Origin of the sequence: Streptomyces sp. NPDC089919 (assembly GCF_040684615.1) — a bacterium.
Lineage (GTDB): Bacteria > Actinomycetota > Actinomycetes > Streptomycetales > Streptomycetaceae > Streptomyces.
The window spans coordinates 113,139-159,835 of sequence record NZ_JBFBGK010000005.1 but is presented as its reverse complement, the minus strand read 5'-3'; the positions used below and the strand labels follow the sequence as shown (position 1 = coordinate 159,835).

33 protein-coding genes, 2 tRNA genes and 1 pseudogene (1 of these 36 only partly in view) are annotated in these 46,697 nt (G+C 73.6%); 5 read left to right on the top strand and 31 right to left on the bottom strand.

What is annotated here, in order from left to right; translation table 11 throughout:
* From AB0O40_RS04265 to AB0O40_RS04160, 22 genes and pseudogenes are all read right to left on the bottom strand, one after another.
* A pseudogene (locus AB0O40_RS04265) lies at positions 1-81 on the bottom strand (adenylyl-sulfate kinase); the annotation flags it as partial.
* Between the two features lie 26 nt (positions 82-107).
* Positions 108-230: a hypothetical protein gene (locus AB0O40_RS04260; RefSeq protein ID WP_365035439.1), complete on the bottom strand. Its 123-nt coding sequence runs from the start codon at positions 228-230 to the stop codon at positions 108-110.
* Between the two features lie 375 nt (positions 231-605).
* Positions 606-1,874 carry an ATP-grasp domain-containing protein gene (locus AB0O40_RS04255; RefSeq protein ID WP_365035437.1) on the bottom strand — a complete coding sequence of 423 codons (1,269 nt, stop codon included), beginning with the start codon at positions 1,872-1,874 and terminating at the stop codon, positions 606-608.
* A complete protein-coding gene (locus tag AB0O40_RS04250) occupies positions 1,871-3,124 on the bottom strand; it encodes an ATP-grasp domain-containing protein (RefSeq protein WP_365035435.1) in 1,254 nt (417 codons plus the stop codon). Before AB0O40_RS04250 ends, AB0O40_RS04255 begins: the two co-directional genes overlap by 4 nt.
* Before the next feature lie 214 nt (positions 3,125-3,338).
* Complete coding sequence (locus tag AB0O40_RS04245; protein WP_365035433.1) at positions 3,339-4,088, bottom strand: 4'-phosphopantetheinyl transferase superfamily protein; 750 nt, start codon at positions 4,086-4,088, stop codon at positions 3,339-3,341.
* A gap of 3 nt (positions 4,089-4,091) precedes the next feature.
* Positions 4,092-5,099 carry an aspartyl/asparaginyl beta-hydroxylase domain-containing protein gene (locus tag AB0O40_RS04240; RefSeq protein WP_365035431.1) on the bottom strand — a complete coding sequence of 336 codons (1,008 nt, stop codon included), beginning with the start codon at positions 5,097-5,099 and terminating at the stop codon, positions 4,092-4,094.
* A gap of 74 nt (positions 5,100-5,173) precedes the next feature.
* Entirely contained in the window at positions 5,174-6,550 is a 1,377-nt protein-coding gene (locus AB0O40_RS04235) for an MFS transporter (RefSeq protein ID WP_365035429.1), read from the bottom strand.
* A gap of 17 nt (positions 6,551-6,567) precedes the next feature.
* The gene (locus tag AB0O40_RS04230; RefSeq protein ID WP_365035427.1) at positions 6,568-7,224 is read right to left on the bottom strand and encodes a winged helix-turn-helix domain-containing protein; all 657 of its coding nucleotides are present in this window, start codon (positions 7,222-7,224) and stop codon (positions 6,568-6,570) included.
* A gap of 88 nt (positions 7,225-7,312) precedes the next feature.
* Positions 7,313-9,139, bottom strand: coding sequence for a non-ribosomal peptide synthetase (locus AB0O40_RS04225; RefSeq protein WP_365035425.1), 1,827 nt, complete (start codon positions 9,137-9,139; stop codon positions 7,313-7,315).
* 95 nt (positions 9,140-9,234) lie between these two features.
* On the bottom strand, positions 9,235-10,239 hold the full coding sequence (locus AB0O40_RS04220; protein WP_365035423.1) for a TauD/TfdA family dioxygenase: 1,005 nt from the start codon (positions 10,237-10,239) through the stop codon (positions 9,235-9,237).
* Complete coding sequence (locus AB0O40_RS04215) at positions 10,236-11,015, bottom strand: alpha/beta fold hydrolase (protein WP_365035422.1); 780 nt, start codon at positions 11,013-11,015, stop codon at positions 10,236-10,238. The genes AB0O40_RS04220 and AB0O40_RS04215 overlap by 4 nt, the downstream gene beginning before the upstream one ends.
* Positions 11,016-11,017: 2 nt before the next feature.
* Positions 11,018-11,236: an MbtH family protein gene (locus AB0O40_RS04210; RefSeq protein ID WP_365035420.1), complete on the bottom strand. Its 219-nt coding sequence runs from the start codon at positions 11,234-11,236 to the stop codon at positions 11,018-11,020.
* A gap of 146 nt (positions 11,237-11,382) precedes the next feature.
* Positions 11,383-12,690, bottom strand: coding sequence for a glutamate synthase-related protein (locus tag AB0O40_RS04205; protein ID WP_365035418.1), 1,308 nt, complete (start codon positions 12,688-12,690; stop codon positions 11,383-11,385).
* A 43-nt stretch (positions 12,691-12,733) separates the two neighbouring features.
* Complete coding sequence (locus AB0O40_RS04200) at positions 12,734-13,987, bottom strand: methylaspartate mutase (protein WP_365035416.1); 1,254 nt, start codon at positions 13,985-13,987, stop codon at positions 12,734-12,736.
* A complete protein-coding gene (locus tag AB0O40_RS04195; protein ID WP_365035414.1) occupies positions 13,987-14,400 on the bottom strand; it encodes a cobalamin B12-binding domain-containing protein in 414 nt (137 codons plus the stop codon). The genes AB0O40_RS04200 and AB0O40_RS04195 overlap by 1 nt, the downstream gene beginning before the upstream one ends.
* A 35-nt stretch (positions 14,401-14,435) precedes the next feature.
* Entirely contained in the window at positions 14,436-15,215 is a 780-nt protein-coding gene (locus tag AB0O40_RS04190) for an SDR family oxidoreductase (protein WP_365035412.1), read from the bottom strand.
* 45 nt (positions 15,216-15,260) lie between these two features.
* Complete coding sequence (gene gntD, locus AB0O40_RS04185) at positions 15,261-16,295, bottom strand: guanitoxin biosynthesis L-enduracididine beta-hydroxylase GntD (RefSeq protein ID WP_365035410.1); 1,035 nt, start codon at positions 16,293-16,295, stop codon at positions 15,261-15,263.
* 158 nt (positions 16,296-16,453) lie between these two features.
* Positions 16,454-31,168, bottom strand: a complete 14,715-nt coding sequence (locus AB0O40_RS04180) for an amino acid adenylation domain-containing protein (RefSeq protein ID WP_365035408.1) — start codon at positions 31,166-31,168, stop codon at positions 16,454-16,456.
* A 121-nt stretch (positions 31,169-31,289) separates the two neighbouring features.
* The gene (locus tag AB0O40_RS04175; RefSeq protein WP_365035406.1) at positions 31,290-32,267 is read right to left on the bottom strand and encodes an asparagine synthetase A; all 978 of its coding nucleotides are present in this window, start codon (positions 32,265-32,267) and stop codon (positions 31,290-31,292) included.
* Between the two features lie 154 nt (positions 32,268-32,421).
* Complete coding sequence (locus AB0O40_RS04170; protein WP_365035404.1) at positions 32,422-32,856, bottom strand: helix-turn-helix transcriptional regulator; 435 nt, start codon at positions 32,854-32,856, stop codon at positions 32,422-32,424.
* Positions 32,857-33,010: 154 nt separating this feature from the next.
* Positions 33,011-33,379 (bottom strand): hypothetical protein, encoded by a 369-nt coding sequence (locus AB0O40_RS04165; protein ID WP_365035402.1) that lies wholly within the window; start codon positions 33,377-33,379, stop codon positions 33,011-33,013.
* A gap of 173 nt (positions 33,380-33,552) precedes the next feature.
* Entirely contained in the window at positions 33,553-33,915 is a 363-nt protein-coding gene (locus AB0O40_RS04160; RefSeq protein WP_365035400.1) for a hypothetical protein, read from the bottom strand.
* Between the two features lie 164 nt (positions 33,916-34,079).
* Here AB0O40_RS04160 and AB0O40_RS04155 point away from each other — a divergent pair, with 164 nt between their 5' ends.
* From AB0O40_RS04155 to AB0O40_RS04145, 3 genes are all read left to right on the top strand, one after another.
* Positions 34,080-35,117 (top strand): helix-turn-helix domain-containing protein, encoded by a 1,038-nt coding sequence (locus AB0O40_RS04155; protein WP_365035399.1) that lies wholly within the window; start codon positions 34,080-34,082, stop codon positions 35,115-35,117.
* A gap of 160 nt (positions 35,118-35,277) precedes the next feature.
* A complete protein-coding gene (locus AB0O40_RS04150) occupies positions 35,278-35,652 on the top strand; it encodes a hypothetical protein (RefSeq protein ID WP_365035397.1) in 375 nt (124 codons plus the stop codon).
* Between the two features lie 16 nt (positions 35,653-35,668).
* Positions 35,669-36,133: a hypothetical protein gene (locus tag AB0O40_RS04145; RefSeq protein ID WP_365035396.1), complete on the top strand. Its 465-nt coding sequence runs from the start codon at positions 35,669-35,671 to the stop codon at positions 36,131-36,133.
* An 81-nt stretch (positions 36,134-36,214) separates the two neighbouring features.
* Here the strand turns inward: AB0O40_RS04145 and AB0O40_RS04140 are convergent.
* A tRNA-Ala gene (locus AB0O40_RS04140) sits at positions 36,215-36,287 on the bottom strand.
* A gap of 159 nt (positions 36,288-36,446) precedes the next feature.
* Here AB0O40_RS04140 and AB0O40_RS04135 point away from each other — a divergent pair.
* Both AB0O40_RS04135 and AB0O40_RS04130 read left to right on the top strand, forming a co-directional pair.
* Positions 36,447-36,995, top strand: a complete 549-nt coding sequence (locus AB0O40_RS04135) for a DNA-binding protein (RefSeq protein ID WP_365035394.1) — start codon at positions 36,447-36,449, stop codon at positions 36,993-36,995.
* A 27-nt stretch (positions 36,996-37,022) separates the two neighbouring features.
* On the top strand, positions 37,023-38,303 hold the full coding sequence (locus tag AB0O40_RS04130; RefSeq protein ID WP_365035392.1) for a serine/threonine-protein kinase: 1,281 nt from the start codon (positions 37,023-37,025) through the stop codon (positions 38,301-38,303).
* A gap of 18 nt (positions 38,304-38,321) precedes the next feature.
* On the opposite strand, the gene AB0O40_RS04125 is transcribed toward AB0O40_RS04130, so the two are convergent.
* The 8 genes from AB0O40_RS04125 to recF all read right to left on the bottom strand — a co-directional run.
* Complete coding sequence (locus AB0O40_RS04125) at positions 38,322-39,626, bottom strand: hypothetical protein (RefSeq protein WP_365035390.1); 1,305 nt, start codon at positions 39,624-39,626, stop codon at positions 38,322-38,324.
* Between the two features lie 120 nt (positions 39,627-39,746).
* Entirely contained in the window at positions 39,747-39,881 is a 135-nt protein-coding gene (locus AB0O40_RS04120; protein WP_208809277.1) for a DLW-39 family protein, read from the bottom strand.
* Positions 39,882-40,028: 147 nt separating this feature from the next.
* Positions 40,029-40,102, bottom strand: a tRNA-Ile gene (locus AB0O40_RS04115).
* A gap of 71 nt (positions 40,103-40,173) precedes the next feature.
* Complete coding sequence (locus AB0O40_RS04110) at positions 40,174-40,800, bottom strand: DUF3566 domain-containing protein (RefSeq protein WP_365035388.1); 627 nt, start codon at positions 40,798-40,800, stop codon at positions 40,174-40,176.
* 9 nt (positions 40,801-40,809) lie between these two features.
* Entirely contained in the window at positions 40,810-43,422 is a 2,613-nt protein-coding gene (gyrA, locus tag AB0O40_RS04105; RefSeq protein ID WP_365035387.1) for a DNA gyrase subunit A, read from the bottom strand.
* A gap of 40 nt (positions 43,423-43,462) precedes the next feature.
* Positions 43,463-45,523 (bottom strand): DNA topoisomerase (ATP-hydrolyzing) subunit B, encoded by a 2,061-nt coding sequence (gyrB, locus tag AB0O40_RS04100; protein WP_365035385.1) that lies wholly within the window; start codon positions 45,521-45,523, stop codon positions 43,463-43,465.
* A gap of 304 nt (positions 45,524-45,827) precedes the next feature.
* Complete coding sequence (locus AB0O40_RS04095) at positions 45,828-46,388, bottom strand: DUF721 domain-containing protein (RefSeq protein WP_365035384.1); 561 nt, start codon at positions 46,386-46,388, stop codon at positions 45,828-45,830.
* Positions 46,385-46,697, bottom strand: partial view of a DNA replication/repair protein RecF gene (recF, locus tag AB0O40_RS04090; RefSeq protein ID WP_365035382.1) — the end only. The gene runs 824 nt beyond the window's last position; the window shows 313 of its 1,137 coding nt (coding positions 825-1,137); the start codon falls outside the window, past its right edge; it ends in the stop codon at positions 46,385-46,387. The genes AB0O40_RS04095 and recF overlap by 4 nt, the downstream gene beginning before the upstream one ends.

Here is a 46,697-nt window from a genome sequence, read left to right as displayed (position 1 = left end):
GTTGAGCAGCGCGAACAGCGACGCCGCGGACTCGGTGACGGACTGGGTGTGCGACTCGATCCGCAGGTCCGGGGCCGTGGGGGTGCTCTCTTGCTGCACCGTCCGGATCAGAGGGCGGGCGGGGCCGGGGGCGCGACGCTCGGGCCGTGCTCGGTGGCGACCGAGTGCTGCGCCGGGGCGGAGCCAAGGGTGCCCGTCGCGCCGACCATCAGCGTCAGACCGAGAGCCACGGCACCGGCGATACCCACAAACTTCCTGCCCATTTCTTTTCCCCGCCTCTGAGTGATGTCCGCGCCGTGGCGCTTCCGACAACACAGAGGTTCGCGATCACCGTTACCCAACGATTCCCCCGTCGATCCCGCCCTCGGAAGGTACACGGGAACGGATCGGGAACGACCGGTATTCCGCTTGGGAGACGGGGTATTCGGGGCCCTTCAGGGGCGGTTCAACCGCGGGTGGTTTTTGGCTTGAAATCGCCCTTTGGCAACCAGCGACCTGGGACGATACCGCCGAAGAGCCCATCCTGGTGTCCGGAATAATATGCACCTTTTCCCGGCCCGGGCACAGCGGTATCGCCCCCCTTTCGGAACCCTTTCCAGCGTTTCTCAAGCGGCCTTCAATGCAAGAGATCCGGCATATGCGTGAGGCACCACGTCGATGCGAATCTCCCGCGTCAGCTCCTCACACAGAGCGATCGCCGCAGCCGTGTCGGCCGCCGTCGCGGCCACGAATCCCAGCCGGTCCCGGTTGTCCCGCAGGGGTCCGACCACCTCGCCCGGCCACACCCCCACCTCCGCCGCCAGGACGTCGCTACGGGCCGCCACCGAGCCCACCCCCGAGACCGCCATGACCGTGCCCGGGTCGCGGAAGACGAAGCGGGTGCAGGCCGCCGCCCGGGCCACCGGCGGTTCGGTCAGCTCCTCGACCATGCCCATCGGCCAGCCCAGCCCGTAGCCGACCATGTCGATCCCGTAGGCCGCCTCGACCAGCTCGTTGATGTGCCCGCCGCCGATGCGGTTGTGGGACTCGATGACCACGGGCCCCTGCGGGCCCAGCCGCAGCTCGGTGTGGCTGGCCCCGTCGGTGACCCCCATGACCTCCAGGAACTCCGTCACGGCGCGGGTGATCTCGCCGTGCGCGGCCGGGTCCAGGCGGGCCGGCAGGGCGTGCCCCAGCTCCACGAACCCGGCCTCGTGCAGCAGCTTCTCGGTCACCGCGACCACCGCGTGCCGGCCCCCGAAGCTGAAGGCCTCCACGCTGAACTCGGGGCCCTCGACATAGGCCTCCATCAGGAACTCCCGCACGGTGAAGTACACCGCGCCGCGGCGGTGCGGGCGTTCCCGCATCTCCTCGATCCGCCGCCACGCGCCGGGCAGGTCCTCGGGGCCGTTCACCCGTATCACCCCGAACCCGGCCGTGCTGTCGGTGGGTTTGACGATGAAGGGGTAGCCCGACCGGCTGCCGAAGTCGCCCAGCGACTCCGGTCCGGTGACCCGGGCCCAGGGCAGCGTCCCCTTGCCCTTGGCCGTCAGGTGCCGCCGCATCAGCGCCTTGTCCCGCAGCCGGCGGCTGACCTCGGGGCGGGTGCCCCGGAAGCCGAAGCGCTGGTTGAGCCGGGCCGCGACGTCCAGGCCGCCCTCGGTGAGGGAGACCACCGCGTCGAACCGCCAGATCGACCGGGCGGCCTTGGCCAGCGGCCAGACCGTGTCCCAGTTCGTGTAGTCGACCATCAGCAGCGCGTCGGCGTGCTCGGTCTGGAAGGCGTCGACCCGGTGCGGCTGTTGGAGCAGCACCACCCGCACGCCCAGCTCCTTGGCCCGGGCCAGGTGCTGGTCGGTGCCCCCGACCAGCAGCATCGTCCGCTCGGCGGTCATCGCAGCACCTCCGCTCCGACCGGGCTGACCCGGGTCACCAGGGCTTCACGGACGGCGGTCACCCGGCGGGCGGCCTCGCCCGGGGTGGGCGCCTCCACGATCGCGTAGCCGTGCCGGCCGCCGCAGTCGGCGGCCTCGGGCAGCAGGTCGCCCGGCCGGTACGGGAAGTGCAGCGCGTACACGTGGTCCAGGGCCCGCAGTTCCTCCAGGCCGTGGACGGACTCCAGGCGCCCCGCGGGCAGGACGAAGAACCCGATCGCGGCGCACTGGGCGGCCGCCGTCGGGGGTCCGCTCTCGGGCACCTCCTGGCCGGCCAGCGCCCGGAACACCGCGGCCTCCAGGTCGAATCCGGTGGCCAGCTCCACCAGCAGCGGGATCCGGTCCTCGCCGAGCCGGGCCCGGCAGCCGGTGATCCGGGGGCCGTCCCCGGTGAGCACCACCGTGGTGTGCGCCGGCCCGAACTCGTAGCCGGCCAGGTCCAGCAGCGCGGTGACGGTGGCCCGGATCGCGCTCTCGTCCCGGGCGGACAGCGCGGCCGGGTGCACATGGCCGGCGGGCGGGGTGCCGGGCGGCCCGAGGGTTTCCCTGGCCGTGATGCCGGCCACCCAGTGCATGGCGTCGACGGTCAGCGTCTCCACGCTGAACTCGGGTCCCTCCAGGTACTCCTGCACCAGGAACGGGCCCTCCAGGCCGGCCGCGCCGACCCGTGCGGTCCACTCCCACAGGTCGTCCGCACCCTGGACGAGGGCCGTGTACCGGCCGCCGTCCGACTGCGCGGGGCCGATCACCGCGGGCAGGCCGAAGTCCATGAGCAGCACCTCGGCCTCGGCGACCGAGTCGGCCTGCCGGGCGCGCACCACCGAGACCCCGTTGCGGTTGAGGAGCCGGCGCATGGCGATCGCGTCCCCGAGCAGCCGGACCGCCTCGGCCCCGCCGGGCGGGCCCACGGACAGCGCCCCGGCCTCGGCCAGGACGGCCGCGAGGCCGCTCTCGCCGCCGAGGTGGAGGACGTGCCCGATCCGGTGCTCGCGGACCAGCCGGGCCACCGTGGCCCGCAGGCCGGCCGGGTCCGAGAGGTCCGCCGGGACCACGTCCCGGGCGTGCGCCGCGACCTGGGCCGCCTCCTCCGCGGAGCCCAGGGCCGGATCCCAGATCGCCCAGACCTGGAAACCCGCCTGCACGGCCTTGCTCGTCAACCGCTCGTCCGGCATCACCATAAGGAGCCGGTCGGCGCTGCCAGGATGGTTCATCAGGGGAACCTCTCCTCCTCGGTCCCCGGTCGGCCGGAGACGTCTTCATGCTGAGGAGAGTCCCGTCAGGGGTTCCCGAACCCCTCCCGGGCCGTTCCCGCGCCCCGGCCCGCGCCGCCCAGCCGTCCTGGCGGCCGGCGGCGGACGTGCGGGACCGCCGGTCAGCGGCGTGCAGCCGCTGCCGGCGGTCGGTGGTGCGCGTGTGCCGGGCCCGTCAGTGCTGCCATGCCACCGCCGCGGAGAAGCCCCGTACCACCGCGACGTCCGCCAGCCGCCAGCCCGGACCGGGCACGGCCGGTTCGATGCCGGTGCCGACGTACCGCGCGGCGGGGTCGTCGGCCAGGCCGATGCCCAGCCCCTTCAGGTACGCCTCCTTGCGCACCCAGGCCCGGGAGAAGGCGGTCGGCCGGGCCGGCTCGGGCAGCAGCGCCAGCTCCGCGAGCTCCTGCGGGTGCAGGGCGTCGGAGGCCTCCCGGACCGCCCGGGCGGGCGGCACGGTCTCGGTGTCGACCCCGACCGGGGTGGCCGCGAAGGCCAGCAGCCCCAGGCTCCCGCTGTGCGAGATCGAGTAGTGCAGCGGGTGGCCGGCCACCGAGGGCCGGCCGTGCGGCCCGCCGCAGCAGGGGCACGGGATGCGCATCAGCGGCACCTCCCGGGGGCTCAGGTCCAGGTAGGCCCCGAGGAGCAGCCGCAGGGCCACGTGCGTGGCGAGGTAGCACTCCCGGTCGGCGGGCACCCGCAGGGCCGCCGCGCGGGTGCGCTCCTCGGCCACCAGCACGTCCGGGGCGCTGGCCAGGGCGAACGCCCGGTGCTGGGTGGCGCGCAGCAGCCACAGGTGCGGGGTCCCGTCCGCCCGGGGCGGGGACGGCCGGCGTGCGCCGTCCGCCGCGCCCGGTCCGGCCGGGTCGAACCCGGCCGGGTCGAACTCGGCGGGGTCGAGCAGGACGCCGGTTGCCGTCGGCATCGTTCAGGCCGTAACCGGGACGGTGGCGCGGACGACTTCCTCCATGCGGCTGCCCCAGCGCATCCGCAGCCGGACGCGGGGGCCGGCGGCGCCGGTGGGCTCGACCTTCAGGGTGCGCTCGGCGGTCCAGCCGGCGGCCCGGAACTCGCCCTCGCCCAGGTGCACCAGGGTGGCCCGGGGCTCTCCGTCCACGTCCAGCACCAGCTTGTCCCCGGCCACCCGGATCCGCCCCTCGCGGTCCGCGGAGGCGGCCACCGCGTCGGCGGTGTTCAGCTCGTCGGCGGCGGCCAACTCCTCGGACTCGCCGTACAGGAAGGCGTCCGGCAGCCGGAAGGTGCAGGCGAAGGAGGGCAGTTCGGCCGGCTCCAGGGGCAGTTCGGGGCGGTTCAGCAGGACGTCCGACCAGCGGATCGCGTCCCGGAACTCCGGCGGGAAGAGCTCCAGCAGCTCGTGATTGACGTACGCGTCGATGACCATGTGGACCCGGCGCTCGGTGCCGTCGTTGCGGACCGAGTGGAGGCGGGAGAAGTCTCCGAACCAGAGGGTGCCGGGCGCCCAGGTGTGGTCCTCGCCGCCGATGGTGAGCACCGCGCCGGCGTTGGTGACCAGCGGTATGTGCAGCCGGACCCAGCCGGCCGGCAGGCCGTAGGGGACGTCCCGGTGCTCGTCGACCTCGGCGCCCGCGCCGAGCGACATCAGCCGGACGGCGCGCAGTTCGGTGGGCAGCGCGGCCAGGATCGAGGCGATGTACGGGGCCTTCGCCAGCCAGGGCGAGGCGGCGTACTCGACCAGGCCGAAGCCGCCGGGGTCGGTGCGCTCGCCGCTGCCCTCGGGGCTGCGCAGCGGCAGCACCCGCCAGTCGAGGACGGTCGCCTCCTCCGGCTCCAAGCCCTCCCCGTAGGTGCGCTGGGCGGCCCACTGGGTGGCCTCCAGCTCGCGGAGTTCCGCCACCAGGCGGTCGACGTCGTAATCGCCCTTGAGCTGGGCCGCAGCGAACGTGCCACTCGACATGGGAAACGCCTCTTTCCGTGGGTCAGGTCATCGATTTCATGGGTTCTATGCCACGGTATGTGGCGAATTGACGGCTAAGCGGCGGTACGTGGGGCAGTTTCGGCGGCAGTCGGCGCGCCGGCGGCGACCGCGGGTTCGGGCTCCTCGGCCTCGTCGGCGGCCCGGTCGGCCGGGCCGCCGGGACGGGCGTCCAGCTCCCGCCAGTGCGGACGCAGGGCGGGCAGCACGGTGCTCGCCAGGTAGAGCGCGGCACATCCGAACAGCACCGGTCCCAGGGCGGTGGCGGTCACCGCGGCGCCGGCCAGCATCGGGCCGAGCGGGACGCCGGCCGAGCCGACCGAGTCGGTCAGTGCGGAGACCCGGCCCAGCAGCGGGCGCGGGATCCGCTCCAGCATCACGGCGTTGAGGATCGGGTTGACGAAGCCGATGGCCAGTCCGTCGAAGACGGCGACCACCAGGACCACCCACAGGGGCAGGTCGAAGGCCATCACCAGGAACCGCGGCGGTCCGGCGATCAGGAAGGCGATGACGTACGTGGGCCGGCGGCGCAGCCGGTGCGCGAAGGCGGTGGCGAGCGCGGAGCCGCCCAGCGCGGCGAGCCCGAAGACCGAGCCCAGGGCACCGATGGCGGCCGGGCCGCCGCCGGACTCCTTGGCCCAGACCGGGATCAGCAGGGAGCCGTAGGCGGCGTCGACCAGGTTGGTGACGCTGAGCATGACGGCGATGGAGCGCAGCAGCCGGTCCCGGCGGAGGAACCGGACGCCTTCCTTGAGGCGGTCGAGGTAGCCCTCGGACTCCTCCTCTTCCTTCTGGGCGGCGGCGGCCTGCTCCGCACCGGCGGTCCGGCCGGGTCCGGTGAGCGCGATGGCCGCCGCGGAGCCCACGAAGCAGAGCGCGTTGGCGGTCATGGCCCAGGACGGGCTGAGGAAGGCGACGAGTGCACCGGCCGCGGCGGGGCCGGCGGTGCCGGCCAGCCGCTCCAGGGTGCCGACCAGGCCGCTGGCCCGCTCGAGCGGGATGCCGGCCGCCTCGGCGACCTCGGGGGTCATCGTCCGCTTGGCGATGTCGCCCGGCCCCCGGGCCAGGCCGATCGCGGCGGACAGGCCGAGCAACAGCCCGTACGGCAGCAGGTCCAGTACGTAGAAGAGCGGGACCAGGCCGACGACGGCGGCGCTGACCAGGTCGGCCAGCACGGAGAAGGGGCGGGCGCCGACCCGGTCGATCAGCGGGCCCGCCAGGGTCTTGCCGACGATCAGCGGCACGGCCTCGCAGAAGACCACCAGGCCGGTCTGGGTCGCGCTGCCGGTGGTCACCAGGACCAGCCAGGGCAGCGCGATCATGGTCAGCCGGGTGCCGAAGAGGGAGACGGTGTAGGCGGCCAGCAGACCGTGGAGCGAGGTGCGCCGGCCGCGGGCGGGTAAGCCGGTTCCGGTGGGGGCCTTGGTGGTCATCTGCGGGTGCCTTTCCGTCACTCGGGGCGGTGCGGGGCGGGGTGGCCGCCCTCGGGCTGGGTGAGCGCGCCGGGCCGCGGGAAGGCCTGGAGCTGGACGACCACCGGGGCGGTGGCCGGGTCCGGGTCCTCGGCGGCGGTGCCCGGCGGGTCCGCCCGGCGGTACCGGCCGATCACCTCGAAGAGCTCCCGCACCAGGTCGGACAGCTCCCCGGCGGTCAGCCGGAGCGCGAAGTCGCTGGTGGTACTGGCATCCCGCCAGGCGGCCGGCAGCAGGTGCGTCTCGCCGACCGCCGCCCGGGTCTGCTCGGCGTAGTAGTCCGCCACGCTCTGCAGGTACGCGCCCGCCAGGGCCGCGGACTCCCCGTCGGCGAACCGCTCGGTGCGCATCCGGGTGGTCTGGTGGGCCGCCCGCCACCAGCGCTCGCGCCCGCCGCCGGGCCGCGGGTCCGGCTCGACGAAGCCGTACGCGGCCAGTTGGCGGACGTGGTAGCTGGCGGAGGCGGAGCTGACGCCGGTGCGCTCGGCGAGCCGGGTGGCGGTCGCCGGGCCCTCCGCCCGCAGCAGCCCGAGCAGCTTGACCCGCAGGGGATGGGCGAGCCCGCGCAGGGTGCGGGCGTCGGGGGTGACCTCACCGGCCGGATGGGGGCCCGAGGGCCACGGCTCTTCGCTCATGGTCAGCACCATAGGATCCCAAGACTTCTTTGCCAAGACTTCTTTGCAAAGAAGTCTTGGGATGACTCCCACCGGTCCGGTCGCGGTCCTACGCGGCGTCCCGCAACCGGGCCGCCTCCCGCGCCAGGTCCCGCAGCACCGGGTACTTGTAGACGAGCTTGGTCGGGATCACCACGCCCAGCCGCCGCTTGAGGTTGGCCACCACCCGCAGCGCCATCAGCGAGTGGCCGCCCAGCGCGAAGAAGTCGTCGCCGGCCAGCACCTGCTCCCGGCCCAGCACCTCCTGCCAGGCCTCGGCCACGGTCACCTCGAACTCCCCCCGCGGCAGCGCGTCGGCGGGCACCGCCGCCGCCCCGCCGGCCGGGTCCGGGGCCGGGTCCGGCAGCGCCGACCGGTCGACCTTGCCGCCTACCGCCAGCGGGAGGGCGTCCAGTTCGGTGAGCGAGGGCACCATGTAGGCGGGCAGCCGGGCCGCCAGCCCGGCCGTCAGCTCCGCCCGGTCGAGCACCGCGCCCGGGCGCGGTACGACGTACCCGGCGAGCCGGGCGCCGGTGGCGTCCTGGCGCACCGCGACCACCGCCGCGGCCACGTCCGGATGCTCCGTCAGCGCGCTCTCGATCTCGCCCAGTTCGATCCGGAAGCCGTTCACCTTCACCTGGAGGTCGACCCGGCCGAGGTAGTCCAGCGCGCCGTCGGCCCGCCGCCGCACCCGGTCCCCGGTGCGGTACATCCGGGCGCCCGCGGGCCCGAACGGCGAGGCGGTGAAGCGCTCGGCGGTCAGCCCCGGACGGTTGCGGTAGCCCTGCGCCAGACCCTCGCCGGTCAGGTAGAGCTCGCCCTCCTCGACCGGCCGCAGCGCGTCGTCCAGGACGTACGCCCCCACGCCCGGCAGGGCCGGGCCGATGTGGGGGCCCTCGCCGGTGACCCAGCCGGCCGTGGCGTCGACCGTGCACTCGGTGGGCCCGTACAGGTTCACCGCCCGGACCAGGCCCCGGCCGGCCAGCTCCGCCAGGTCCGCCCACATCGCGGGCGGCACCGCCTCGCCGCCGATGAAGAGCCGCAGCGGGCGGTCCGGCAGCCGCTCGGCCGCCGCGGCCACCTGGTCGCGCAGCGCCGTCCAGTGCGAGGGCGTGGTGTCCAGGTCGGTGGCCCGGCCGGCCAGCAGGCAGTCGGCCAACGCCGCCGGCTCGGCCCGCAGTTCCTCGCTGAGGAGCAGCAGCCCGTCGCCCCGGCAGACCCGGGCCCACTGCTGGACGGAGGCGTCGAAGGACACGCTCGCGTTCCAGGCCACCCGGCCCGGCTCCGCCGCGTAGAAACCGCTCTCCTCCAGGGCGCGCACCAGGTGGGCCGCGCCGCCCCGGGTCACCGTCACGCCCTTGGGGCGGCCGGTGGAGCCCGAGGTGTAGATGACGTACGCGGGCGCACCCGGCGGCACGGCCGCCGCCGGCACCTCGGCGGCCTCGACGGCCTCGACGGCCTCCGGCGCCAGCACCCGTACCCCGGCCGGCCACTCCCGGGCCTCCGGGACCGCGACGACCACCGAGATGCCCGCGTCCCCCACCACGTAGTCCAGCCGCTCGGCCGGGTGCGCCGGGTCCAGCGGGACGTACGCGGCACCCGCCCGCCACACCGCGAGCAGCGCCGCGACCAGCTGCGGCCCGCGCTCCAGGCTGACCCCGACCACGTCGCCGGGGCGCACCCCGGCGACGGTCAGGGCCGCCGCCAGGGCCCCGGCCCGGGCGTCCAGCTCGGCGTAGGTGAGCGTCACCCCGTCCGGGGTGGTCACGGCGGTCCGGTCCGGGTGGGTGGTGACCGCCTCCCGGAAGCGCACCATCAGGTCCGGCACGGCGGCCCGGATCCGGGGCGCCGGGACGGCGGGGACGGCCTCGGTCAGGCCGGTGGAACTCGCGTGCATCACAGGCTCCTCGATCAGGGCATGGGGGTGCGGGGCGGGGCCCGGCGGGACGCGGTGGGTCCGGGCGGGGGCTCCCGTGGGGCCGTTGCCGGCCCTCAGTGGGCGAGGGCCGCCTCGTCCACCGGGACGGCGGGGTTGCAGTCGGCGACGTCCACCGGCTCGCCCATCGCGACCACGATCTTGCGGTCGCCGCGGAACGGGTCGCGGCCGTGCGCGGCCAGGATGTTGTCGACCAGCAGCAGGTCACCGGGCTGCCAGAGCTGCCGGACGGTGGCGCGCCGGTAGGCCGCGTCCAGCACCGCCACCTCCTCGGCGGTCAGCGCCGTGCCGTCGCCGAGGGCGGTGTTGAAGGGCAGCCCCTCCTGGCCGAACTCGCCCACCAGCACGTCCCGGATGTCCGGGTCCAGCGCCCACTCGCTCCAGAACGCCACGTGGTTGAACCACACCTCGTCGCCGGTCCGCGGGTGCCGGATCAGGGCGGCCCGCAGCTGGCGGGTGCGGAGCGTGTCGTCCTCGCCCCACTCCCAGCCGATCCGGTTGTCGGTGCAGTAACGCTCCACGTCCGCCCGGGAGTCGGTGGCGAAGGCGGTGCGCCAGTCCAGGGAGATGTGCTCGGCGTAGTTGCGGGTGAGCGCCCAGCCGTGGGTGCGGAAGCGCTCCACCAGCTCGGCCGGCAGCTCGGCGAGCACCTTGCGGACGTCCGCGACCGGGGTGGCGCCGCCCTGCTCGGGGGCGGTCAGGCAGCAGAAGAGCAGCAGGCCGGGGAAGGTCAGGGTGTAGCTGTTCTCGTTGTGCATGCGGATGGACTGGGCCGGCGGCAGGTCGGTGGAGGAGAAGACGTCGTCGCCGAAGTCGCTGCGCGGGGTGGCCTTCTCCTGGTACTTGGCGCGGGCGGCGAAGAGCGCGTCGCGGACCGCCGCGAAGTCGGCGGCGGAGCCGATCGGCAGCCCCCGCAGGTACAGCGCGCCGTGCTCGCCGAGTACGTCGCGCAGCTCGGCGTGGTGCTCGCGCACCCAGGCGCCGGCCTCCTCGACCGTGCGCACGCCCTCGATCACGGCCGTCACCGGAGCGCCCGGCGCCTCGATCCACTGGAGCGTCATGACTGCTGGTCCTTTCGGGGCGTGCGGGGCGCGAACCGGCCGGGCAGGGCCGCCCACAGCTGCGGGGTGTAGAAGTGGCCGCCGGGCAGCACGTCCACGCGCAGCCCGCCGCGGGTCACCCGGCCCCACTGCTCGGCGACGGCGGGCTCGATGACCGCGTCCTGGTCGCCGTGCAGCACCTGGACGGGCATGGAGACGGCCGCACCGGGCGAGGGGCGGTAGGAGTCGCGGACCAGGATGTCGGCGCGCATCAGCTCGATCGCCATCTCGCACAGGTCCGGGTCCTCGACCACGTACGCGGGCAGCAGGCCGATCTCCTGCATCCAGTCCAGGAGCCGGGCGTCGGCGTCCTCGATGCGGGGGAAGCGGTCCCGCTCGGTCACCCCGCGGTCGGGGGCGTTGCAGGCGGAGACGATCAGCCGCTCGGGGGCGTGCGCTCCGCGCGCCTCCAGCCGGGCGGCCACGTCGAAGGCCATCCAGCCGCCCATGCTGTGCCCGAAGAGCGTGTACGGCCGGCCGGCCGCGGCCCGCAGCACGGACTCGGCGGCGTCCTCGGCGAGGTCCTGCCAGGTCGCGGCGTACTCCTCGGCGAAGCGGCCCTCCCGGCCCGGGTAGCAGACCAGGGCGAGTTCGGTGTCGGGCTCCAGGAGCCCGAGCCAGTCCCGGTAGGGTCCGGTCCCGCCGCCACAGAACCCGAGGCAGACCAGGGTGTGTTCGGCGTCGGGCCGGGGCTCCGGCCGGACCACCGACGCGTCCTGCAGCAGTTGGCCGGTCATGGCTACGGAGCCACCTCGTCCATCTCGCGGCGCAGGCTGGCCGGGCGCATGTCGGTCCAGGTCGCCTCGATGTGGGCCAGGCAGGCGGCCCGGCTGTCCACGCCGTGCACGGTGCGCCAGCCGGCCGGGACGGCGATGTGCGCGGGCCAGAGGGAGTGCTGCTCCTCGTCGTTGGCGAGGACCAGGAACTGGCCCTCCTCGTTCTCGAAGGGGTTCGCCATGGCTGCTGTCCTTCTCTCTCGGACGCGCGGACGTCTCCCGGACGTCTCGCGGACGGGGTCTGGTGGGGCGGTGCAATCGAGCCTAGGAGCGCCCGGGGGCGCCGCCCGGCAGTTGTCCGGGCAGGCGGCGGGCAGTTTCGCGCCGGTCAGGAGGCGGCCGGCTCCGGGAAGGGGGCCGGGGACCACTGGGGCGCGTCGGGGTGCCACAGGTCCTCCAGGCCCAGGTCACCGGGCCGGTACTTGCCCAGGGCGCTGATCAGCAGCCGCAGTTCGAGGGCGAGGGCCTGCACCAGCCGCTCCAGGCCGGCCTCCGGGTCCTCGTCCACGGCCAGCAGCGCGGCCCGGCCCAGGCCCACCGCGGTGGCCCCGGCGGCCAGCGCCTTGACGGCCCGGGCGCCCTCCCACATCCGGCCGCTGGCCAGCAGGCACTGCCCGGGGCCGGGCCGGACCCGGCGCAGGCATTCGGCGAGCGGCAGGCCCACCGAGCCGAGGAAGGAGACCGGGGCCCAGCCGGAACCGCCCTCGGCGCCGTCCACGGTCACCGCGTCGGCACCGGCCGCCCAGGCCACCGCGGCGGCCTCGCGCACGTCCCGAGAAGGCGGCAGCTTCACCCAGATCCGGGCCCGCGGGAAGTTGTTCCGCATCAGGCGGACCTGGTGCGCCAGGATCTCCTGGGTGAAGGTGCCCGGGCTGCTGGAGCGCAGCACCCGGCGGCCGCCGGCCGCCGCCGCACCGCCGTCGTCCAGCAGGTTCTCCACGGCGTAGTGCTCTTCGAGCCGCCGGGCGGACTCCTCGTCGACCAGGGTCATGCCGCCCAGGCCGGGCTTGGCGCCCTGGCCGAGCTTCAACTCGAAGGCCAGCCGGCCGGATTCCAGCAGCGGCTGCACCGAGGTGTCGCTGTAGATCAGGTTCCAGATCTCGGCGTCCGCGTCCTCGGTGGACTGCTGGACGGCGATCCCGCCGCCGGGCCCGTCGAGGGCGTCCTGGTAGGCGCCGATCCGGCCGAGCAGGCTGCGGCCCTCGCGCTCGCCGAGCCGGCCGGTGCCGTTGACCGGTCCGACGTTCTCGCCGATCACCATGGGGATGCCGAGCCGGGCGGCCTGCCGGGCGGCGGCCTGGGCCAGGTCCCGGCTGGCGACCTGGGTGGAGCCGAAGGCCGACACGTACACCGGCAGTGCCGAGGCGAGGCCGCCGATCACGGCGGCCAGGCCCACGTCCCGGTACAGGGGCTCCCGGGCCAGCTCGATCAGCTTCTCCAGGCGCTGCGGCATGAAGGCCGGGGGCACCAGCCGGGTCCGGTCCAGGGCGTCCCCGCCCGGGTCGGGGCGCTCGGCCGGGGAGCCGAACAGCTCGTGCCCGTAGGCGGAGGCGGGTGGGAAGACCTGGGCCGCGCCCTCCCGGGCCCGGGCCCGTACCTCGCGCTCCGGGTATCCGCCGGCATGCAGTGAACTCATCCGTCCTCACTCCCTCCTGTCCGGCAGGTGCCGCCGGCGTTCCTCATGCCCCGGCCTCGGCGAACCGGCCGAGGTCGAGCTGGGTCTCCACGTGGTGCAGGGCGTCCAGCAGCCCGCTGCTGGTCAGTGCCGCGGCCGGCCGGGGGCGCACCAGGTGCTCCAGCGGCATGGCCCCGATCGAGCTCCAGGCCAGCCGGCCGCGTTCGTCGATGTACGAGGCGGTGGCCCCGGCGTTGTCCGGGTGCAGGCAGTACGGGACGTCCAGCCAGCCCCGCCGGAAGGCCTCCACCAGCGCCGCGCCCAGGTCCTCGCCCAGGCAGAGCACCGCCTCCACCAGCGCCCGGGCCTCGGCGTAGACCTCGCTGTCCCGGGGGTCCCGGGCGAGCGGCCGGGGCCGGGTGCTGCGCGCGGTGCGCCCGGAGCCCTCCAGGGCGGCGACGTTCTCCGCCACGGTCGGGATGCGGTGGGCCTCGGCCGCGGTCTTGACGATCAGCCGCTCGGCCCCGGTGCGGACGGCCAGCCGCACGGCCCGGTCCTGGAGGGCCCGGGCGCCCGAGGCGGTGCGCGGGTAGACGCCCATGTACGTGTAGACCACCACGTGCCAGTCGACGCCGGGCAGCAGCTCCTCGGCCAGGCAGCGCAGGGCCCGGACCGCCTCCTCGTCCTGTTCCTCGTCGATCTGCTGGGCGTAGCTGAGGGAGACGCTGGTCAGGCCGTTGCGGACGAAGAAGAGGCATTCCAGCAGGGAGAGCGCCACCAGCAGCGAGGGCGGGCAGAGCTGGCCCATCATGCAGCCGCCGAAGGACTCCAGGTGGGGGCGGACCCCGGGCTTGCCGGCGGTGGCGAGCAGCCGGCAGGCCTCCTCCCAGTTGCGCACCGCCCGGGCCAGCGGGGCGCGGCTGTAGGGCAGGCAGTAGGAGACCGGCCCGCCCTCGGTGGCGTGCAGTCCGGCGCCCGCCAGCGCGGTGATGATGGCCTGGGGGGCCGGGGAGCCGTGCCGGACCTGGACCGGGAAGGCGGGCCCGGCCACCCCCGCGAGCATCCGGCGGGTGGTGCCGGATCCGTGGGTGACCAGGGGGAAGCCGTTGAGGTCCACGCCCTCGTCGACGGCCCGCCGGGCGGCGGCGTGGTCGCCGACGCGGGTGTAGCTGTCGATGGTGAGGGTGCCCACGGTGGTGGCGCGGGCGTCCCGGGTGGCCATGAGGCCGTGCCGCATCCGGACCGGGGAGGAGAAGCCCATCCGGGGCTGCACCACCAGCTCGGGCGCGGTGCGTACGAAGGTTCCGAAGTCGGCCATCAGACCCGCACCCCCGCCGTCAGGCGCTCGACGTAGCCGCGGAAGGGCAGGATGCCCTCGCTCTCGTCGAAGACCGCGTCGAAACCGGCCTCGCGCAGCTGCGGGGCCCAGGCCGCGGCGCCGTTCCCCGCGGTGCCGAGCTTGCCGCCGATCACCACGGGGGTCCGGGCCAGTTCCTCGGTGCCGCGGAGCTGCCTGATCACCCGTAATCCGTCGTTGGCGCCGTGGCCGTTGACGGAGCTGATCACGATGAGGTCGGGCCGCTGCTCCCGGCAGGAGCCGATCAGCAGCTCGTCGGGCACGCAGGCGCCGAGGTTGGTCACCCGGTGGCCCCACTCCCGCAGCAGGAGCTCCAGGTAGATCAGGTTCCAGGTGTGCGCGTCGGAGGACGTGCTGGTGACTACGGTGTGCATGGGGTCTTCGGTTCTCCCGCTCGGCTCCGGTCCGGTCAGTGGTCGGCGACTACGGCGGTGCCGTAGGCGGAGGTCGTGGCACCCGCGGTCTCGCCGCCGTCGATCACCAGCTCCTGGCCGGTGACGAAGCGCGCGTCGGCCGAGGCGAGGTAGTGGAAGGCCGCCGCGATCTCGTCGGGGTCGGCGTGCCGCCCCGCCGGGATCTGGGCGTTGGTGGCGGCAAGCATCTCCCCGGTGTACTCGGCCAGTTGCATCGGGGTGAGGACGGCTCCGGGGCTCACACAGGCCACCCGGACGGCCGGGCTCAGCTCCAGCGCGAAGGTCTGGGTGAGGGCGATGATGCCGGCCTTGGTGGCGTTGTAGTCGGCGTAGAAGGGGTAGCCCCGGCGGCCGTTGACCGAGGCGGTGGCCAGCAGCACGCCCCGCGGGGTGCCCGGCTCCGCCCCGGCCTCCTGGCCGACCATGATCCGGGCGGCGGCCTGCCACAGGCCCAGGACGCCCAGCAGGTTCACGTCGGTGATGCGGCGGGCGTCGGCCTCCTCGATGTCCAGGACGCCGTGCCGGACGCTGATGCCGGCGTTGGCGATGACCACGTCCAGCCGGCCGGTCTCCTGGTGGACCTGGCCCAGGGCCTCCCGGACCGCGGTCCAGTCGGCGGTGTCGACCTTGAGCCAGCTGACGGCGGACTCCCCCGGCCCGGGGTCCTGCGGGGCGGTGACGTCCAGGTTCACCACCCGGTCCCCGGACCGCGCGAAGCGCGCGGCGGTGGCTCTGCCGATCCCGCTGGACGCTCCTGAGATGACGACGGTACGCACGACTGCACTCCTTGGATGGGTTCGGTGGATGGCGGGGGGAGCGGGTCAGAACACGACGCGGTGGCTGCCGGGGAGGCCGCCGGTGGCACCGGCCTGGGCGGCCTTGCGCAGGTCGCGGCTGACGATCATGCGCTTGAGCCAGCGGTCGGTCCCGTCGTAGCGGACCGCGAAGGGCTTGCGGCCGTGCACGGCCAGGTAGTTGTCGACCACCAGGAGGTCCCCGCGTTCGACGACCACGGCGTGCTGCACCCGCTCCAGCTCGGCCATCAGCGCGTGCAGGGCCCGCTCGGCACCCAGCCGGCCCTCGACCACCCGCATGAAGGGCAGGTCGATCCGCAGGTACGGGCGCTCGCGGTCGCCGAAGAGCACCGGCACCGGCACGGGGTTGCGCTGCATCTCCTCGACCCGGGCCAGCGCCGGGTGGTCGGGGTAGCGCAGCCGCAGCTGCCGCACGTGCTCGTCGTCCGGCATGATCTGGAAGTCCGGGCGCTGGAGGGCGTCGATGTCCTCGTCGTTGAGCTTCACGTCACGGACCGACGACATGATCGTCGGCACCCGGTCGTGGTTCCGGATCCCGAAGAGCATCAGGTAGTCGCAGCGGCCCGGGTGGAAGCCGTCCTCGGTGTGGAACTCCAGCAGGGTCTCGCTGCCGTGGCCGCTCTGGCGCTGTTCGTCCCCGCGGATCGGCAGGATGTTCTGGATCATGCGGCCGAGCTGGAGCGTGGAGAAGGTGAAGGGGTCGCCGAGCGCCGTGGCGCACATGGCCAGGAAGATCTCCTGCTCCAGGGTGGTGTCCGAGCCGGCCTGCTCCCAGTGGACGGGGGTGGGGCCGACCTCGGCGTCGTCCACGGGGAAGCCGTGGATCAGCAGGCCGGCCGAGGACTCGGTGCGTCGGAAGGTCTCGAGGAACAGCCGCAGCCGGGGCGGCAGGGCGGCGTCCGCGAAGCGGTTGGCGTCGTGGTCGTAGTCCCGGGGGGCCGCGGGGTCCCCCAGCGTGCCGGCCAGCCGGGCCGCACCCTCTCTTATCTGCGCCACTTCGGTATCGGACAACTCGTACTGGGCGATGGTCTCTTCAATCATGGAATTCGGCTCTTCCTGAACGGGCCTGAGCATCGGGCGTCAGTGCGGGTGCGGAGGAGGCGGTCTCCCCAGGCGACCGCCGGGCCGATGTTTCACGTGAAACAGGCGGATGTTTCACGTGAAACAACGGAAGGTTGAGCCCCAACCCCTGGGGTGGATCAGCTGAAGCGGGGATCCCGGGCGAGCACATCGGCGATCGCGGCCAGCGGTTCCGGCCGGGTCATGTCGAGGTGTTCGCAGGTGACGTCGTGGCCGGCGATCCGCCCGGTGACGTACGGACCCCAGTCGTCGGGTACCGGAGCGCCGGGGTCCCGGCCCTCGGTGGCGGTGAAGTGCAGCAGGTCTCCGGTGAACCGGCCCGGGCGGGCCGACTCGACCAGGGCGACGGTCCGGGCGGCGGCCGCCGCGAGCGCGGACACGAAGCCGGGGTCGAGTCCGGCGCCGGCACCTCCCTCGCCCTCCCGGCCGAGGAACCCGGCGATCTCCTCGGGGGCGAAGGCCGTGCCCCCGTCCTCGCCGCGGCCCATCGGGTAGGAGTCGAGCAGGGCCAGGACGGCCACGCTCTCCCCCCGCTCCTGGAGCCGGACGGCCATCGCATGGGCGATGTTGCCGCCCAGCGACCAGCCGAGCAGGTGGTACGGACCGGCCGGCTGGACCGCGCGGATCCGCTCCAGGTAGGCGTCGGCCAGGGCGGCCAGGTCCGGATGGCCCGGGGCCGGGTCCCGGTCCACGTTCAGTCCGTAGACCGGCCGGTCCGGCAGCGCCCCGGCCAGGCCGGCGTAGCACCAGCTGAGGCCGGTGACCGGGTGGACGCAGAAGAGCGGGGCGCGGCCGCCGCGGGTGCTCAGCGGCACCAGCAGGTCGGCGCCGGGTGCCGGGGCGGCGTCCGCTCCGGCCCGGGCGGCCAGCCCGGCCACCGTCGGGGTCTGGAAGAAGGCCTGCACGGTCAGTTCGGGCAGTTCACCGGGGAGTTCGGCACGGATCCGGCTGACCGCCCGGGTGGCGAGGAAGGAGTGGCCGCCCAGGTCGAAGAAGCTGTCGTCCACCCCGACCCGGGGCGTGTCCAGCACCTCGGCGAAGATCTCGCACAGCGCGTGTTCCAGCGCGCTCTCGGGCGCCCGTCCCAGGCCGCCGTACTCGGGGACCGGCAGGGCCGCCCGGTCGAGCTTGCCGTTGGCGGTCCGGGGCAGCACGGCCAGCGGTACGAAGGCCGCCGGGACCATGTACGCGGGCAGCGCCGCGGCCAGGAACCGGCGCAGCTCCGCCGGGTCCGGCGCCTCGGGGCCGGCCGGCACCAGGTAGGCGACCAGCCGCTTGTCGCCGGGCCGGTCCTCGCGGACCACCACCGCGCCGTGTCCGACACCGGGGTGGCGGCCGAGCACCGCGTCGATCTCGCCCAGTTCGATCCGGAAGCCCCGGATCTTGACCTGGTCGTCGACCCGGCCGAGGAATTCGAGGGAGCCGTCGGCCCGCCAGCGGGCCAGGTCGCCGGAGCGGTACATCCGCTCCCCCGACCCGTAGGGCCAGGCCACGAAGCGTTCCGCGGTCAGCCCCGGCCGTCCGGCGTAGCCCCGGGCCAGCCCGTCACCGGCGATGTACAGCTCCCCGGTGACCCCGGTCGGCACCGGTCGCAGCGCCTCGTCGAGGACGTAGACCCGGGCGTTGGAGACCGGCCGTCCGATCACCGGGGTGTCGGTGGCCTCCAGCGGGGTGGTCAGGGTCTCGACGGTGCACTCGGTGGGCCCGTAGAAGTTGTGGGCCCGGGTGGCGGGCTCGGCCAGCAGCCGGCGCCACAGCGGCTCCGGGATGGCCTCGCCGCCGAAGGTGAGGGTGCGCGGGGTGAGTTCGGGGGTGGAGAGCAGCCCGTGCTCCAGCATCTCCAGCCCGTAGGTCGGGGTGGTGTCGAGGAAGTCCACGCCGTGCCGGCCGGTGTACCGGACCATCGCGGCCGGGTCCCGCCGGGTCTGGTCGTCCAGCAGGTGCAGCTCGTGCCCGGCGAAGAGGGCGAGCAGTCCCATCCAGGAGGCGTCGAAGGAGAGCGGCGCGGTGACGGCCACGGTGGCCGCCGCCTTGCCGGTGGCCGCCAGGTGCTCCGCGAACAGGGTCTCCCGGTGGCTGTGGAAGAGGTTGGTCAGCGCCCGGTGCTCCACCGCCACGCCCTTGGGCCGGCCGGTGGAGCCGGAGGTGTAGAGCAGGTACGCGGGGTGCGCGGGCCGCAGCGGGCTCCGCCGGTCGGCGTCCACCGGGTCGGCCGGCGCGGCCGCCCCGTCCCGCCCGGTGGCGCCGCGGTCCAGCAGCAGCACCGGGGCGCTGCCCGAGTACAGCGCGGGGTCCACCGCGGCGGAGGAGAGCACCAGCCGGGGACGGGCGTCCCCGAGCACGTACCCGATCCGGTCCGCCGGGTGGGCCGGGTCCACCGGCACGTACACGGCGCCCGCCTTGAGCACGGCGAGCAGGGCGACCACGGAGGCGACCGACCGGCCGAGCAGCACGGCCACCCGCTCCTCGGGTCCGGCGCCCTGCCGGATCAGCTCCCGGGCGAGGTGGTTGGCCCGGTCGTTGAGCGCGCGGAAGGTGAGCCGTTCCTCGTTGAGGACCAGTGCGGTGGCCTCGGGGCGGGTCCGGGCCTGCTCCTCGAAGAAGAGGTGCACCGGGCGCTCGGCGGCCTCGCCCCGGCCGGTGGCGGTGAAGCCGGCCCAGTCGCCGAGGATCCGGGTGCGTTCGGCGGTGCCGAGGACGTCGGCCGCGCCGACGGGGGCGTCCGGTTCGGCGCTGAGCCGGTCCAGCAGCCGGACCAGCCGCTCGGCGATGGACTCGACGGTGCCGGCGTCGAAGAGGTCGGTGGCGTACTCGATGTTCCAGGCCAGGCCCGCCGGTTCGCCGTCGGCGGCGAACCGCTCCTCGACGCCGAAGAGCAGGTCGAACTCGGCGACGTGCAGGTCGAGCGGGTGCTCGGCGGTCTCCAGACCGGGCAGTTCCAGGGCCCCGCCGGTGCCGTTCTTGAGTAGCAGCATGGTCTGGAAGAGCGGGTGCCGGGCGGTGGACCGCACCGGGTTCACGGCCTCCACCACCCGCTCGAAGGGCAGGTCCTGATGGGCGTAGGCGTCCAGGTCGGCGGTCCGCACCCGGTCCAGCAGCTCCCGGAAGGTCGGGTCCCCGGACAGGTCGGTGCGCAGCACCAGCGTGTTGACGAAGAAGCCGACCAGCTCGTCGAGCGCGTCGTCGGTCCGGCCGGCGATGGCGGTGCCGAGCGGGATGTCCGTGCCCGCCCCCAGCCGGGAGTACAGCGCGGCCAGACCGGCCTGGAGGACCATGAACAGCGTCGTCCCGGTCTCCCGGGCCAGGGTCGACAGCCGGGCGTGCAGCTCGGCCGGCATCCGGGCGGAGACCGCCCCGGCCCGCCCGCCGGCGACCGCCGGCCGCGGCCGGTCCACCGGCAGCTCCAGCTCCTCCGGCAGCCCCGCCAACGCCTCCCGCCAGTGGGCGAGCTGACGCCCGCCCAGGCCGTCCGCGTCGGCCTCGTCCCCCAGCAGCTCCCGCTGCCAGAGGGCGTAGTCGGCGTACTGCACCGGCAGCGGCGACCACGCCGGGGCCGTGCCCGCGGTGCGGGCCGCGTAAGCCGTGGACAGGTCCCGGGCCAGCGGGGCCACGGACCAGCCGTCGCCCGCGATGTGGTGCAGGACCAGGGCGAGCACGTGGTCGTCCTTGCCCAGGCTGAGCAGGGTGGCCCGGACCGGCGTCTCCCGGGCCAGGTCGAAGGCGTACCGGGCGGCCCGGACCAGGTGTCCGGTCAGTTCGCAGGGCGGGCAGGCCGCCACGTGCAGCGGGATCCGGGCACCCTCGACGACCACCTGCCGCGGGACGCCACCGTCGGCCGGGAAGACCGTGCGCAGCGCCTCGTGCCGCTCCGCCACGTCGTCCAGCGCCTGCCGGAGCGCCACCCGGTCCAGCGGACCGCGCAGCCGCAGCGCGAGCGGGATGTTGTACGAGGAACCGCCCTCCTCCCACTCCTGCCCGAACCACAGCCGCTGCTGCGCGTACGACAGGGGCAGCGGGTCCGGCCGCGAGTCCCGGGCCGTCAGCGCCGGCCGGCTCTCCCCGGCGTCCCGCAGGACCGCCGCCAGAGCGGCCACCGTCGGGTTGGCGAAGAGGGTGCGGATGCCGATCTCGACGCCGAGCACCGAGCGGATCCGGCTGGTCAGCCGGGTGGCCATCAGCGAATAGCCGCCCAGGGCGAAGAAGTTGTCCGCCACCCCGACCCGGGGGACGCCCAGCGCCTCGGCGAACAGGGCGCACAGCACCTCCTCGGCGGGGGTCCGCGGGCTCCGGCCGACCGGTGCGGCGGGCGCCGGGGCCGGGCCGCCCGCCCCGCCGTCCGGGGTGCCGCCGGTGCCGGACGGCAGGCCCAGGTCCAGCCGGCCGTCCCGGTCCCAGCGGCCCAGCCGGCCGGTGCGGTACATGACCGTGCCGGTGCCGCCGTAGGGGTTGGCCACGTAGCGGTCGGCGGGCCGGGCCGGGGCCGCGGGCGCGGCGGTGGCCAGGTAGACCTCGCCGAGCACCCCGGCCGGGACCGGCCGCAGCGCGTCGTCCAGCAGGTAGGCGGTGCGGGTGTTGCGGCTGCCGGCCTCGGCCAGGTCCTGCCACAGCTCCGCCGGGACGGCGGCGCTCCACTCGGTGAGGATCCGGTCGTAGTCGGCCGGGTCGAGGAGTTCGGCGCGGGACACGGGCGCGTCGGGGGCCTCGGTGACGGCCTCCAGGAGGCGGACGAACCCGCGCCCCATGGCCTCGACCGTCGCCCGGTCGTACAGGTCGGTGGCGTACTCGAACTCGGCGCCGATGCCCGCCTGCCGCCCCTCCTCGTCGAAGCTCTCGCCGAGGGCGAGGCTGAGGTCGAACTTGGCCGCGCGGTGTTCGACGGGGTGCACTTCGGTGCGGGTGCCGGCCAGTTCGTAGACCCCGTCCTCGGTGTTCTGGAGCAGGATCATGGTCTGGAAGAGGGGGTGCCGGGCGGTGGAGCGCACCGGGTTCACCGCCTCCACCACCCGCTCGAAGGGCAGCTCCTGGTGGGCGTAGGCGTCCAGGTCCGTGGTCCGGACCCGCTCCAGCAGCTCCCGGAAGGTCGGGTCGCCGGACAGGTCGGTGCGCAGCACCAGCGTGTTGACGAAGAAGCCGACCAGCTCGTCCAGCGCGTCGTCGGTCCGGCCGGCGATGGCGGTGCCGAGCGGGATGTCCGTGCCGGCACCGAGCCGCGAGTACAGCGCGGCCAGACCCGCCTGGAGGACCATGAAGAGGGTGGTGCCGGTCTCCCGGGCCAGCGAGGAGAGCCGGGCGTGCAGCTCGGCGGGGATCCAGGCGGAGACCGCCTCGGCCCGCCCGCTGGCGACCGCCGGCCGCGGCCGGTCCACCGGCAGCTCCAGCTCGTCGGGCAGCCCGGCCAACGCCTCGCGCCAGTGGGCGAGCTGACGCCCGCCCAGGCTGTCGGGGTCGGACTCGTCGCCCAGCAGCTCCCGCTGCCAGAGGGCGTAGTCGGCGTACTGCACCGGCAGCGGCGACCACGCCGGGGTGTGCCAGGCGGTCCGGGCCGCGTAGGCCGTGGACAGGTCCCGGGCCAGCGGGGCCATGGACCAGCCGTCACCGGCGATGTGGTGCAGGAGCAGCACCAGGACGTGGTCCTCGGTGCCCAGTTCCAGCAGCTCGGTGCGGAAGGGCAGTTCGGCCGCCAGGTCGAAGGGGTGCGCGGCGGCCCGGGCGATGGTGGCGTCCAGCTCGTCCGCGGTGACCGTGGTCACCCGGAGCGGGATCCGGGCGCCGGTCACGATCTCCTGCCGGGGGACGCCCCGGTCGGCCGGGAAGACGGTGCGCAGCGCCTCGTGCCGCTCCGCCACGTCGTCCAGCGCGGCCTGCAGCGCCGCCCGGTCCAGCGGACCGCGCAGCCGCAGGGCCAGCGGGATGTTGTACGAGGAGCCGCCCTCCTCCCACTCGCGGGCGAACCACAGCCGCTGCTGGGCGTACGACAGCGGCAGCGGGTCCGGCCGCAGCGCGGGCGCGGTCAGCGCCGACCGGCCGCCGGTCCGCGGGGCCAGCCCGGCCGCCAGCCCGGCCACGGTCGGGGCGGCGAACAGGTCCCGCAGCCCCAGCTCCGCGCCGAGCACCGAGCGGATCCGGCTGATCAGCCGGGTGGCGGAGAGCGAGTGGCCGCCGATGTCGAAGAAGTTCTCCTCGGCGCCGACCCGGGAGATGCCCAGCACCTCGGCGAAGAGGCCGCACAGCACCTCCTCCTCCGGGGTGCGCGGACCGCGGCCCGCGGCACTGCCGCCGACCAGCGGCTCGGGCAGGGCCCGCCGGTCGAGCTTGCCGTTCGCCGTGAGCGGCAGCGCGTCCAGCACCACCACGGCCGCCGGGACCATGTATTCGGGCAGCGCCCGGCCCACGAAGCGGCGCAGTTCCTCCGCGTCGAGGGTGCCGCCCTCGACCGGGACGGCGTAGGCGACCAGCCGCTTCTCGCCGGGCCGGTCCTCACGGGCCATGACGTGCGTCTGGACGATGCCGGGGAAGCGGGCCAGGGCGGCCTCGACCTCGCGCGGTTCGATGCGGAAGCCGCGGATCTTGACCTGGTCGTCGAGCCGGCCGATGAACTCCAGCATCCCGTCGGCCCGCCAGCGGGCCAGGTCGCCGGTCCGGTACATCCGGCCGCCGCTCTCGTACGGGCTGGCCACGAACCGCTCCGCGGTCAGCCCCGGGCGGCCCGCGTAGCCGCGGGCCAGGCCCGAGCCGGCCACGTACAGCTCACCGGGCACGCCCACCGGCACCGGCCGCAGCAGCGGGTCGAGCACGTAGGCCCGCTTGCCGGCCAGCGGGGAGCCGATGGAGATGGAGGGCGCGGCCGGGTCCACCTCGCCGATCGCGAAGGAGGTGGTGAAGCCCATGGACTCGACCGGGCCGTAGCCGTTGAGGATCCGCAGCTCCGGGTGCAGATGGCGGGCCCGGGCCACATGGGCCACCGAGGCCGCCTCACCGGCGGTCATCACGGTCCGCAAGCCCGCGAAGAGCTCCGGCCGGTCGTCCACCAGCACGTTGAACAGCGAGGCGGACAGCTGGAGCACGGTCACCCCGTGCTCCACCACCAGCCGCGCCATCTCGTCCAGGTCCGTGCGCCGGCCCACCGGCAGGACCGAGCGGCCCCCGTGGAAGAGCGCGGAGAAGACCTCCAGCGCGAAGGCGTCCCACGAGACCGGCGAGGACTGCAGATAGACGTCGTCCGCGCGGAACTCCAGGTAGTCCGGACCCACGAAGGTCGACACCAGCGCCCGGTGCGGCGCCACCACACCCTTCGGCCGGCCCGTCGAACCGGACGTGAACATCACGCACGCCGCGTCCGCGGCACCCACCGGGAGCCCGAGGTCGGAGCCGTCCAACGCCTCGATGGCTGCCGCCTCGCCGTCCAGCAGCAGGTAGCGGACCGGTGCGCCGAGCGCCCGGGCCTGCTCCTCGCGCGAGACGACCAGCCGGACCCCGGCGTCCTCGACCACCGTCGCCAGCCGCTCGGCCGGGAAGGCCGGGTCCAGCAGCGTGTACGCCCCGCCGGCCTTCAGCACGCCCAGCAGCGCGGCGATCAGGTCCACCGAGCGGGGCAGGTACACGCCCACCGTCTCGCCCGGCCGCACCCCGGTGGCCCGCAGGTGCCGGGCGATCCGGTTGGCGCGGGCGTTGAGCTCCGCGTACGTCAGCCGCTCGGCGCCCTGCACCAGCGCGGTGCGCTCCGGCGCGGTGCGCACGGCCGCCTCGAAGACCTCGGGCACGCCCCGGCCGTCGGGACGGCCCGCCCCGGCGCCGCTCCACCGCGTCTCGATCCGCGCCCGCTCGGCCTCCTCGAGCAGTCCGACCGCCGAGACCTGCTCGTCGGGATCGGCGACCACGGCCGCCAGGAACCGCAGCAGCCGCCCGGTCATGGCCTCCACCGTCGCCCGGTCGTACAGGTCGGTGGCGAACTCCACGTCCCAGCGCAGGCCTTCGGGCGCCCCGGTGGCGCCGGTCTGCTCCTCGACGAAGAAGGTCAGGTCGAACTTGGCGATCTTGTGGTCCAGCGGGTACCGGCCGGCCCGCAGACCGGGGAGGTCCAGGGTCGCCGCCGCGTTGTTCTGGAGCACCAGCATGTTCTGGAAGAGCGGGTGCCGGGCCACCGAGCGGGCCGGGTTCAGCGCCTCCACGACCCGCTCGAAGGGCAGCTCCTGGTGGGCGTACGCGTCCAGGTCCGCGGCTCGCACCCGGTCCAGCAGCTCCCGGAAGGACGGGTCACCGGACACGTCCGTGCGCAGCACCAGCGTGTTGACGAAGAAGCCGACCAGGTCGTCCAGCGCCTCGTCGGTCCGGCCGGCCACCGCGGTGCCCAGCGGGATGTCGGTACCGGCGCCGAGCCGGCTGAACAGCGCGGCCAGACCGGCCTGGAGGACCATGAAGAGGGTGGTCCCGGTCTCCCGGGCCAGCGCCGCCAGCCCGGCGTGCAGCTCGGGCCCGGTGACCGTGGTGACCAGGTCGCCGCGGTGCGAGGCGACCGGCGGCCGGGGCCGGTCCATGGGCAGTTCCAGCTCCTCCGGCACCCCGGCCAGGGCCTGGTTCCAGTAGTGCAGTTGGCGCAGCGCCAGGCTCTGCTCGTCGCGCTGGTCCCCCAGCAGTTCGCGCTGCCAGAGCGCGTAGTCGGCGTACTGGACCGGCAGCGGCGCCCAGTCCGGGCGGGTCCCGGCGACCCGGGCCCCGTAGGCGAGGCCGAGGTCCCGGCCGAGCGGGGCCATGGACCAGCCGTCGCCCGCGATGTGGTGCAGCACCAGCACCAGGACGTGGTCCTCGGGGGCGAGCACCAGCAGTTCGGCCCGCAGCGGGAGTTCGGCGGCCAGGTCGAACTCGTGCGCCCCGGCCCGGCCGACCAGCCCGGCCAGCTCCTCCTCGGTGCACGCGCGGACCAGCAGCCTGATCTCCGGATCGTCGGTGATCTGCTGGCGGGGCTCGCCCTGGACCGAGGGGATGGTGGTGCGCAGCGACTCGTGGCGCCGGGCCACGTCGGTGAGCGCGGCCCGCAGCGCCTCGTGGTCGAGGGCTCCGCGCAGCCGCACGGCCAGCGGGATGTTGTAGGTGGCGCCGCCCTGCTCCCACTCGCGCAGGAACCACAGGCGCTGCTGGGCGTACGACAGCGGGACGGGGTCCGGGCGGTCGGCGGCGACCAGGGCGGGCCGGCGCGGGCCGCCCTCGCGCAGCGCCTCGGCGAGCCCGGCGACGGTGGGCCGGGCGAAGAGCGCCCGGATGCCGAGTTCGGCGCCCAGGGCCGAACGGATCCGGCTGATCAGCCGAGTGACCAGCAGTGAGTGCCCGCCGAGGGTGAAGAAGCTGTCGTCCACGCCGACCCGCTCGATGCCCAGCACCTCGGCGAAGAGGCCGCACAGCACCTCCTCCTCGGGGGTGCGCGGGCCGCGGCCGGCGGGGGCGCCGGCCACCGGGGCGGGCAGGGCCCGCCGGTCGAGCTTGCCGTTCGCCGTGAGCGGCAGCGCGTCCAGCACCACCACGGCCGCCGGGACCATGTACTCGGGCAGCGCCCGGCCCAGCGACTCGCGGAGCGCGGCCGGGTCCAGCCGCACCCCGTCGGCGGGTACCGCGTAGGCGACGAGCCGCCGGTCACCGGGGCGGTCCTCGCGCACCACGACGGCGCTCTGGACCAGGCCCGGGAAGCGGGCCAGGGCGGCCTCGACCTCGCGGGGCTCGATGCGGAAGCCGCGGATCTTGACCTGGTCGTCGAGCCGGCCGAGGAATTCGAGGGAGCCGTCCGGGCGCAGCCGGGCCCGGTCGCCGGTCCGGTACATCCGCTCGCCGGGGGCGAAGGGGCTGGCCACGAAGCGTTCCGCGGTGAGTCCGGGGCGGCCCGCGTAGCCGCGGGCCAGGCCCGAGCCGGCCACGTACAGCTCACCGGGCACGCCGGCCGGGACGGGTTGCAGCTGCGCGTCGAGCAGGTGGGCGCGCTTGCCCGCCAGCGGGGAGCCGATCGGGATCGACGCGGCGTCCTCGGGCACCCGGCCGATCGCGTGGGAGGTGGTGAAGCCCATGGATTCGACCGGGCCGTAGCCGTTGAGGATCCGCAGCTCCGGGTGGAGTGCCCGGGCCCGGGCCACATGGGCCACCGAGGCCGCCTCGCCGGCGGTCATCACGGTCCGCAGGCCCGCGAAGAGCTCCGGCCGGTCGTCGACCAGCACGTTGAAGAGCGAGGCGGACAGCTGGAGCACGGTCACCCCGTGGTCCACCACCAGCCGCGCCATCTCGTCCAGGTCGGTCCGGGGGCTGGCGGGGAGCACGGTGTGCCCGCCGTGGAAGAGCGCGGAGAAGACCTCCAGCGCGAAGGCGTCCCAGGACACCGGCGAGGACTGCAGGTAGACGTCGTCCGCGCGGAACTCCAGGTAGTCCGGACCCACGAAGGTGGAGACCAGCGCCCGGTGCGGCGCCACCACGCCCTTCGGCCGGCCCGTCGAACCGGACGTGAACATCACGCACGCCGCGTCCGTCGCGCCCACCGGGAGCCCCAGGCCGGAGCCGTCCAGCGCCGCGATGGCGGCGGCCTCCTCGTCGAGCAGGACGTAGGAGGGCCCCGCGCCCAGCCGCCCGGCGGCCTCCCGGCGGGAGATCACCCGGCGGACCCCGGCGTCCTCGATGACGGCGGTCAGCCGCTCGGCCGGGAAGGCCTGGTCCAGCAGCGTGTAGGCGGCCCCGGCCTTCAGCACGCCCAGCAGCGCGGCGATCAGGTCGGTGCCCCGCTCCAGGTGCACGCCGACGGTCTCGCCGCGGCGCACGCCGTCCGCGCGCAGCCGCCGGGCGATCCGGTTGGCGCGGGTGTCGAGCTCCGCGTACGTCACCCGCTCGGCACCCTGCACCAGTGCGGTGCGGTCGGGCCCGCGGCGCACCGCGGCCTCGAAGACCGCCGGCACGCTCCGGTCGTCGGGCGCCCCGGCCAGGGCCCCGCTCCACTCCTCGATCCGGGCCAGCTCCGCCCCCTCCAGCAGCCCGGCCGCCGAGACCCGGCCGTCCGGGTCGGCGACCACCGCGGCCAGCAGCCGCAGCAGCCGGCCGGTCATGGCCTCCACCGTCGCCCGGTCGTACAGGTCGGTGGCGAACTCCACGTCCCAGCGCAGGCCTTCGGCCGTCTCGGCCACGAAGAAGGTGAGGTCGAACTTGGCGGCCCGCTGCTCCAGCGGGTGCGGCTCGGCGGTGGCGCCGGTGAACTCGTAGACCCCGTCGGTGTTGTTCTGCAGGACGACCATGGTCTGGAAGAGCGGGTGGCGGGCGGCCGAGCGGGCCGGGTTCAGCGCCTCCACGACCCGCTCGAAGGGCAGGTCCTGGTGCGCGTACGCCTCCAGGTCGGTGGCCCGGACCCGCTCCAGCAGCTCCCGGAAGGTCGGGTCGCCGGACAGGTCGGTGCGCAGCACCAGCGTGTTGACGAAGAAGCCGACCAGCTCGTCCAGCGCCTCGTCGGAGCGTCCGGCCACGGCCGTGCCCAGCGGGATGTCGGTGCCCGCGCCCAGCCGGGAGAGCAGGGCGGCCACCGCCGCGTGCAGGACCATGAAGAGCGTGCTGCCGGTCTCCCGGGCCAGTGCGGTCAGCCCCGCGTGCAGCTCGGGGGCGACCAGCGCGGTGACCACCTCGCCGCGGTGCGAGGCCACCGCCGGACGCGGCCGGTCCAGCGGCATCTCCAGCTCCTCGGGGGCGCCGGCCAGCCGCTCGCTCCAGTAGCCGAGCTGCCGGGCGCCGGTGCTCCGCGGGTCGCGCTCCTCGCCCAGCAGTTCCCGCTGCCAGAGCGTGTAGTCCGCGTACTGCACCGGCAGCGGCGCCCACTGCGGCCGGTCGCCGGTCAGCCGGGCGGCGTACGCCGTGCCCAGGTCGCGGGCCAGCGGGGCGAGCGACCAGCCGTCACCCGCGATGTGGTGCAGGACCAGCACCAGGACGTGGTCCTCGGGGGCCAGCTCCAGCAGCTCCGCGTGCAGCGGCAGCCCGGCCGCCAGGTCGAACTCGTGCCCGGCCGCGGCCCGTACCAGCCGCCCGAGCGCGTCGTCCGGGGCGTCGGCGGGGACCCGGGTGAGCCGCAGGACCGGCTCGGCCACCGGCTCGACGTGCTGGTACGGCTCACCGGACCGGGCCGGGTAGCGGGTGCGCAGCGCCTCGTGGCGGCCGGTGACGTCGGCGAGCGCGGCCTGCAGGGCGTCCGCGTCCAGCGGCCCGCGCAGCCGCAGGGCGAGGGGGATGTTGTAGGTCGAGCCGCCCTCCTCCCACTCCCGCAGGAACCACAGCCGCAGCTGCGCGTACGACAGCGGCAGCGGGTCGGGCCGGGAGTCGGCGGCGGTCAGCGCCGGCCGGCGCTCGCCGCCCTCGCGCAGGATCGCCGCCAGGCCGGCCACCGTCGGGTGGGCGAAGAGCGCGGGGAAGGGCACCTCCGCGCCCAGGACCGCGCGGATCCGGCTGATCAGCGTCATCCCGCGCAGCGAACTGCCGCCCAGCTCGAAGAAGTTCTGGTCGATGCCCACCCGGTCCAGGCCGAGCAGGCCCTCGAAGAGGCCGCACAGCACCTCCTCCTCGGCGGTGCGCGGGCCGCGCAGCCCCTCGGCCGCCCCGGCCGCGGGAGCGGGCAGCGCCTTGCGGTCCACCTTGCCGTTGGAGTTGAGCGGCAGCGCCTCCAGCACCACGAACGCAGCCGGCACCATGTACGCGGGCAGCGCCTCGGCGGTGTGGGCGCGCAGCGCGGCCGGGTCGAGCGCCGCGCCCTCGGCGGGCACGACGTAGGCGACCAGCCGCTGGTCCCCGGGCCGGTCCTCGCGGACCACGACGGTGCGCAGCCCGACGCCGGGGAAGCGGGCCAGCACGGCTTCGATCTCGCCCAGCTCGATGCGGAAGCCGCGGATCTTGACCTGCTGATCGGCGCGGCCGACGAATTCGATGGTGCCCTCGGGCAGCCAGCGCACCAGGTCACCGGTGCGGTACATGCGCTCGCCGGTCCCGAAGGGGTCGGCCGTGAACCGCTCGGCGGTCAGCGCCGGGCGGGCGGTGTAGCCGCGGGCCAGCCCCTCGCCGGCGATGTAGAGCTCGCCGGTGACCCCGACCGGGACCGGGCGCAGCGCGTCGTCGAGGACGTAGGTGCGCATGTTGTCCATCGGGCGGCCGATGGGGACGGTGGCGCCGACCCGGTGGGGGGCCCGCAGCCGCAGGTAGGTGGCGAAGGTGGTGGTCTCGGTGGGGCCGTAGACGTGCACGAACTCGGTGTCCGGGCACAGGTCGAGAACCCGCTGGATGGCATCGGGCGAGCAGGCCTCGCCGCCGCTCCAGACCTGGCGGACCGAGTCGAAGACCGTGGGGTCCTCCTCGGCGATCAGGTTGAAGAGGGCGGTGGTGAGGAAGACGCTGGTGAGGCCGTGCTCCTCGGTGAGGCTCCGCAGGCAGCGCGCGTCGAGCTGCCCGGCGGGGGCGATCACCGCCTGGTGGCCGGCGAGCAGCGGCACCCAGATCTCGTACGTGGCCGCGTCGAAGGCGTGCGAGGAGTGCACCAGCACCCGCTCCTGGGACCCGTCCGCCCAGCAGTGGTCGCCGGCCAGCGCCAGGATGTCGCGGTGGCTGACAGCCACCCCCTTGGGGGCGCCGGTGGAGCCGGAGGTGAACATCACGTACGCGAGCCGGCCGGGCTCGATCGCGACCTCCGGCGCGGTGTCGGGCAGCTCGCCGGCGTCCGGGTCGGCGTCCACGAGCAGGGTGCGGACCAGCCCGTCGAAGGCGTCCCCCGGGGTGGTGGCCAGGTCGGTCAGGAGCACCGGGGCCCCGGTCTGCTCGATGACGGAGCGCATCCGCGCCTCGGGGTAGGTGGCGTGCAGCGGCACGTACGCGCCGCCCGCCTTGAGCACCGCGAGGAGGGCCGTGACCAGGTCGGCGGAGCGCTCCATCAGGACGGCCACCGCGGTCTCGGCTCCGACGCCCAGCCCGGTCAGGCGGTGCGCCAGCCGGTTGGCCCGGCGGTCCAGCTCCGCGTACGAGACCGGGCCCGCGGCGGTCCGCAGGGCGGTGGCGTCCGGGGTGCGGGCGGCCTGGGCGGCGAAGGCCTCGGCGACGTTCCGGGGGCGGCCGGTGGTGTCCCGCGCGGTGGCGTTCCAGGTCTCGAGGACGGTGTGGCGGGCGGCGGGGGACAGCAGCTCCAGCCCGGCGGCCGGCCGGTCGGCGCCGGCGCCGGCCGCGGAGTCCAGGAAGGTGCGGAAGGCGTCGGTGAGCAGGGCGAGTTCGGCGGGCCCGGCGCTGCCGGGCGCGGCGTGCAGGGTGAGCCGGCGGTGCGGGGCGTCGAGGACGAAGGCCAGGCCCTCGGCGGGCTCGGGGCTCCGGCCGTCGGCGAGGAGGGCGAGCGGGCCGGCGGGCCCGTAGCCGGCGCTGCCGCGCCGGGGCAGCAGCGCGGCCAACTCCGCGGGGGCGATCCCGGCGTGCTCGCGGGCCTCGGCGGACCCGGCCGCCGCACGGGCGGCCAGGGTCCGCAGGGAGGTGCCGGGGTCGGCGTCCAGCCGGACCGGGAGCGCCCGGTGGCCGGCTGCCGGTACGGCCACCAGCTGGTCGGCGGCCGAGGTCATACGGGCGAGGAAGGCGGCGGTGAGTGCGGTGAACAGGTCCTCGGGACCGGTGCCGGTCTCGGCGGCCAGGGCCGCCAGGCCCTCGGCGGTACCGGGCGCCAGCTCCGCTTCCAGGAGCACGGGTCCGGCCGCCGCGGCGGCCGGCGGTTCACCTCCGGCGTCCGTGACGGGCAGCAGCGGCCCGGTCTGCTCGGCACGTCCGGCAAGCCGCTCCTGCCACCACTGCTGCTCGTCACGATCGGTCGACATCTTCTTCACTCCACCTTTTCTCGTGCTTTCTCATGGGATTGCGGGGAAAAGAACCGCGGGCGCGGACGCCCGCGGGCAGGACGGACCCGCGGGGGCGGACACCGCGGGGCATCGCGTGCGGTCAGGCCGAGAAGACGCCCGGCAGCTTCGGGTAGGCACTGGCTTCCCAGACGTACTGGACGCCGGTGATGTAGCGGGTCAGCCGCTCGAATCCGATACCGAATCCGGCGCTTCCCTGAATTCCCTCCCGCACCATGTCCAGGTACCAGCCGTACTTCGCCGGGTTCTCCCCGGTCTCCCGCATCCGCGTGATGATGCGGGCGTATTCGAATTCCCGCTCGCTGCCGCTGGCGAGTTCGCCGTAGCCCTCGGGGGCCAGCAGGTCGAAGTTGCGCAGCGTGCCGGGCTGCTCGCGGCTCTCGCGGTCGTAGAAGCCGCGGGAGCCCTTGGGGTAGTCGGTGACGAAGAAGGGCCGGGTGGCCTTGCGGGAGAGGCGGGCCTCGCCCTCCCAGTCGATCTCGGCGTGCGGGTCGCCGCCGACCTGGCCGACCGCCTCGCCGTGGCCGATCACGTCGAAGGGGCGCTCCAGCAGGTCCTTGAACGCGTCCGTGTCCCGGCCCAGCCGCTCCAGCTCGCCGGGCATCCGGTCCACCACCTCGCGGACCGCCGCGACGACGATCCCCTGGGCCACGCCCATGATCTGCTCGCGGGTGGCGCCGGCCACCTCGACGTCGATCTGGTGGAACTCGGCGAGGTGCCGGCTGGTGCTCGCCGTCTCCGGCGGCTCCAGGCGGATGTTGGGGGCGATGCAGAAGATCTTGTCGAAGGCGTGCAGCGAGGCCTGCTTGTACAGGATCGCGCTCGTCATGAGCTTGTAGCGGCGCCCGTAGTAGTCGATGTCCACCTGCTTGGCACCGCGGCAACCGGGGTCCGTGACCGGGCCGATGACCGGCGCGTGCAATTCGGTGTAACCGCCCTCGTCCAGGTGCCGGCGTATCGCCATCAGCATGCGGTGCTGAATGCGCAGTACCGTGCGGGTGGTCTCGGAGGAGAGGTGTTCCCGGGGAGTTCCGGGAAGCCGCTGCTCGTGCTGCGTCATATCGCGCCTCGTTTCTTTCGGAATTCCTGCCCAACTGAATCTATTTGCTGGAATTCCCTACGAGCGGCAGTTGCGGGCGGCAGCTTTTCGGCCAGCGGCGGCAGTGCCGCGCGCAGGTACCGGAACGGCCCGTACGGGCCGCGCCCCGGCCGGATCAGACCCGGTCGAGGCGGCGTTCCAGGAAGGCCACGCCCCGGTCGACGGTGATCAGCCGCCAGTGCTGTTTGGCCATGTCGTTGAGCGCCTCGGCCCAGTCGCCGTCACCGGAATCGGCCGACAGCGCTTCGAGGAGCATGGTGGCGTACTCGAACTCACGGGTCTCGGACATGAGGTGTAGGTCCGCCAGGTCGTCGGATCGGTCCCCGGCCGGGGCCGGCCGGGCCGCGCGCTCGAAGGCTTCGCGACGCTGTTCGTCGAGCCGGAGCGCTTCGGCGAGCAGCCGGACGGTGTCCCGGCGGGGCCGCTCGGCGCGCCCCCGCTCGAGGTCGCGGATGGCCCGGACGCTCATTGCGGAGAAGTCCGCGAGCTGTTGCTGCGTCATGCCCTGCCGTGCCCGGTAGAGCTGGAGCAGGGAGCCGAACTGATTCACCTTGCAGGGCGTGTGCACTGCCCCTCCACGGGTTGGGAGAAGTAACGCATGGGGATCGCCGGGCGGGGCGGAGCCCGGTGCGGACTCCGCCCCGGCCGGGGAGGGATGAAGCAGGAGGGAAGAACGGGAAGAGCAGGAAGGAGAAGGGAGGGGACTAGTCCCAGCCGGTGGTGTCCTTGGACGTGCTGGGGCTCGGGGTGGGGGTGGCCTCCTCGCCGCCCTGGACCTTGTCCCAGCCGGTGGTGTCCTTGGAGGTGGTCGGGCTCGGGGTGGGGACGGCGTCCTCGCCGCCCTGCACGGAGTCCCAGCCGGTCGTGTCCTTGGAGGTGGTGGGGCTCGGCGTGGGCACGGCCCCGCCCTGCGTCCCGTTCGTGCCCGGCCCGTCGGCGACGGCGGAGTGCGACGCCCCGCCGCCGGTCACCGAACCCCCGTCGGCCGTGGCCACGGCGGCGACGCCGAGGGCGGGGGTGACGACGAAGGTGAGGACCACGGCGAACTTGGCGAGCGACAGGCGGCTGGACACGACAGACTTCTCCCTCGGTCGGGGTGGTGTGAGGTGTGCGATCACGAGCACGAGCAGTGGTGCCCGGAGGCTGAACGGAGCGTCCCGCGGTTGACGCCCGCCGGCCCGGCCGCCCTTTTCGGTGGCCGCCTCCCTGCCGGTGACACCAGATTCCCGTGCCGTGCGGGTGGCCGCTAGTTCTGTCCGCTGTCCTGATCCTGCACTCGCATAGTCCGTCCATCCCGGCCTGGGCCGATGACCAGACGGTCGAAGAACTCCGCGACCAGGGCGCCTCCGCAGCCGTGCAGCCGGGCCTCTCTGAGGGCGGGTTCTCCGGCCACCGCCCGCTCGACGACGGACAGCGCCACCGACTCCGCGGCGAGCAGCGAATCGGCGGTCACGAAGAAGCCGAGGGTGACCAGTCCGCCCTCGCCGGGGTGGACGCTGATGTGCTCGAGACGCTCTTCGGGGACCGCGTGGGCACGGAAGATCTCCCGCAGGCCAGGGCCCTCGGGACACTCTCCGGGCACGACGAGGCGTACGTGAACCAGATGCATCCATCGAGCTTGCGCAGCCCCGCCCAGCCCAACAAGGCGAAGCCGGGGGACGCTGTATGCCCGGTCATAAACCGGCCACCGCGCCCCTTGCCGAGCAGGCCCTCCGGCCATATCCGCGAGCTGGCGAACTCCAGTTGTATTCAACCGGCGCTTGACGTGTTTTGATGCCATACGTCAACTCGCTGGGGGGCTGCATCGTGTTGGACGCACTTGGCTTGGACGACTCTTGCGCTGACGTGTACCGGACCCTGCTCGCCCAACCACAGGCCGATCTCGGCGACTTACGCGTCCGGCTGGGCATCTCCGACGACGAGCTGCGCACCGCGCTCGACAAGCTCAGCGAACTCGCCCTGATCCGCCCCTCTTTGGAAGAACCGCAGCTGTTCCGCGCGGTCGACCCCGAGCTCGGCATCCAGGCGCTGATCGCCCGCCAGCAGGAGCGGCTGGCCGCCGAGCAGCAGCGGGTCGAACGCCTCAGAGTCGCGGCGGTCCAACTGGCCGCCGACTTCGCCGCCAGCCGGCCCCGCAAGACCATGCCCGACGTGGAGCGGCTGGACGGGATCGAGGAGATCCGCGACCGGATCCACGTCCTGGTCCGCGCCGTCACCGTCGAGGTGATGACCCTGGCCCCCGGCGGCGCCCAGAGCGCGGCCAGCATGGAGGCCGCCAAGCCCCAGGACCAGGAACTGCTCGCCCGGGGCGTCCGGATGCGGACCCTCTACCTGGACAGCGTCCGCAACAGCCCCGCCACCGTCTCGTACGCCAAGTGGCTCTCCGAACAGGGCGGCGAGGTGCGCACCGCCACCTCGCTGCCGATCCGCCTGATGATCATGGACCGGAACGTCGCGATCGTGCCCACCGACGGGGAGGACAGCGCCGCCGGCGCCCTGGTCCTCACCGGGAACGGCACGCTCACCGCCCTGTGCGCGCTCTTCGAGTCCATCTGGGACAACGGCGTCCCGCTCGGCACCGGCCAGCGCGAGCGCGAGCGGGACCACCGGGGGCTGATCCCCCAGGAGGCCGAGGCCCTGCGGCTGCTCGGCCAGGGCCTCACCGACGAGGCGGTGGCCAAACGACTGGGCGTCTCACCGCGTACCGCCCGTCGGATCGCCGCCGACCTGCTCGAACTCCTCGGCGCCCGCAGCCGGTTCCAGGCAGGTGCGCGCGCGGTCGCGCGCGGCTGGCTGACCGGCGAGGAGTGACGTTCCTGCAAGCCCTCCGCACGGACTCCGACGCCCTGGGCACGGCACCGGCGGGTGCCAACTGCCGCAACGAACTGCCGCTCTGCGACAGGAGCCGTTCCTAGGGTGCGGACGAGCCAAGGACCACCCGTCCGGCACTTCCACTCAGGAGAGAGGCTTCATGAAGCACACGCGACTCAGCGCCACCGGTGCCGCCGCCGTCATCGCGGCCGGCATCGCCGTCGGTGCCGCCACCCCGGCGACCGCGGCCCCCGCGAAGCCCGAGCGCATCACCTCCACGGCCCAGCTGCACGCCAGCCTCGCCAAGGCCGTCCTGCAGGAGCAGACCGCCACGGGCGTGCTCGGCGGCGGGGTCGTCGGCCGCGTCTCCACGGCCCGTCTCAGCGGGGACCCGGTGGGGCAGAAGGCCGTCCCGGCGGTCCTCAGCGAGGTACCGGTGGGCCGCGCCGCCTCCCCGGCGGTCTCGGAGCACACGCACGCGGTCGCCCTGAAGGGCATGAGCACCACGTCCGGCACCCACGCCCCCACCTGCTGACCCGGAGGTGAGCACCGTGGGAACCGACGAGTCCACCCGATCCTGGTGCCCCAGCGGCGACCCGCACGCCCCCGAGGCCGTCGTCCTCGGAGTGCGTTCGGGCGAGGCGGGCGAGGTCAGCTACCTGGCCGAGCCCGTGCCCGCGGCGGAGGTCCTGGGCGCCGTCCCGGCAGGGATCGCACCCACCCGGGTCCTGCGCTTCGCCTCGCACTGCGTCTCCAGCTGCATCAACCGGCGGGGCGACGATTGCACCCTGGTCGAGCGGGTGCTGACGCTGCCGCCGAAGCAGGAGACCCGCGCGGTTCCCCGGTGCCACCTGCGGAGCCAGTGCCAGTGGTGGCGGCAGACCGGGGTCGACGCCTGCCACCGCTGTCCGGCCGTGGCCACCGCGCACTACACGGACGACGCCCTGTCCGAGTTGGTCGCCGATCCGTCCACCACCCCCGAGCAGCTGGAGGCCTGGATCGCCGCCGCCGGCTGAGCCCGCCGGCCCACCGGTCGGGGCCGCAGTACACAAAAGACCCCTCTGACCGCGTTTACGCAGGTCAGAGGGGTCTTCTCGTGGAGCCTAGGGGAGTCGAACCCCTGACATCTGCCATGCAAAGACAGCGCTCTACCAACTGAGCTAAGGCCCCGTGAAACGGATGCGGCCGGACCCCTGAAGGGTTCGGCGACTTCCGCAGACCAGAGTACCGGGTCTCCCCCCGTATCCCGCAAAATGATAGGGACTCCCGGTCCGCAACCACTCTCCGTAAGATGCTCGCGAGGTTCGCACCAGCGAAGGGGAGTAGTAAGTGGATGCAGTGCAGCAAGAGGCCACGGCCAGAGCCAGAGAGCTCCAGCGGAGTTGGTACGGAGAGCCCCTCGGTGCCCTCTTCCGCCGGCTCATAGATGACCTCGGTCTGAACCAGGCCCGGCTCGCCGCCGTGCTCGGGCTGTCGGCTCCCATGCTGTCGCAGTTGATGAGCGGCCAGCGTGCCAAGATCGGCAATCCCGCCGTGGTCCAGCGCGTCCAGGCGCTCCAGGAGCTCGCCGGCCTGGTGGCCGACGGCAGCGTCAGCGCGGTGGAGGCCACCGACCGCATGGACGAGATCAAGAAGACCCAGGGCGGTTCCGTCCTGAGCAACACCACCCAGCCCACCGTCAGTTCCGGGGCGCCCACCGTGCGGCGCGTGGTCCGCGAGATCCAGTCGCTGCTGCGCTCGGTCTCCGCGGCCGGGGACATCATCGATGCGGCGGATTCCCTCGCCCCCACCCATCCGGAACTGGCAGAGTTCCTTCGGGTGTACGGCGCGGGACGTACGGCGGACGCGGTCGCGCACTACGAGGCGCACCAGAGCTGACACCGGAGGGGGAGCGGGCGCAGCGCGATGGGTGAGGTCTTCGCCGGTCGGTACGAACTGATCGATCCGATCGGACGCGGTGGCGTCGGGGCCGTCTGGCGTGCCTGGGACCAGCGCCGCAAGCGCTACGTCGCGGCCAAGGTGCTCCAGCAGAGCGACGCCCACACCCTGCTGCGCTTCGTGCGCGAGCAAGCCCTGCGCATCGACCACCCCCACGTCCTGGCCCCGGCCAGCTGGGCGGCGGACGACGACAAGGTGTTGTTCACCATGGACCTGGTGAGTGGCGGCTCACTGGCCCATGTGATCGGCGACTACGGCCCGTTGCCCCCGGCGTTCGTCTGCACGCTCCTGGACCAGCTGCTGTCCGGTCTGGCGGCGGTCCACGCCGAAGGGGTCGTGCACCGGGACATCAAGCCGGCCAACATCCTGATGGAGGCGACCGGAACCGGTCGGCCGCACCTGCGGCTGTCCGATTTCGGCATCTCCATGCGCAAGGGCGAGCCCCGGCTCACCGAGACCAACTACGTGGTCGGCACGCCCGGTTATTTTGCTCCCGAACAACTGCTGGGAGCTGAGCCAGACTTCCCGGCCGACCTCTTCGCGGTCGGACTGGTCGCGCTCTACCTCCTGGAGGGCCACAAGCCCGATACGGAGGCCTTGCTCACGCACTTCACCGCACACGGAATTCCGGGCGCCCCACAGGGCATTCCGGAGCCGTTGTGGCAGGTGATCGGCACGCTGCTGCACCCGAACCCCGAAGCCCGCTTCCGGACCGCCACCGGGGCCCGCAAGGCCCTCGCCGCGGCCGTGGAGCTGCTGCCGGCACCGAGGCCGGGCGAGGAACCGGTCGAGGTCTTCGATCAGTTGGGGCCGCTGCCCGAGGGCTTCGGCCCGTTCGGGCCGGACAAGCCCTCCCCGGCCCTCCTCCCGTACGAGCCGGAGCGCACGGCGGGTTCGCCTGTTTCACGTGAAACATCGGCCCCTCCCGGGGAAGCCGTTCCGGCGCCGCCGGACGCGGCCCCCACGGCCACGGTCTACTACCCCGGCGAGCCCACCCAGACCTCGGCCACCCGGGCTCCCGCCCCGCCCGCCGTGGCGCCGCCCGCCGTGGCCCCGGCACCGGCCGCCACCGCGGGCACCCGCCCGTACACGGCCCCGCACCCGCTCGGCCCCGTAGCGGCCCCTGACGGCCCCTCTGCGGCCCACCGGGCGCCCCGTCCGGGGCCACCGGCCACGGTGGCCGTGCCGGTCCTGCTGCTGGCCCTGCTCTGCTTCGCCGTGGGCTTCTGGGCGCTCAGCCAGACCTGAGGGCCCCGGCCGCCCTCCTCAGCCGCCGGCCGGGCGCCGTCGGGCCAGCAGCGTCCAGGCGCCCAGTCCCAGCAGCAGCACGGTCCCGGTGCCGATGCCCCCGGCCGCCACCACCCGCAGCACGGCCCGGTCGTCGGCGGCCGCCGTGGCCTCGGCCGCCGTCTGCCCCTCGGCAGCGGCCCGGAGGTCCGCCGGTGTCACCCCGAAGCCGGCCGCGGCCGCATCCGGCTCCGCGTACCCGGGCCCCTCGGCCCGCGTCCCCTCGAGCCCGACCCGCAGCAGCACCGGCACCGAGCCCGTGGTGAACTCCCCGACCTTCCGGTGCAGGGTCACCGCCACGTAGTGCCAGCCCGCCGCCCGCAGCGGCCGGATGGCCCGGACGTCGGAGAAGCGGTTCTCGTACCGCACCGGCGCCAACGGCCCCAGCGCCAGGCTCAGCTGCTTCCCGTCGTAGAACCCGGACTTGTCGGCCACCTGGCCCCGCACCGGGTTGTAGACCTCCGCGACCAGCCCGTTCGAGGCGTACCCGGAGGTCTTGGTCATCCGGGCGCCCGACAGCTCCACGGACAGGTCCAGTTGCTGCCCCCAGTCCACCGGGACCCGGTAGAAGCGGGTCTGCCCCGGGACCAGGTCGTCCCGCCAGACCCCGGCGGCCAGGGCCCGCGCGTCGTTGAAGCCGGTGCCGCCGGCCCGGGGCACCGGAGTACCCGCCGGGGCCGCCACCGGAGCGGAGGGGTAGGCCGTGGGGCCGGCGGCCGGGGCGTTCCCGCCGGCCCGCGCCGGCTCCCGCATGACCCGGAGCTCCATGGGCCAGCGGCCGCGGTCGGACTCCTTGCCGGTGCTGCGGGTGACCTTCACGTAGTACGGGCCGGCCGTCTGGCACTCCCCGTCCTCCTGGAGCCGCCGTACCGCCACCGCGGCCAACGGCCGGGCCTGGTCGGCGGCGAAGCCGGCCTGCCCGGCGGTGGTGCACTCCCGCCCGCCGGTGCTCATCAGCACCACGTCGATCCCGTCGGCGTACGAGACCGCGGCGCCCGGGCCGGGCAGCACCGTCGCCGAGACGTAGACGCTGGAGTCCGCGTCCAGTTCCAGACGGTAGAAGCGTTCCTCGGCCGGGCCGAGGGAGTCCTCGTAGGTCCCCCCGACGGCCAGCGCGCCGGCGGTGGCCGTACTGGCGCCGCCCTGGGCCCGCTCAGCGCCGGGCGCGGTCCGGTAGGCCCCCGGATCCGCCGGGGCGGCGCTCGCGCCCCCGGCCCCCGCGGCCACCGTCAGCGCCCCCACCAGCACCGCACCGGCCAGAGTCCTGGCACCCAGCCTCGTCACACCCCACCCCGGATTTGCGCACGCAAGCCTAAAGTTAGCAAAGCGGAAGAATCGGCCCCAGAACAGCACAAAGCCCCGGCCGCAGCGGCAGCCGGGGCTTCATGACTCAGCCTTCGGGTCTCACACACCGGAACCTGAGGGCACGGAGTCGGTCGCCTCCGTCCACAGGTCCTGCTCGGCGCGGTCCGCCTGGATCTGGCGGTACACGAGGAGCCCGCCGATGGCGGCCAGTGCGACCAGGAGAAGCTTCTTCACCGCGCGACCTCGTCTTTCGTTGACGTAGGGGACTTCTGGCGCCCGACTATACACACCGGCCGATACCGATCGGTTACCTAGGGCGGGCCCCAACTCCCGTAACGAGAACGGCCCGGCGGATGATATCCGCCGGGCCGAACCGTACTGTGGGGCTAACAGGATTTGAACCTGTGGCCTCATCCTTATCAGGGATGCGCTCTAACCAACTGAGCTATAGCCCCTCCGCGCCTGCGCGCTGACTCCTGAAGGTTAGCGCACAGACGCGTGAGTTCCCAAATCGCTGGTCAGGCCCCTACTCGTCCTCGGCGAGGGTGAGCTCCACACCGCCCACGAAGCCCGCCGAGAGGTTGTAGACGAAGGCGCCCAGCGTGGCCAGCGCGGTGGCCAGCACCACGTCGATGACCGCGATCACCGAGGTGAAGATGAGCACCCGCGGCAGCGACAGGAACGACTGCAGGTCGAAGCCGTTGCCCTCGTTGGACCCGGTGGCCTCGCTGATGGTGCCGCCGACGGTCGAGAAGACGCCCATGGCGTCCATGACCATCCACAGCACGCTGGCGGCGATGATCGTGCAGATGCCCAGCGCGATGGACAGCAGGAAGCTGACCTTCATCACCGACCAGGGGTCGGCCTTGGCCACCCGGAGGCGGGCCTTGCGCGTCCGGGGTGCCGTACGGGCCCCGGTACGCGCCACGCGCTGCTGCTGCTCGCCGCGCTGCGCCCCCGGCCCACCAGGGGCCGGGTACGCCTGCGGCGGGTGGTACGGACCGGCAGCCTGCGGCTGCGGCCCTCGGGTGTCGGTCACGGTTCCCCCCCTGCCTTCGTCGGCGGGGGTGCCCCCACCCTCGGAGTCCGCGGCGGGGCCACGGGCACCGTTAGCTCCAGTCGTGGCCGATCCGGCGCCCGTGGCTCCACTCACGCTCTACTCCTACTGCTCCCCGGCCGAGGGCTGCGTGCCCTCGGCGGCCTCGGTGGCCTCGGTGGCCTGTGCTTCCGCGGCCTGTCCCTCGACTGCTTCGGTCTCGTCGACCTCGTCAGCCTCCTGACCGGCCTCGGCGTTGCGGGCGATGCCGACCACGGCATCACGCTTGCCCAGGTTGATCAGCTGGACGCCCATGGTGTCACGGCCGGTCTCCCGGACTTCGTTGACTCGCGTACGAATCACACCACCGCTGAGCGTGATGGCGAGGATCTCGTCCGTTTCCTCCACCACCAGCGCTCCGACGAGGGAGCCCCGGTCCTCCACGATCTTGGCGGCCTTGATTCCGAGGCCGCCACGACCCTGGACGCGGTACTCGTCCACGGGGGTGCGCTTGGCGTATCCCCCGTCCGTCGCGGTGAAGACGAAAGTACCGGGCCGGACGACATTCATCGAGAGCAGTTCGTCGCCCTCGCGGAAGCTCATGCCCTTCACACCGGAGGTGGCACGGCCCATCGGGCGCAGCGCGTCGTCCGTGGCGGTGAAGCGGATGGACTGCGCCTTCTTGCTGATGAGCAGGAGGTCGTCGTCGGCCGAGACCAGCTCGGCGCCGATCAGCTCGTCGTCGCTGCCGTCCTCCGTCTCCCGGAGGTTGATCGCGATCACACCACCCGAACGGGGCGAGTCGTAGTCCTTGAGCGCCGTCTTCTTCACCAGGCCGCCCTTGGTGGCCAGGATCAGGTACGGGGCCGCCTCGTAGTCGCGGATCGCGAGGATCTGGGCGATCTTCTCGTCCGGCTGGAAGGCCAGCAGGTTGGCCACGTGCTGGCCGCGGGCGTCACGGCCGGCGTCCGGCAGCTCGTAGGCCTTGGCGCGGTAGACCCGGCCCTTGTTCGTGAAGAACAGCAGCCAGTGGTGCGTAGTGGAGACGAAGAAGTGGTCGACCAGGTCGTCCTGCTTCAGCTTCGTGCCGCGCACGCCCTTGCCGCCGCGCTTCTGCGAGCGGTAGTCCTCGGTCTTGGTGCGCTTGACGTAGCCGCCGTGGGTGATCGTGACGACGATGTCCTCTTCGGCGATCAGGTCCTCGATGGACATGTCGCCGTCGAAGGGCACCAGCTTGGAGCGCCGGTCGTCGCCGAACTTCTCGACGATGGCCGCCAGCTCCTCGCTGACGATCTGGCGCTGCTTCTCGGGCGAGGCCAGGATCGCGTTGTACTCGTTGATCTTCGCCTGGAGCTCGTCGTGCTCGGCGACGATCTTCTGGCGCTCCAGGGCCGCGAGCCGGCGGAGCTGCATCTCCAGGATGGCGTTCGCCTGGATCTCGTCGATCGACAGCAGGCCCATCAGGCCCTCACGGGCGATCTCGACCGTGTTGCTGCGCCGGATCAGCGCGATGACCTCGTCGATCGCGTCCAGGGCCTTGAGCAGACCGCGCAGGATGTGGGCGCGCTCCTCCGCCTTGCGCAGGCGGAAGCGCGTGCGCCGGACGATGACCTCGATCTGGTGCTGCACCCAGTGGCGGATGAAGGCGTCGATCGACAGGGTGCGCGGTACGCCGTCCACCAGCGCGAGCATGTTCGCGCCGAAGTTCGTCTGCAGGTCGGTGTGCTTGTACAGGTTGTTCAGCACGACCTTGGCGACCGCGTCCCGCTTGAGGACGATCACCAGGCGCTGGCCGGTGCGCGAGGAGGTCTCGTCGCGGACGTCGGCGATGCCGCCGACCTTGCCGTCCTTCACCAGGTCGGCGATCTTCTGCGCGAGGTTGTCCGGGTTGACCTGGTACGGGAGTTCGGTGACCACCAGGCACTGGCGGTTCTGGATCTCCTCGACCGCGACCACCGCGCGCATCGTGATGGAGCCGCGACCGGTGCGGTACGCCTCCTCGATGCCCTTGCGGCCCACGACCAGGGCGCCCGAGGGGAAGTCCGGGCCCTTGATGCGCTCGATGAGCGCGTCCTGAAGCTCCTCGTGGGAGGCGTCCGGGTGCTCCAGCGCCCACTGGGCGCCGGCCGCGACCTCGCGCAGGTTGTGCGGCGGGATGTTGGTGGCCATGCCGACCGCGATGCCCGCGGAGCCGTTGACCAGCAGGTTCGGGAAGCGCGACGGCAGGACCGTCGGCTCCTGGTTGCGGCCGTCGTAGTTGTCCTGGAGGTCGACGGTCTCCTCGTCGATGTCCCGGAGCATCTCCATGGCCAGCGGCATCAGCTTGCACTCGGTGTAGCGCATCGCGGCGGCCGGGTCGTTGCCCGGGGAGCCGAAGTTGCCGTTGGAGTCCACCAGCGGCATGCGCAGCGACCACGGCTGGGCCAGGCGGACCAGGGCGTCGTAGATCGAGGTGTCACCGTGCGGGTGGTACGTGCCCATGACGTCGCCGACGACGCGGGCGCACTTGTAGAAGCCCTTCTCGGGCCGGTAGCCGCCGTCGTACATCGCGTACAGCACGCGCCGGTGGACCGGCTTGAGGCCGTCCCGTACGTCGGGCAGCGCGCGGGACACGATGACGGACATCGCGTAGTCGAGGTAGGAGCGCTGCATCTCCGTCTCGAGCCCGACGGGCTCGATGCGCAGCACGGGCTGCTCCTCCGCGGCGTTCTCTGCGGTGGGGGTGGTTTCGTCGGCCATTGCTGGTCAGAGGTCCTTTCAGGCGGTCAGCTGAGCCGACTCAGATGTCGAGGAAGCGAACGTCCTTGGCGTTGCGCTGGATGAAGGAGCGCCGGGCTTCGACGTCCTCACCCATCAGCACCGAGAACAGGTCGTCGGCCTGCGCGGCGTCGTCCAGGGTGACCTGGCCCAGCACGCGGTGGTCGACGTCCATGGTGGTGACGCGCAGCTCCTCGGCGTTCATCTCGCCCAGACCCTTGAAGCGCTGGATCGAGTCTTCCTTGATCCGCTTGCCGTTCTGCTTGCCGAGCTCCACCAACGCGTCGCGCTCGCGGTCCGAGTACGCGTACTCGAAGTCGTCCCGGCCCCACTTGATCTTGTAGAGCGGCGGACGCGACAGGTAGACGTGACCCGCCTCGACCAGCGGCCGCATGAAGCGGAAGAGGAAGGTCAGCAGCAGGGTGTTGATGTGCTGGCCGTCGACGTCGGCGTCCGCCATCAGGATGATCTTGTGATAGCGAAGCTTCTCGATGTCGAAGTCCTCGTGCACACCGGTACCGAAGGCGCTGATCAGCGCCTGGACCTCGGTGTTCTGGAGGATCTTGTCGATCCGGGCCTTCTCGACGTTCAGGATCTTGCCGCGGATCGGCAGGATGGCCTGGTACATCGGGTTGCGGCCGGACTTGGCGCTGCCGCCGGCCGAGTCGCCCTCGACGATGAAGATCTCGCACTTCGTCGGGTCGTTGGACTGGCAGTCCGACAGCTTGCCCGGCAGCGAGGCGCTTTCCAGCAGGCCCTTGCGGCGGGTGAGGTCGCGCGCCTTGCGCGCGGCGACGCGGGCCGTGGCCGCCTGGATCGACTTGCGGACGATGTCCGCGGCCTCGACCGGGTTGCGGTCGAACCAGTCGTTCAGGTGTTCGTGCACGACCTTCTGCACGAAGGTCTTGGCCTCGGTGTTGCCCAGCTTGGTCTTGGTCTGGCCCTCGAACTGCGGCTCGCCCAGCTTCACCGAGATGATCGCCGTCAGACCCTCGCGGATGTCCTCGCCGGCGAGGTTGTCGTCCTTCTCGCGGAGCAGCTTCTTGTCGCGCGCGTAGCGGTTGACCAGACCCGTCAGTGCGGCGCGGAAGCCCTCTTCGTGGGTACCGCCCTCGTGGGTGTGGATCGTGTTCGCGAAGGAGTAGACGCCCTCGGTGTACTGCGAGTTCCACTGCATCGCGATCTCGACCGAGAGCATGCGCTCCTTGTCCTCGGCCTCGACGTCGATGACGGTGGGGTGGATCAGCTCGCCCTTGCGGGCGTTGAGGTACTTCACGAAGTCGACGATGCCGCCCTCGTAGTAGTACTTCACGGTCCGCGCCTTGTTGTCGTCGGCCTCCTCGGCCGAGTCGGCGCCCATCGTCGCCTTCGCAGACTCGCGCTCGTCCGTCAGCGAGAGGGTCAGGCCCTTGTTGAGGAAGGCCATCTCCTGGAAGCGGCGCGACAGCGTCTCGAAGGAGTACTCGGTCGTCTCGAAGATGTCGCCGTCGGCCCAGAAGGTGACGGAGGTGCCCGTCTCGGACGTCTCCTCGTTCTGGAGGAGGGCGGCCGTGGGCGCACCGAGCTTGTAGTCCTGGGTCCAGCGGTAGCCGTCGGTCTTGACCTCGACGGCGACCTTGGTCGACAGGGCGTTCACCACGGACACACCGACGCCGTGCAGACCACCGGAGACGGCGTAGCCGCCGCCGCCGAACTTGCCGCCCGCGTGCAGGACCGTCAGCACGACCTCGACGGCGGGCTTCCCCTCGGACGGCACGATGCCGACCGGGATGCCTCGGCCGTTGTCGATGACGCGGACGCCGCCGTCGGCCAGGATCGTCACGTCGATGGTGTCCGCGTGGCCGGCCAGGGCCTCGTCGACGGAGTTGTCGACGACCTCGTAGACGAGGTGGTGCAGTCCGCGTTCACCGGTCGAGCCGATGTACATGCCGGGTCGCTTGCGGACGGCGTCCAGGCCCTCGAGGACTGTGATCGCGCTGGCGTCGTACGAGGTGGTGACCTCGCCGTTCTCGCCGGCTGTGGACGGAGTGTTCTCGTTGGGGTTGCCGGAATCGGCCACGAAGCGCCCTTTCTGGCACAGCACAGGCCTGACTCCGGGCATGCAACGGTGCAAGCAGGAGGCGGCTGCGTCGATCTGCGTTGTCAGCGTGTTCAAGCGGGATCCCGCCGGCAAGCGGGATTACTTACCAGTCTACCGGTAGCTCTGACATGAATGGGGGTTTGCCGGTACCTGAGTCCGCATGTGCCGCCCTGAACCTCCCGCTGCCGACTCCCCATATCCGGGATGGGGCTCCAAGAGGCTCACGCGGGCATCCAGCGCTTCGGCCTGTCAACCTCTCGCTACCGTGAGGGACACCTCACCGCGCGTGGCCGCCGGAGGGGGCCGCTCAGCCGTACGTGTCACCCGGTCCGGTGGAGCCCGGGGCCCGCAGCCGGCCCTCGTAACGGCGCTCCGCCCCGCTCGGCGGCAGCACCTTGATGAAGCGCACCGTGCCCTGGCCCAGGTCGGCGTTGAGCCGGGCGATCAGCTGCGGGGCCAGCAGCCGCACCTGCGCCATCCAGGCCGAGGAGTCGCAGCGCACGGTCAGCTGGCGGGAGTCCGGGTCCTCCTCGTACTTCTCCGGTACGCAGTGCCGGGCCAGCTCCTCGCCGACGATCTCGGGCCAGCGCTGCATCACGCCGGCCACCGCCATCGGGGACTCCCAGCCGCGCTCGGTCTGCAGCCGGTCCAGGGCCGCCCCCAGCCGCATGGGGTCCCGGCCGTCGGCGCGCGCGCCGGAGCGCAGCCCGGTCCGCCGGGTCTGCTTCTTGCCCGCGGCGGCCTGGCCGCGGGCCCGGGCCGCCTCCCGGGCGGCCACCAGCGCCTGCCGGGCCAGGTCGACGCCGGAGGGCTCGGGGGCCTTGCGGGGCTCCTCGCCGTCGGCGGGCCGGGGGCCGGTCCCGCTCACAGCCGCGTCACCTCGCCGCCCGAGACGGCGTACCGGGCGCCCACCAGCACGTCCGGGACGTCGTCGTCCACCGCGGCGGTGACCAGCACCTGCTCGCCCGGGGCGACCAGCTCGGCCAGCCGCTCCCGGCGCCGCGCGTCCAGCTCGGCGAAGACGTCGTCGAGCACCAGTACCGGCTCGCTGCCCTCCGAGCGCAGCAGGTCGTACGAGGCCAGCCGCAGCGCCAGCGCGTACGACCAGGACTCGCCGTGGCTCGCGTACCCCTTGGCGGGCAGCTCGCCCAGCCGCAGCAGCAGCTCGTCCCGGTGC

What these genes read in the sequence shown, in the direction of transcription:
- AB0O40_RS04255 (WP_365035437.1), bottom strand. Translation starts at nt 1,874, where the DNA reads ATGACCGCCGAGCGGACGATGCTGCTGGTCGGGGGCACCGACCAGCAC.
- AB0O40_RS04250 (WP_365035435.1), bottom strand. Translation starts at nt 3,124, where the DNA reads ATGAACCATCCTGGCAGCGCCGACCGGCTCCTTATGGTGATGCCGGAC.
- AB0O40_RS04245 (WP_365035433.1), bottom strand. Translation starts at nt 4,088, where the DNA reads ATGCCGACGGCAACCGGCGTCCTGCTCGACCCCGCCGAGTTCGACCCG.
- AB0O40_RS04240 (WP_365035431.1), bottom strand. Translation starts at nt 5,099, where the DNA reads ATGTCGAGTGGCACGTTCGCTGCGGCCCAGCTCAAGGGCGATTACGAC.
- AB0O40_RS04235 (WP_365035429.1), bottom strand. Translation starts at nt 6,550, where the DNA reads ATGACCACCAAGGCCCCCACCGGAACCGGCTTACCCGCCCGCGGCCGG.
- AB0O40_RS04230 (WP_365035427.1), bottom strand. Translation starts at nt 7,224, where the DNA reads ATGAGCGAAGAGCCGTGGCCCTCGGGCCCCCATCCGGCCGGTGAGGTC.
- AB0O40_RS04225 (WP_365035425.1), bottom strand. Translation starts at nt 9,139, where the DNA reads ATGCACGCGAGTTCCACCGGCCTGACCGAGGCCGTCCCCGCCGTCCCG.
- AB0O40_RS04220 (WP_365035423.1), bottom strand. Translation starts at nt 10,239, where the DNA reads ATGACGCTCCAGTGGATCGAGGCGCCGGGCGCTCCGGTGACGGCCGTG.
- AB0O40_RS04215 (WP_365035422.1), bottom strand. Translation starts at nt 11,015, where the DNA reads ATGACCGGCCAACTGCTGCAGGACGCGTCGGTGGTCCGGCCGGAGCCC.
- AB0O40_RS04210 (WP_365035420.1), bottom strand. Translation starts at nt 11,236, where the DNA reads ATGGCGAACCCCTTCGAGAACGAGGAGGGCCAGTTCCTGGTCCTCGCC.
- AB0O40_RS04205 (WP_365035418.1), bottom strand. Translation starts at nt 12,690, where the DNA reads ATGAGTTCACTGCATGCCGGCGGATACCCGGAGCGCGAGGTACGGGCC.
- AB0O40_RS04200 (WP_365035416.1), bottom strand. Translation starts at nt 13,987, where the DNA reads ATGGCCGACTTCGGAACCTTCGTACGCACCGCGCCCGAGCTGGTGGTG.
- AB0O40_RS04195 (WP_365035414.1), bottom strand. Translation starts at nt 14,400, where the DNA reads ATGCACACCGTAGTCACCAGCACGTCCTCCGACGCGCACACCTGGAAC.
- gntD (WP_365035410.1), bottom strand. Translation starts at nt 16,295, where the DNA reads ATGATTGAAGAGACCATCGCCCAGTACGAGTTGTCCGATACCGAAGTG.
- AB0O40_RS04180 (WP_365035408.1), bottom strand. Translation starts at nt 31,168, where the DNA reads ATGTCGACCGATCGTGACGAGCAGCAGTGGTGGCAGGAGCGGCTTGCC.
- AB0O40_RS04175 (WP_365035406.1), bottom strand. Translation starts at nt 32,267, where the DNA reads ATGACGCAGCACGAGCAGCGGCTTCCCGGAACTCCCCGGGAACACCTC.
- AB0O40_RS04160 (WP_365035400.1), bottom strand. Translation starts at nt 33,915, where the DNA reads ATGCATCTGGTTCACGTACGCCTCGTCGTGCCCGGAGAGTGTCCCGAG.
- AB0O40_RS04155 (WP_365035399.1), top strand. Translation starts at nt 34,080, where the DNA reads ATGCCATACGTCAACTCGCTGGGGGGCTGCATCGTGTTGGACGCACTT.
- AB0O40_RS04150 (WP_365035397.1), top strand. Translation starts at nt 35,278, where the DNA reads ATGAAGCACACGCGACTCAGCGCCACCGGTGCCGCCGCCGTCATCGCG.
- AB0O40_RS04130 (WP_365035392.1), top strand. Translation starts at nt 37,023, where the DNA reads ATGGGTGAGGTCTTCGCCGGTCGGTACGAACTGATCGATCCGATCGGA.
- gyrA (WP_365035387.1), bottom strand. Translation starts at nt 43,422, where the DNA reads ATGGCCGACGAAACCACCCCCACCGCAGAGAACGCCGCGGAGGAGCAG.